The sequence below is a fragment of the Salinimicrobium sp. WS361 genome, assembly GCF_050750585.1.
Classification (GTDB): domain Bacteria; phylum Bacteroidota; class Bacteroidia; order Flavobacteriales; family Flavobacteriaceae; genus Salinimicrobium.
This window is the reverse complement of sequence record NZ_JBOJLM010000003.1, coordinates 173,014-229,545: the sequence shown is the minus strand read 5'-3', so window position 1 is coordinate 229,545 and position 56,532 is coordinate 173,014. Positions and strand designations below refer to the sequence as shown.

Below are 56,532 nucleotides of genomic sequence, written 5' to 3'. Positions count from 1 at the left end.
CATGAACTTCTAAGTTATATAACTGGCTAATTTACGATGCAACCTATTTCAGATAAAGGTTACCATAGGTCAACAATAACTAATACAAAGCATTTTCTGACCATGGGATGGATTCTGGATCAGCCAACAAAATGAACCTTTTTTGCACTGCTAAAACTTCAAAAAAGTTTGAAGGGCAATAAGAATTTATATCGTTCTACTACTGTAATTAATTGATTTTAAATGGTTAAATTTGTTTCATGACGAAAGGGATCCATTAGAAGAAGGTTCACAATTCGGTCAACAAAATTAGGAAGGTTCTTAGAACACCTGTTTTTACAGGGGTTTTGAAGTGGGTTCATGATCCTGTCGAGGTCACTAAATAAAATCCCAATAAGCTCATTATAAAGCTGTTGGGATTTTTTGTTTTCCACTATCTCCACACCTACAATTTACAATCCGGAATAACTTATATTCTTCTTCCCTCCTGAACAGGTCATTTCACCCTCTCTTTACCGTAATATGAAATCCTCTTCATCTGTCTTGATATTTTATTTATCTGATGTTTTTTTAACAGAACTAAATATTACATTTGATCGTGAAAATGATCAAAACCCTGTTTATCGTTAACCATAGGATTTTCCTGCTCCTGCTACTTTTAAGCAGTAGTAACAGCCTTTTTTCTGCCAATTGGGAAGATCTTATTCCGCAGGAAGTTTTAGAAGACTCATTTGAAGAACAGGTAGACGATCTTTTTGAGTCAATCCTGCCAAACCATAAGAACCCGGTTTTTGTAATTGCAGGGTTTGGAGTTGCTGAAGATTTTGATGCCCGTATTCACAATCACACTATAACCTCCCTCAGTTATATTAAACGCTCCCGCTATATACTTCCGGTATTGGGTCTCAAAAAGGTCATTTTTCCTTTCCATGTTTTTTTTTAAAGTTTAAGTTTCAGCTTTACGGAAGGAAATGTTCCGCCTATACAGTGTCACCTACAACCGGTAGACACCCTAAGTCAATACCTGAATTTTAAAAAATAAAGAAAATGAAACTAGATATCATCATTGTAGATTTTGCCCTTGTGGCAGCAATATTTGTCCCTTACCTCCTATTTATATTGATTGGAAGAAAGGCAGTAAAAAAACTAAAAGAGAAATTTTCCGAAGTGGCGAAAAAGCATCAGTTAAGTTTCGACGAAAAAACTATATGGAATAACAACATTGTGGGGCTTGATAGAAAAAGTGCTAAAATCCTGTTTGTTCAAAAAAGGAAATCAGGAATATTGGCAGAAATTATAGATCTCAGGGAAGTCACAAAATCTGAAGTTCTCAAACATGTGCAGACCGTAAAAGTCGACCAACGGACAGAAGATATACTACAAAAGCTTGAGCTGAGATTACAATTGCACAATGGCTGTGAGCAGATTTTAGGCCTCTACGACTGTGAAGAAAGTTACGCGCAGGACTATGAGCTAAAAAATGCGGAGAAATGGAATGCAATCATTAATTCGGTCGTCGTATTTCGTCCAACAATTAATTCTGCGGCATAACGCATTCAGGAGAAGAGAAACTTCCCGAAAGTTCTCTTCTCTTTTTTGCTAACCTTTAGGAGCTAACTTAATTTTAAAATATTAATGATACTACAGTTTTTATTATTGATTGCCGGACTTCTGTTACTGATCAAAGGCGCCGACTGGCTTGTGGAAAACTCTTCTGCCTTTGCCCGCAAAAAAAATGTTTCTGATCTCGCCATAGGCCTCACCATTGTTGCTTTTGGCACCTCGGCACCCGAACTTGTGGTGAACGTGGTTGCGGCGCATCAGGGTCATGAGGATATTGTGTTTGGAAATGTGATAGGAAGTAATAACTTCAACCTCTTTTTTATACTTGGCGTAGCAGGACTCATTTCCCCATTGCTGGTACAACAAACAACGGTTTGGAAAGAGATCCCAATTTCGCTTCTGGCCGCAGTCGTGCTTTATTTCCTGGTCAATAACTTCTTTTTAGATGCTGAAGGAATCTTAGGTAGGGGCGATGCTGTTATCCTCATCCTGTTCTTTCTGGCCTTCCTCTTCTATGTATATACTCAGTTAAAGGATGTGCCTTCAACTTCACCTGTAGCGGTAAAAGAGATCTCCAATACCAGGATCTTTGGTTTTATTGCGCTGGGTCTTGCAGGACTTATTATTGGAGGAAGACTTGTGGTAGAAAATGCCATGGATATCGCCTCAAGCCTGGGAGTGAGTGAAAAGATAATCGGGATCACCATAGTTGCTGCCGGAACTTCTTTACCCGAACTCGCTACTTCAGTAATTGCAGCATTTAAAAGGAATAATGATATAGCTGTAGGGAACATCGTGGGTTCAAACATCTTCAATATTTTCTTCATATTAGGCTTAAGTGCCCTGGTTAAACCTATTGGGTACGATATAGTTTTCAACACAGATCTTTACCTGTTGTTTGGAGGTACTATTCTGCTGTTCCTGTTCATGTTCCTGGGCGGTAAAAGGAAACTTGAAAGATGGGAAGCCGGGGTTTTGCTGCTGTTGTACCTCGCCTACACTACTTACCTGGTACTTAATGAACTGTAGATCTTTAGCACCAAAAATTAATTACTGAATATGAAGAAAAAGAAAATGCCAATGCACTGGAAGATCCTTATTGGGATGAGCCTGGGCGTTATTGCCGGCCTGGTTTTATCACAGTTCAACTGGGGGCCTTCTTTTGTGCGGGATTGGATAAAACCTTTTGGAAACATCTTCATTAACGCGCTTAAACTTATTGCCGTACCGCTTATCCTCGCCTCTTTGATCAAAGGAGTGTCCGATCTTAAAGATCTCACTAACCTCTCAAAAATGGGCTTTCGCACGGTCTTTACTTTTATTCTAACCACTGTCACCGCAGTAAGTATTGGCCTGTTACTGGTCAATCTTATCAAACCTGGGGCTTCAATTTCTTCGGAAACAAGAACAGATCTTTTGTCCAGCTATGAAACTGAAGCCACCTCAAATATCGATAAGGCATTTGCGCAACAAGAAACAGGACCTTTGCAGGGGCTGGTAGATATAGTTCCTGAAAACTTCATGAGGGCCGCCGCCGATAACCGAAACATGCTGCAAGTGATCTTTTTTGCACTGTTTATTGGCGTTCGCCTCATCCTTATCCCTGCGGAAGCGGCAAAACCTGTCAAGGATTTCTTCGATGGATTTAATGAGGTCATTTTAAAGATGATCGATATTATCATGCTCGCGGCACCGTACGGAGTATTTGCACTTCTGGCAGCATTGATCGTAGATTCTCCCAGTACCGACCTTTTTGCCGCACTGGGAATGTACGCTCTAACGGTGGTTTTTGGTCTCATAATTATGATAGGCGTGTATGGCCTGATGGTCTACCTGTTTACCAAAAGATCTCCTTTAGCTTTTTACAGGGGAATTGCCCCTGCTCAGCTTCTGGCATTTTCTACCAGTTCAAGCGCAGCCACGCTTCCGGTTACTATGGAAAGGGTGACCGATCATCTGGGAGTGCCAAAGGAAGTAGCAAGTTTTGTGCTTCCTGTGGGCGCCACAATAAATATGGATGGCACCAGTCTTTACCAGGCTGTGGCGGCAGTTTTTATCGCCCAGGCCTTTGGTCTTGACCTTTCCCTGGCTACACAGCTGGGGATAATTGCAACTGCCACCCTCGCCTCCATAGGATCGGCTGCTGTTCCGGGTGCCGGAATGGTGATGTTGGTGATAGTACTCGCACAGGCGGGAATCCCCGAAGCCGGACTTGCCCTCATCTTTGGAGTAGACCGCCCACTTGATATGTGTAGAACAGTGGTGAACGTTTCGGGAGACGCGGCTGTTTCCTGTGTCGTCGCACAATCTATAAGTAAACCCGTTGAATCTATAAACGTTGTACCAAAATTTAACCCGTAGGTTATTTCCCGGGGATTCAGCCTTTCTGCTTACTGAACAAAAAGCCCAGGGGTTTTAAAATGCCTACATGATTAAAAATAACTGTGACCATAGCCATTACGGGAATAGCCAGCACCATTCCCACAAGGCCCCAGATTACTCCTCCAAGAATAACAAACACGATAACAAAGAATGGGTGCAGCCCAACTTTATCTCCAACCACATAAGGCTGTAGCACATAACTTTCCAGGAATTGAGAAACCGTAAAGGTGACCACGATTCCCCAGAGTACGTCAATATTTCCCGAAGTAAGATATCCAAAAACCATAGCCATGGCAAAACCTATTATATTGCCAACCCACGGAATGAGAGTGAGAACAGAAGCAATAACTCCTACCAGCAGGTAGTTATGTACACCCGACAATCCCAGCCCCACAGTGTACAGCACTGCCAGGATAGCCATTAAGATCAACCTGCCTATCAGGTAATCCTGAACCCTTTTTGCAGAAGACTCCAATACCTTTCTGGCCTTTGTTTTCTTCTGCGCTTTAAAGTACGATAGGATAAATTCTATAAAATGCCTCCGGTAGTAAAGAAGAAAGAACATATAAATAAATGTAATGAGATAAGTTCCCATAAAGTTGAGGGAAGATCTTAAAAAAGAAAGCGCTTTAGCCGCTTCTACCATTTGGTCTTCAAAAAATGGTAAGGAGCCGGCTGAATAATAATCCTGAAGTGAAGCCTTATCAAGGGGAGTATGCTCAAACAGGAAGCTTTTAAAATTTTCAATCTCAGGCGTCATTGCCTGCTTAATTATCGGCCACTCATTAAAGAAACTCTGTATCTGCATTGAACAAAGGATCAAAAAAGCCAGCGAAAAAATGAAGATAAGCAGAGTGCCAAGCATAGAAGAGACTCCTCTGTGGTGAATAATTTGTTCCAGTTTCCGCGTGGCAGGAAGCACCACTAATGCCAGCACCAAAGCTAGAATAAGAGGAGCCAGAAAACCCTTCGCAGCTGCCAGTCCCAAAAAAAAGAAGTAGAGCCCTAACACGAGCATAAATACTTTCACACCAATCGTAAACCCTCTGCTCATAAAATCTTATTTTAAGTCTGCTCCCTATTTTTTTCTGAAAATATATCTCTCTTTTAGAACCCGCTCCAAACAGCGCTGTAAGTTCAGAAACCTGTTACTAAGGAAGCTAAGCTAGAAAAGGATTTGCTTTATAATCTGGATTTTACATTTTTTTAACTGCTTAAATGTCATTTGATTAAAGGCTAAATCATCATATCCGCCTCCGCCTGTTAATTGAATATTATTTTCCCCTAATTCTTTCTTAAACTTCTTGCAATCGGCCATTGTAGCGGGTAAATTTAAACGGAAATGAATTTTAAAAATATAAATTTTTTACCCTGAAATACCCTTTTTGAATGGTAAAATGGGAAATGACCGAAAGAGAAATTGAAAACAATGGAAGGAAAGATTGAAGAGCTTGAACAAGTAAGAACTGAAGTTGAGAAGCTCCAGGCCAGTGATGAGAATTTCACAAATAAACTCATGCAGCTTCTCGACAGGACCACCAGCCGATTAAGCGAAGTTGATGACCAGCAGGAGATCAACTGGACAGCTAAGAGTTTCGATATTCTTATGGATATCAGAAACCACAAAGTTCAGGAAAATGAGACCGATCAAAAAGACCTTGCACTTACTTATTTAAAAGAAGCTCTTGATTCGGTGATCATTCGGGAAAAAAATTACCTGAAGTAGCTCCCGTTAAAAGTTCCTTAGAACATGCTGCAAAATGCCATTTTTAAGAAGTATTTCAGTAATAACAATTTAAACCACAAAGATCATGAAACATATAAAAATCCTCCGGCTGGTATTAAGCCTCAGCTTTATTGTAGTCTTCAGTAGTATAGCTACTGCACAGGATCTTACTCAGAATTCAAATAATCCGCAAATGGAAATGGCGGCAAAGGAGAGGGTGCAAAAATGGGAAAGAGAACTTTCTTTAAGGGCTAAGCAGGCTTTACTAATGGAAAAGAAATTTGTGGAATTTGATATTAAACGCGAAAAACTGTGGAAGGACAATATTTCGGAAGAAGAAAGGCTTGACCGACTTAAGAACCTGAAGATACTGGAGACCAGGGAAATCAGGGATATACTTACAAAACCACAGTTTGATCGCTATTTACTCGTCCTTGAAGAAGAAGCTGAAGGAACTGCCCCACCCCAAGACAACGGAAAATAATTCCTGAAGTTTACTTCGGAAAAAATCAGTTTTCAGTAATAAGACGAAGGAAAATAGCAGCAAATGGAGTCTCAAAAATGCCATTTTTGAGCCCTTTTTCTTTCAGCAATAAATTTTCCTCTCACAACTTTCATCCTTAATTTTGAAGAAAACCCAGCTTATGCAGAAAAAGAAACTCGGAAGAACCAATTTAGAAATTTCCCCCATAGTCTTTGGCGGAAACGTCTTTGGCTGGACGCTTGATGAAAAAGAATCCTTCAAAATACTTGACCAGCTCTTTGAAAAAGGCTTCACCACTATAGACACTGCCGACTCCTATTCACACTGGGCACCCGGAAATAAAGGCGGTGAAAGCGAAACTATAATTGGCAACTGGCTGAAAGAAAGAGGTAACCGGGAAGACCTTATTATTGCAACCAAAGTAGGCTCAAATCCAGGAAAAGAAGGACGAGACGTTTCCAGAGATTACATTGTTAAAGCGGCCGAAGATTCGCTACGACGCCTGCAAACAGACCATATTGATCTCTATTTCACACATTGGGACAATGAAAATACACCCGTAGAAGAAACGCTTCGGGCTTACGAGCAGCTTATCGAGCAGGGAAAAGTGCGGCATATAGGTGCTTCAAATCTCTCTCCTCAAAGGATCTCAACTTCCTTAGAAAAAGCCGGGGACGGCGGACTTCCAAAATATGAAGTCCTGCAGCCCGAATACAGCCTTGTTGAAAAAGCCAAATTTGAAGAAGAATACAAACCCATTGCCGAAAAGAACGAGCTGGGCGTAATCACTTATTTTTCGCTCGCCAGCGGCTTCCTCACCGGAAAATACCGTAAAAAAGAGGATCTGCAAGGTGCACGCGAAGAAATGGTGAAAAAATACTTCAACGAAGAAGGATTGGGTAAGCTAAAAGTACTTGACGAAATTTCTAACAGCCACGGAGTGTCTAACGCTACTGTGGCCCTGCGATGGTTAATGCAACGCCCGGCGATAACCGCACCCATTGCAAGTGCCACCCGGGAAAGTCACTTAAAGGCTTTTGAGGAAGCAGTAAACCTTCAGCTTTCAGCAGAAGAAATGGAAAAACTAAGTAAGTAACTTTCAAGTTTTCTTACACTTCATCAGGTTAAGAATTACTAAAACCGGCATCTAATATGATGCTGAATGGGAGCAATGTTTAGAGCAAGGCTTTTTTTCTCTTCCGAAGAAAATTCTCTTATAATCGGGTTTTCTGAAACAAGATTTACTGCGGGATTTCGTACCTTTAAAAGACGAATTTGACGGCCCAATCAAATTCATTTATTAAAGTTTTTCGGGAGAAAAATTTATCTCTTGAACATTATGAAACCCATTGCTTTACTTTACTCGACAGTAGATGGGCAGACCAAAAAGATCTGTCACTTCCTGGCGGAATATCTACAACAAAAAAATCACCCTATCTACCTTTGTCCTATCGACTCGTTTAAAGAGGAACTTTCTAATTTTAAGTCCGTCGTTATTGGAGCCAGCATCAGGTATGGAAAACACAGGCCTGAAGTAGGAAAATTTATTTCAGAAAACCAGCAAGTCCTGGAAAAGCTGAATGCTGCTTTTTTCTCTGTAAATCTCGTGGCACGCAAGGAAGATAAAAACTCGCCCAAAACCAACCCATACTTTATCAAATTCCAGGAGGAAGTTCCCTGGAAACCCAATCTTGCCGCAGTATTTGCAGGAAGTCTCGATTACAAAAAATATGGTTTTTTTGACAGGATAATGATCAAAGCCATCATGAAATTCACCGGCGGCCCAACCAAAACGCCAAAACCTATAGAATATACCAACTGGAAAAGGGTTCAGGAATTTGCAGAACAACTTAGCGCCCTCCAACAGAAAACCTAGGTGCAATCCGCAGAGAAAGTCACAGGTTAAAGCAAAATGAATTCCAAAAAAGGGTACTTAAAAATGCCATTTTTGGCACCCTAGAAATTCAGAATTACACTTTTAGAAGTGGAAAATGTCAATCGGTACTTTTCTCCTAACTTCCGATTTTGTCTTTTAGCTCTTGCAGGTTAACAGTAGATTGTTCGCCGCTCGTCATGTCTTTCAGGGTAAACTGCCCGTCTTCTATTTCTTTGGTTCCCGCCAGTACTACAAAAGGAATTTCCCGTTTGTTGGCATGGTTCATCTGCTTCTTCATCTTGGCTTCTTCCGGATAAAGCTCGGCTGCAATTCCGCCAGCGCGCAATGCTTTTATGGCCTTAAGACAATACAGGCTCTCTTTGTTTCCGAAGTTGATGAACAATGCCCTCACATTTCCGGCTACGGTTTCAGGAAATAGGTCGAGTTCTTCGAGCACAAGGTAAATTCGGTCAAGCCCAAAAGAAATTCCAACACCACTCACCCCGCTCATTCCGAAGATCCCGGTGAGGTCATCATACCTTCCACCTCCGCCAATGCTACCCATGGCAACACCTTTTGGCGCTGAGACTTCAAAAATGGCACCTGTATAGTAATTTAAGCCGCGGGCAAGGGTAACGTCGAGATCGAGATTTGCCTCATAAAGCCCAAGTTCGGCAAGCGCATTATTGATGAATTCGAGTTCTTCAATTCCTTTTTTGCCAATTTCAGAAGTTGCTAAAATGTCTTTTAGAACCTCAATTTTTTCTAAAAAACTTCCGTGTAAATCGAAAACTCTCTGGATCTTTTCAATTGCTTCCGAAGAAATTCCTTTTTCCTGCATTTCCTTCTTTACACCATCCTCGCCTATTTTGTCGAGCTTATCTAAAGCAACCGTGAAATCTATAAGTTTATCAGATTCTCCAATGACTTCAGCAAAACCTGAAAGCACCTTGCGGTTGTTCATTTTTATGGTCACTCCTTTTAGACCCAAAGAAGAAAAAACGGCATCATACAGCTGCACGAATTCTACTTCCTGCCACAGGCTGTCACTGCCCACCACATCGGCGTCACACTGAAAGAACTCTCTAAAACGCCCTTTTTGAGGCCTGTCTGCTCGCCACACCGGCTGAATCTGGTAACGCTTAAAAGGAAATTCGAGCTCATTTCTATGCTGCACCACATAACGGGCGAAAGGTACTGTAAGGTCGTATCGCAGGGCTTTTTCGCTTATAGAAGAGGTGATCTTAAGGCTGTCTTTTTGGTTAAAAGCCTCCTGATTTGCCTTTTTAAGGAAATCTCCTGAATTAAGGATCTTAAAAATGAGCCTGTCGCCTTCATCGCCATATTTCCCCATCAAGGTCTCACTGTTTTCAAAGCTGGGGGTTTCTATAGGCTGAAATCCGAATTTCTCGAACTGCTCCCGAATTGTTTGCATTATAAAATTTCTTTTCGCTACTTCGGAAGGAGAAAAGTCACGGGTTCCTTTGGGTATAGAAGGTTTTTGGGCCATTTTTGATCTTGTTCTTTAAGGCACAAATATCTGAAAAATAAAAAGAATCCCGAAGAAGGATTTACTCTGTGTTTTGTAACAACAGCCGGCGAAATGCGTCTAACTCCTAAACTGAAACTTCTGTATGTTTCCACTTTTTAAAGAAAACTTTCGAATTGCCTTCTTTTCAATTAAAAGTCAGGTACTAAGAACTGTGCTCACCGTGATGATCATAGCTATTGGGATCACTGCGCTTGTAGGCATTTTAAGTGCGGTTTCGGCACTTGAGAACACCATAACCAGCGATTTTGCTTCTATGGGAACCAATACTTTCAACCTGCAACGTTACGATTCCCAGATACGGGTAAATGGCGGAGAAAGAGACAAGGTAAACCCGATTATTAGCTATCGGGAAGTGAAGGAATTCAGGGACAATTACGAATTCCCACAAACGCAGGTGTCTATTTCGTTTACCGGAACTTCGAGGGCAGAGCTTAGGCATGAAAGTGAAAAAACCGATCCGGAAGCCAGTGTTTTGGGGGTAAATGAGAATTATGTCTCTAACTCGGGGCTTAGTGTAGAAGAAGGCCGGGATTTCAGCATTTTTGACATTGAGAACAATAACAATGTAGCAATTATTGGCGCCGATGTAAAAAATGGCATCCTTGAAGGAATGAATCCGCTGGATAAAATTATATCCATCCGCGGGGTGAAATTCCGGGTGATTGGGGTGCTGGAGTCAAAAGGATCTACCTTTGGGAACAACCAGGATCTTAGGGTACTTATTCCGCTGCAGGTGGCCAGGTCAATGTATACCCACTCTAATATTAACTACAATGTGAGCGTGCGCGTGGAGGACCAGGAGATGCTCGAAGGGGCCCAGGACGAAGCGATTATTACCTTTAGAAATGTTCGCGGACTCAATCCTGTAGAGGAAAATAATTTTGGTATTGCCAAAAGTGACGATCTGCTTAACCGTATTTTTTCAATCACCCAGTATCTTAACATCGCTGCGTGGGTAATCTCTATCATTACTATTTTTGGATCTTCTATTGCCCTTATGAACATCATGCTCGTTTCGGTAAGTGAGCGAACCCGGGAAATTGGGGTGCGAAAAGCTTTGGGTGCCAAGAAGAATACCATTGCTTTTCAATTCTTTATGGAAACCCTTATCATTGGGCAAATGGGTGGGATTATCGGGATTATCTTCGGGATTCTAATTGGGCTAATAGTATCTACTTCTGTAGGCTTCGATTTCACAACGCCGTGGATGGCTATTATTTGGGCTACCGCAATCACTATTATTGTTGCTGTTTTAGCCGGTAGTTATCCTGCAGCCAAAGCAGCTAAACAAGACCCTATAGAATCGTTGAGATACGAGTAAATCGAGTTATGAGTTGTGAGTTTTGAGTTATGATAAACTCCGAACCCTTCAACTCTTAACCAAGGTTCAGGTGTTTTTCAAAGAAGTTGTACAGGTCTCCTTTTGTGATCACTGCTCCCTGCTGAATAAGCGCAAAAATATCCTTGTTGCGGTCGTCGCTGATATTCTTTGAGGAAGTATAAAGGGAAACACGATCATCCATCAGGTTTTGCTGCAACCACGCATATCCATGTCTTGTAGTAACATCTACTGCTTCATTCTTTACCTCTATGGCAATAAGGTTTATGGTAAGTTCGGTAACCTTGAATAAATAGATCTGGTTAGGCGAGAAATGCTCCAGGTATTCAGCTTTATTGAGTACTCCTTCCCACACCAGGTCACTAAACACATCCAGTTCCTGCTCTGCCACTTCAGGTTTATTGGTTTTTATCTCCTTCCACTCCTCTCCTGTTATGGACTGGCTGGCCAAAAAGTTGATAAATTCCTGCTGCAACTCTTCAAATTGCTCTTTTGTTAATCGGGCGTACTTCATTCTGAGGGTTTAATGTTTAAGGTTTAATTTTCTAAGATCTTTTTTATTAACTCTGAATTTTTAACCATTAACCAAATAAAAAGCCCACTTCGTTAGAAGCAGGCTTTATATAATATTTGTTCAGCAATTAAGCTTGTGCTTCAGCTACAACTTCAAAGCTGTAGTTAGTAACTACTTCACGGTGAAAACGCAAAGTCGCTTCGTACTGACCTAATCTTTTGATGTTACCACCTGCAATAGAGATGTATTTCTTGTCGATATCAACACCTTCTTTTGAAAGCGCTGCAGCAAGATCGGCATCGGTTACAGATCCATAGATCTTATCACCTGCACCAGCTTTTGCTGTTAAAGTGATCTCTATGCCCTGTAGCTTAGCAGCCTGACCTTTAGCCTCGTCAATTTGTTTTTTCTCTTTGTATGAACGCTGCTTCAAAGTCTCTTCAAGGACTTTTCTTGCAGAAGGGGTTGCCAATACAGCAGCACCTTGAGGGATCAAAAAGTTTCTGCCGTAGCCCGGTTTTACCGATACAACATCATCTTTAAATCCTAATTTCTCTACGTCTTTCTTTAATATCAATTCCATAATAGCCCCTTTTTATTTTAGTAAATCGCCAACATAAGGCATTAATGCTAAATGACGTGCACGCTTAACGGCTACAGCCACTTTTCTTTGATACTTCAAAGAGGTTCCGGTTAAACGACGTGGCAACAATTTACCCTGCTCGTTTACAAAACTCATTAAGAAATCTGGATCTTTGTAATCAATATACTTAATCCCAGATCTTTTAAAACGACAGTATTTTTTTGTCTTGCTGGTCTCGATATTAAGAGGAGTAAGATATCTTATCTCTCCGTCTTTCTTTCCTTTAGCTTGTTGTTCAATTGATGACATACCTTACGCTTTTTCTTTGTTTCTGTTTCTTCTCTTTTCAGCCCAGGCTACAGCGTGCTTGTCTAACTTTACAGTTAGGTAACGCATCATACGCTCATCTCTGCGAAATTCAACCTCAAGAGGGTTAATAGCTTCACCAGGAGCGGTGAATTCGAAAAGGTGGTAAAATCCACTTTTCTTGTGCTGAATAGGATAAGCTAGTTTTTTTAGCCCCCAATTCTCTTTTGATATCATCTCGGCACCGTTAGAAACAAGAAAATCTTCGTATTTCTTAACTGTTTCCTTTATCTGGTCATCAGATAAAACGGGATTCAAGATGAAAACAGTTTCATAATGATTCATAAAAATTTACTTTAAATTTAATTGGCTGCAAAAGTAACACTAATCTTTCATATAACAAAAAAGAAACTACAGGGGTAAACTGCTTTTTTAATCGATGAAATGAGCTTTTTCTTTTTTTTATAATATTTTTTAATTATTATTGCTAATACTAACCTAATAATAAGTGTTAACCAAAACTAAGTGGAAGAAGTTATACTCAAATGTGCGGTCGTTGATGATTCCAGCTTACAAAGACTATCTATTGTAAAGCTAATTAAAGATCATCCCAATCTCAAGCTTGTGGCCGAATATAACAACGCCATTGAAACTAAGAACGGCCTCCTCGATACCGAAGTTGACCTTATATTTCTTGATATAGAAATGCCCATTCTTTCAGGTTTTGACCTATTGGATGACCTTCCCAATAAACCACAGATTATTTTTGTTACCGGGAAAACAAAATACGCATTTAAAGCTTTTGATTATGATGCAGTAGATTACCTACATAAACCTATCTCTAAAGACCGGTTCCTGAATGCTGCCTCAAAAGCAATAAATCTTTACCGGCTTAAACATGATGGTATCCCGCCAGAAGATGACAACTACATTTTTGTAAAGAGCAATTTGAAGAACCGAAAAGTTTTTCTCAATAAGCTGAAATATATAGAAGCACTTGGTGACTATGTGAAATTTGTAACCGAAAAAGATAATTTCGTGGTACTTGCCACTATGAAGTCTTTTGAGAATCAGTTACCCTCAAATAAATTCCTGAGAATTCACAAATCCTACATTGTAAACCTCGACAAAATTGAGCGTTACAACAGCAGGAATATTGAGATTGACAAACAACAGATCCCGCTTAGCAGGCATAAAAAATCAAATCTTATTGAAGCCTTAGCCGCAAATCAATAAGGATCTACATTAATTACTGTTTTCACACCCCTGTAAGCACCTATAGCTTTAAAGCTTTGCAAGATCCTGCCAATTAATTTCTTTGTCTTTGATAAAGACTGTCCCTGCGGAATTTTTACAAGAATATTTTTATAGTACTCGTTCCTTATTCTCGCTACCGGCGGAAATTCCGGTCCTAAAACATGCTCCCTAAAGGTATTTTTTAAAGAAAGGGCAAGCCAGTCTGCCCCCTCATTTACTCTCGAATAATCCCTGCCTTTAAGCGAAATCTTAATAAGCCTGTAGAATGGCGGGTACTTATAATTGCGCCGCTCTTCCAGCTGCTCTTTATACATCTCGTGATAACTATTGGTAGAGACCTGCTGCACGATTTGATGATGAGGATTAAAAGTCTGGATAAGAACCAGACCTCGCTTCTGGGTTCTTCCTGCCCTGCCCGCCACCTGCAACATTAATTGGAAGCTGCGCTCATGAGCCCTGAAATCGGGGAAGTTTAGGAGCGTATCGGCATTCATGATGCCAACCAGCCTCACATTTCTAAAGTCGAGACCTTTGGTCACCATTTGTGTCCCCACCAGGATATCGATCTTTTCTTCTTCAAAAGCCGAAATTATTTTCTCATATCCCTGCTTTCCACGGGTGGTATCAAGATCCATCCTACCTATTTTATGATCGGGAAAAAGTGCCTTTAGCTCAGTTTCCACCTGCTCGGTACCCAGACCTTTGGTAGAAAGTTCAGGGCTATCACAAGCCATACATTTTTGCTGCATAGCCATGTGGTAACCGCAATAATGGCAACGCAACTGGTTGCTATGACTGTGATAGGTCAAACTCACATCACAATTAGGACATTGGGGCGAATGGCCACAAGTGTTACATTCTAAAATTGGACTAAAGCCACGACGGTTCTGAAAAAGAATTACCTGCTCCTTATTCTTCAGGGTTTCTTTGATCTCTTCCAGCAGCCTGTCCGAAAAATGGCCTGTCATGCGTTTTTTACGGTGCTTCTCCTTAATATCCACGATCTCTATTTCGGGCAGCAGTACATCGCCATAGCGACGTGCCAGGTTCACCAGTCCGTATTTAGAGTGATCGGCGTTGAAGTAAGATTCCAGCGAAGGCGTGGCCGATCCCAACAACACTTTCGCATCCTGCAGTTTTCCCAGTACCACAGCTGTATCCCGCGCATGATATCGTGGCGCAGGGTCATATTGTTTGAAAGTAGATTCATGCTCCTCATCTACGATCACCAAACCTAAATCATGAAAAGGAAGAAAGATACTCGAGCGCACCCCAATCACTATACGTGCTGTTTCTTTATTTTGCAGCACACTTTGATACACCTCTACCCTCTCATTAACCGAATACCTGCTATGAAAAATAAGCACCTGCTCACCAAAATAATTCTGAAGTCTGGCAATAAGTTGAGCGGTAAGGGCTATTTCGGGCAGCAAATACAACACCTGCTTTCCCTGAGAAATGGCTTTCTCAATAAGCTTTACATAAATTTCGGTTTTTCCGGAGGAAGTGATTCCGTGGAGTAAACATACATCCTGCGATTCAAAAGAAGATTTGATCTCCTGTAAAGCCTTTTCCTGATATTCATTAAGCTGCAGGTTTTTTCCGTGGTTTTCGAGATCAAAGCTGAAGCGGGAAATTTCTAATTTAAGTTCTTCTAAAACACCTTTATCTATAAGAGATTTAATTACTGAAGCTGAAGCACCGCTTTTCCTAGCCAGTTCAGAAACTTTTACTGAATATTTCCCTTTGGCCGACTTTGCTGAGATCCCAAAAAGGGTAAAAATCACCTCCCTTTGTTTTGGAGCCCTGTTTAGATCATCAAGCAGTTCATGCATGGCTGCCTCCTCTAAATACCGGTCATGAAGTTTTACAAAGCGCTCAACTTTAGGCTTGTACTGCTCATATATTTCCTGGTTCACTACCGCCAGCTTTTTCTCCACCAAAGAATTAATTATTGGGAGCACAGTCTTTCTATCGAGCAGCTGGATAATTTCATTGATCTTTAAAGATGACTTGGTTTGCAAGGCTTCTACCAGCAAAAATTCGTCATCACTCAGCGCGTCGTCATCAATTTCGACATCTTTTGCAAGCTGCACTATAGTTTCACTCTCCAAAAGAAAGGGACCGGGCAAAGCCGCCCGAAGCACCTCCCCTTCTGAACACATATAATAAGACGCCACCCAGCTCCACATTTTCAACTGGCCCGCTGTCACCAAAGGGGTTTTGTCGAGAATTTGCTCTATAGGTTTGGCCTCGTAGACTTCAGGAGGTCTTTGATGTACTTCAGAAACAATTCCCGTATAAATTTTTGATTTTCCGAAGGGAACGGCCACGCGCATCCCCGGCTTTAGAAATTGCGCCTCTTCTTTGCTAACGTTGTAAGTAAAATGCTTCTCCAGCGGAAGGGGTAAAATAACATTGATGAAAAAAGGCATTTTTGAGGCTTGTGTTTTAAGCAAAAATAAGAGGAATTAACTGCAAAAATAAACCATCCTGAAAAGAATGGTTTATTAGGTATTTTTTAATCAGAAATTATTATTCTGCGGCAAGAAGATCATCTTTAAGTCCGTCATCGGCTGGCCTGTTAGACAGCCAGATTCCAAAAAGGGCTTTTTTAAACTCTTTTCCTGTAACTACACCGCGCTCTTTACCGTTCTTGTATGCCACCACTCCTTTTCCGGGGAGGTAAACCAGGTCAAAAATGTCATTTTTCTGAATGTCTTCCTTAAAGAAGCCAAGTAGTTTATCAATTTCACCTTTAATAGGGGCAGTATTGCCGCCGGTAGAATTCTCAAAACCTTCGGTCACTGCATCTACCATTTTATCGCTGGTAATCAATTTCGAGACAATGTGAAGCCTTATAGCCATAGGCTTATCGGCATTCAATATCTCCTGGGCATTGTTGTTCTTTTTGTCGAGATAAAGTGCGGCAGCGTAGAGGTCTATCCAAAGTTTTTCCCTCACACCAGCCCCGTTAAGGTAGAGTGTATGGTCCTGGAAATTTTGAGTAGCGGGAAGTACTACTCCTCCAACCTTTTTTTGAGCCACCGCTGTAGAGGATACCACTACAGCCACTAATAATAAAAGCAGTTTTTTCATAGATTCTTGTTTGTTAAAGATTACTTTTTGTTCCTTTTCAGCTTCATCAAAGAAGCATTGAGTTCAAAACCCAGCAACAATATATTAGAATTTATCCATATATAGAACATTAAGATCAATAATGCTCCAATAGAGCCGTATAATTCGTTATAAGCTGAAAAGTTTTCAATATACAACCCAAATAGATAGGTATTCAGTAAAATAAAGATCGTACAAAAAAAAGCTCCTATCGAAAAGAAACGGCTTAGCCTACTTTCTTTGGTTCCAAAATAATAAAGTATGGCTATGGCCAGATATATCATTGTCGTGAAGATCACATACCTCCCCAAATTCGCCCAAATCACTGCATCGTTTACTACCTGCAGCACTTTAAGATCTTCGGTTAGGTAGGTAAGATAAACCCACACTACTACAGTAATAAGCAATAATAGCGCCAGAATTAAAGAAACGCCCACAGCAATAAAGTACTGTCTTATTATAGACCGGTTCTTTTTGGTGTGGTAAGAGAATTCAAAACCGGTAAATACTGCGTTGACGCCATTTGCCATAAGAAAAATGGACAACAAAAAAACTATGGAAAGTAATCCCCCTCTTTTCCTGGCCGCGATATCGTAAAAGATATCGTTAAAGAACTCACTGGTTTCGGGCGGAAGCAGGGAATCTACAAACGCCAGGAACTCGAGCTGGAAGTCGTCTATAAAATCTATGAAAGGAATCAGGTTTAGAATAAACAGCAGGAACGGGAAAAGCGCCATAAAGAAGCTGAAAGAAATAGCACTCGCCCGCGCCGAAAAAGTTCCCTTTACAATACCCGCATAAAAAATAATGTAGAGATCGTAAAGAGACAGACCTTCAAGCCCGGGCAGGACTATCTTTTTCGCATGGCTCGTCCACCAATAGGTAAAGCCTTCCTTTTTTTTAGCACTTGTTTTCTCGCCCTTACTCATTTACTACACAGCTTTTAAGCTGAGATCAAGGTTATAGACAGAATGCGTCAGGGCCCCGCTCGAGATAAAATCAACACCGCAATCGGCATATTTTCTGGCAGTTTCAAGGGTGATGCCGCCGCTGGATTCGGTTTCACAACGTCCTGCAATTAAAGTAACAGCCTCCCGGGTTTCGTTGTAATTAAAGTTGTCAAGTAAAATTCTATCCACTCCCCCGGCTTTGAGGATCTGCTTTATCTCATGAATATCCCTGGCCTCCACAATGATCTTCAAATTCAGGTTGTTGCTGGCAAGGTAGTCCTGAGTCTTTAGCACCGCAGTTTCTATGCCTCCCGCAAAATCTATGTGATTATCTTTTAGCATGATCATATCGTAAAGTGCAAAACGGTGATTTTCTCCCCCGCCAATCTTTACGGCCCATTTCTCCAGGGCTCTTATCCCTGGCGTGGTTTTTCTTGTGTCGAGTATTTTGGTGTGAGTGCCTTCAAGTTTATCGGCAAAAGTGCGGGTTTTAGTCGCTATGGCACTCATGCGCTGCATGGCGTTGAGCACAAGCCGTTCGGCTTTGAGAATAGATTGCGAAGCCCCGTCAATATAAAAAACAACATCTCCTTGCTTGATACTGCTGCCATCCTGCATCAACACCTCCATTTTCATTTGAGGGTCTACTTTTTCAAAAACGCGGCGCGCAAAATCGACTCCCGCAAGGATCCCACTGTCTTTAACAAGTAATTTCGCTCTTCCGCGGGCATTTGCCGGGATACAGGCCAGGGAACTGTGATCGCCATCTCCTATATCTTCCCTTAAAGCATTTTCAATAATTAATTCAATTTCCTTTTCAAATTGTTCTTTTGAAATCATTGGAGTACCTATTTTTGCTAAAGTTACAAAGTAAACACTTAAATTTTACCATGACCATAAAATTGCTGACAATAGGAAAAACCGATGATAAGGCTTTGCAAAACCTCATTGATACCTATGTCAACAGGCTGGGATTTTACAACAAGTTTGAATTTGAGATCATCCCCGATCTCAAGAAGACCAAAAACCTTTCTGTAGACCAGCAAAAAACTGCGGAAGGTAAGTTGATCCTTGAGAAAGTGACTACTTCAGATGTTGTGGTATTGCTTGATGAAAACGGAAAACAATTCTCTTCGGAAGCTTTTTCAGAATATATTCAGAAGCGTTTAAACAGCGGCATGAAGCAGCTCATTTTTGTTATTGGCGGCCCTTATGGCTTTTCCGAAGAAGTCTATTCGCGCGCCGACGGAAAGATCTCCCTCTCAAAAATGACATTTTCACACCAGATGGTAAGATTGTTCTTTGTTGAGCAGCTATACCGGGCTTTTACCATTCTTAAAAACGAACCCTATCACCATAAATAACAGCATATGAAACTGGTTTTTGCCACTCAGAATAAAAATAAAGTAAAAGAAATACAGGCCCTGATGCCAAAAGGAATTGAGCTGCTTTCGCTTGAAGAGATTGGCTGCAGCGAAGATATTCCTGAAACTTCTCCTACTATTGAAGGCAACGCCATTCAAAAAGCCGATTATGTAAAGGAAAAATACGGTTATGACTGCTTTGCCGATGATACAGGGCTTGAAGTTGCAGCTTTGAACGGGGCGCCGGGGGTTTATTCGGCCAGATATGCAGGCGAAGAAAAAAGCAGCGATGCGAATATTGATAAATTACTGAAAGAACTTCAGAACAAAGGAGATCGCAGCGCCCGCTTCAAAACGGTCATTGCACTTCATTTTGAGGGGCAGCTTCACACCTTCACCGGAATTTGTTCCGGAAATGTCATTTTTGAAAGGAAAGGACTACAGGGTTTTGGCTATGATCCTGTCTTTCAACCCGAAGGAAAAGAGGTAACATTCGCTGAAATGGAGCTTTCAGAAAAATCTAAAATTAGCCACCGTGCACGCGCAACCCAACAACTCATTGACTTTCTTGCCTCAACGAAGCTGTAAATATAAATGTAATAAGCTGCTAACTAATCCTTACCTTTGCAGCTTATTAGATATGTATGAATAATTTTGAATTATTAGGATTGAATGATGCCCTGTTACAGGCAATTAAAGACATGGGTTTTGAAAACCCGAGCGAAGTACAGGAAAAAGCGATCCCAATTTTATTGCAGGAAGACACAGATATGGTGGCTCTTGCACAAACCGGAACCGGAAAAACCGCAGCATTTGGTTTTCCGCTTATCCAAAAGATCAATGTAGACAGTAGAAAGACACAGGGCCTTATTCTTTCTCCAACCCGAGAGTTGTGTTTACAAATTACAAACGAATTAAAGAATTACTCCAAATATTTTAAGGGCCTAAATACCGTAGCTATATACGGGGGCGCCAGCATTACAGATCAGGCTGCGCAAATCAAGAAAGGTGCACAAATCATTGTTGCCACTCCCGGCCGTATGCAGGATATGGTGAACAGAAGGCTGGTAGACATTTCGAACATCCAGTATTGTATCCTTGATGAAGCCGATGAGATGCTTAACATGGGATTCTATGAAGATATCACTGAGATCCTTTCGCACACACCTTCAGAAAAGAGCACCTGGTTATTTTCGGCTACCATGCCTAAAGAGGTTGCTACCATTGCAAAGAAGTTTATGCGCACTCCGGTAGAGATCACTGTAGGGACCAAGAATATGGGGACTTCAAATGTCTCTCATGAATATTACATTGTTAATGCCCGTGACCGTTATGCAGCTCTAAAGAGACTTGCAGATGCTAACCCTGATATTTTTTCGGTAATTTTTTGCCGTACCAAGCGCGACACCCAAAAGGTTGCCGAGCAGTTAATTGAAGATGGCTACAACGCTGCAGCCCTTCACGGGGATCTTAGCCAGAATCAACGTGACCTGGTGATGAAAAGCTTTAGGGCCAGACAAATCCAGATGCTGGTAGCTACAGATGTTGCTGCCCGCGGAATTGACGTTGATGATATCACGCACGTGATCAACTATCAACTTCCCGATGAGATTGAAACTTACACCCACAGAAGTGGCCGTACCGGTAGAGCCGGAAAAAGCGGGGTTTCTATGGTTATCGTTTCCAAAAGTGAAGTTCGTAAGATAAAAGGCATAGAACGCATTATTGGTCAGTCGTTTGAGAGAAAAGAAATCCCTGACGGAAGGGAGATTTGTGAAGTACAGCTCTTTCACCTTGCCAATGAGATTAGCAAGACCGAGATCAACCACGAGATTGACAAGTACCTGCCAAGCATAGCCGAACTTTTTGAAGGCCTTACCAAGGAAGAATTACTTAAAAAATTCTTTTCGGTTGAATTCACCCGATTCTTCAACTACTATAACAATGCGCAGGATCTAAATGCAAAAGGTTCTACTGAAGTTTATGAAGATGAAGGCGACAGCACAAGATTCTTTATCAACGTAGGTGCCAAAGACGATTTTGACTGGATGAGCCTGAAAGATTTCTTAAAGGCTACTCTTGATCTTGGAAGAGACGATGTAAACCGGGTGGAAGTAAAAGACAGCTTTTCATTCTTTAATGTAGACAGCTCAAAAGCTGAAGAAGTAATCAAAATTTTCCAGGATTTTAAACATAATGGTCGTCACATCAATGTAGAGATCACTAAAAAAAGTGCCGGAAAAGAACGCAGCGGTGGTGGCGGTCGTAAAGGCGGTGGCTATAAAGGAAGAGACAAAGGAGAACGCAGCTTTGACAAACCTTCAAGAGGAGGCGACAAAGGTCGAAGACGCTCATCTGATGCTCCTTCTTCCGGAGGAAAAAGAAGATCATCTGATGCAGGATCTGGCGGACGCAAGGGAAAGAAAAGCGGTAGCCGCAGCAGCAGCATTGAAAGTTCAATAAAAAGGAGAAGATCAAAAAAGTAATCTCGAAATAGCTTTTTTGGTACAGTTTTTTCAAAGTACCAAAAAAGCTTAATCCATAGCATGAAAAAGTTTTTAGCCCCTCTCTTCCTGCTTTTCAGTTTCGTGGTTTTTGGCCAGGAAACTACTGTGGTCTCAGGTAAAGTTCTTAATGCAGCCAACGACGTTCCTATTGAGAATGCACATATTGTAAACCTCAACCAGGTAATTGGCGCCGTCTCTGCTGAAGATGGACATTTTAAAATCCAGGCCGAAGTAAATGACACCCTGTATTTCTCTTACCTCGGATTTAAATCGATACGGGTAAGGGTTACCAATGACTGGCTTAAGTACGGGGAGGTAAAGGTAAAAATGACCGAACTGGGAATCGCTTTGGAAGAAGTGGTTGTAAGCCCAATACAGTTAACAGGTTACCTGGAGATTGACGCTAAAAATATTCCAATCTATGAAAATTACCGCTACAGCATCTCTGGGTTAAACCAGGGATATGAAGGAGGAGAGTACAGCCCCAATGCCCTTTCAAGAGCTTTGGGTGCCGTCTTTAATCCGGCCGATGCGTTGTACAACATCTTTGGACGCCAGCCCAAACAAATGAAAAAGCTACGTGAAATGAAGCAGGATGATAAGATCCGGAATCTTTTGCAAAGCAAGTTTGACAGGCAAACCCTTATGGCCGTTTTGGGAATAAACCGAATGGACATAGATGAAGTGCTGCGTCGCTGCAACTACTCTACCGACTTTATAAATAACGCAAACGATTTGCAGATACTGGATGCGATGAGCGGCTGTTACGAGGAATACAAGGTTTTGAACCGATAATAAATTTCAAAAAGAGGTTCCAAAAATGCCATTTTTGGAACCTCTTTTTTTATACTTGATTTGTAACAGGTAGAAGTAGAATTTAAAACACCTCCTGTAAACCTTCAGCTTTAATTTAATTTATTCCTTTCCAGGTGAGTCTTCAGGTTATATAAACCTGCTTCAAAATGCTTCCCTAAAGCACGTTCCATTCCGTAGAAAAGCATAATCACAGAGGCGGGAAACTTATGTCCTCCCTTTACTCCCCACACCATTTTAGTGCGGTTGGAATCCATTTCTTTAACAGCTACATAAAGAAGGGATAAAGATTTATAGGGTTTAATGAACAGCAGTTGGGTCTCCAGGACCTTTCCTTCCTTTATCTTCACGATCTTTTGTATGCCTTCAATGTTATTGCGCCCTTTCCAGTAAGAAGTTGCTCCAACTTTACCGTCTTCCCCTTTAAATTTGATCACCACTTTTGGATCATCAAGATACCAGGGAATCCACAGCGGTTGTTTTTTTAACTGGCGTACAAACGCATATACTTCAGCTTTAGGACGATTGATCACCACCGTGCGGCTTACGTTGTATTCTTTCTTTGCCCACGCATGTAAAAATGCCACAAAGGTGATAATGCCAATGATGACATAAAAGAAAAGAGTCATATTCTTTAACTATAGGGACCTAAAAGTAAATAAATTTATTGTGTTGCCTCAAAGCGCGTAAGAATTTCGGCATAATTTTTCAAATTCTTCCTTGCCCAATCAATCTGTTTCATCACCTGCTCCTCCTGTGTAAGTTGCCAGTTGATATCGCTGTTCCTTAATCTGGAACTTAAACTCTGTAAAATAATCGCTGCGGAAACCGAAATATTCAGGCTCTCGGTAAAGCCAACCATAGGGATTTGTAAAAATTCATCGGCTTCTTCCAGAACTTCCTGCGAAAGGCCTTTAGTTTCGGTACCAAAGAAAAGTGCTGCAGGCTGTGAAATGTCAAAATCCTGAAGTAGTGTGCCTTCATGAGGAGATGTGGCAATGATCCTGTAACCATTTTTCCGCAGGCTTTTAACGCAGCTTTGAGTAGAGGTATAACGATTAATATCCACCCACTTTTGTGCCCCCATAGCAATTTCACGATCAATTTTTTTAACGTTCACCTCCTCTACCACATGTACATTTTGCACCCCAAAAACGTCGCAGCTGCGTATCACCGCACTCGTGTTGTGAAGTTGGTAAACATCCTGGGTAGCCACAGTAAAATGATTGGTGCGCTTTGCAATAACCTTCTTAAAAAGCTCTTTTCTCCTTGTAGTGAGAAAAGACTCCAGATATGACAGCAGTTTAAGATGCTCTTCCATGCCGGCGAAAGTAGCAAATACTTCGCGATTTCACCCTTTTTGAGAGGTAAGGAAATAGACTTTTACGTTATGATTTCTCAATAAAACTGCTTACATTTTAGAAATCAAATCTTTCAGAAATGAAAAAAATCGTAGTGCTTACAGGTGCCGGGATAAGTGCAGAAAGCGGAATCAACACATTTAGAGATGCAGACGGGCTGTGGGAAGGCCATGATGTAATGGAAGTTGCCTCTCCCATGGGCTGGGAACGCAACCAGGAGCTCGTGCTCGATTTTTATAATAAACGCAGGCGGCAACTACAAATGGTAGATCCTAATCCTGCTCACAAGGCGCTTAAAGAACTCGAAAAGAATTACGAGGTGCATATTATCACCCAGAATGTAGACGACCTGCATGAGCGGGCGGGCAGCAAAAATGTGATCCACCTTCACGGAGAGCTAAAAAAGGTACGCAGTACTTTTGATGAAGACCTGGTGCTGGATTGGGAGGGGGATTTGGTGGCTGGAGATTTTTGTGAACATCAACGCCAGCTGCGGCCACACGTTGTTTGGTTTGGTGAAGCTGTACCCATGATGCAACCGGCTATACAAATCACTATGGAAGCCGATATTCTCCTAATTATTGGCACCTCCATGCAGGTGTACCCTGCTGCCGGACTTTTACATTACGCTCCCGAAGGAATCCCGGTGTATTTTATAGATCCCAAACCCGCTGTAAAAGAAACCAGGCACCTGAAGATCTTTTCAGAAAAAGCCTCGACAGGAGTTCCAAAACTGGTGAAAGAACTGTTGCAGGATTCGGAGTGAACTTAAAGAATAAATACTTTTTACGGTTGCACCTTAAAATGTATCTTTAGCCTTTAAATTTTTAACCAACACTCATGACTTCTCTTCAGGCAATATCTCCTATAGATGGCAGATATTCTTCCAAAACTCAGCAACTTGCAAACTATTTTAGCGAACAGGCCCTGATCAAATACCGGGTACGGGTAGAAATCGAATATTTTATTGCCCTGGCCGAACACGGGCTACCACAATTACAGGGAGTTGATCAATCAGTTTTTCCGGCGTTGCGTAAAATTTATTCTGAATTTTCTACTGAAGATGCCCTGGAAATCAAAAAGATAGAGAACACGACCAATCACGATGTTAAGGCAGTAGAATATTTTATTAAAAATAAATTCGATAACCTGGGCCTTTCGGCTTATAAGGAATTTATCCACTTTGGTTTAACTTCCCAGGACATTAACAATACGGCCGTGCCTCTTAGCATTAAAGAAGCACTCGAGGAAGTTTACAATCCGGCGCTTACCGGGCTTGTCGAAAAACTGGAACAACTGGCTACCGACTGGAAGGAAGTGCCCATGCTGGCGAGAACCCATGGCCAACCGGCCTCTCCCACCCGACTTGGTAAAGAAATAAAGGTCTTTGTGGTGAGGCTTAAAGAACAGATCAGGTTTTTGCAGGATATTCCCAATGCAGCAAAATTTGGAGGAGCTACCGGTAACTTCAATGCCCATAAAGTGGCTTTTCCACATATCAACTGGAAAAACTTCGGAAAAGATTTTGTTGAAGGCTCCCTTGGCCTGTACTATTCTTTTCCCACTACCCAAATTGAGCATTACGACCATATGGCCTCTCTTTTTGATGCTTTGAAGCGCATCAATACCATAATTCTCGATTTAGACAAAGACGTTTGGTCTTACGTTTCGATGGATTATTTTAAACAGAAGATAAAAGAAGGCGAAGTAGGTTCTTCGGCAATGCCACATAAAGTAAATCCTATTGACTTTGAAAACAGTGAAGGAAATTTAGGTATCGCAAATGCCCTTTTTGAGCACCTATCGGCTAAATTGCCTGTGAGCCGTTTACAGCGCGATCTTACCGACAGTACTGTATTGCGCAATATAGGAGTGCCATTTGGCCACACCTTAATTGGTTTCGCCTCTACCCTAAAAGGACTGAATAAACTGCTGCTGAATGAGGCTAAGCTGGATGAGGAACTTGAAAAGAACTGGGCTGTGGTTGCCGAAGCCATCCAGACGATCTTGAGAAGGGAAGGTTATCCCAATCCTTACGAAGCGTTGAAAGGACTCACCAGAACCAATGAAAAGATCGATAAAGACAGTATTTCAGCATTTATTGGGCAACTGGATGTCTCTGAAGAAATTAAACAGGAGCTGCGACAAATTAGTCCGCAGAACTACACGGGAATTTAGTAGTCGGTAGTCGGTAGTCGGTAGTCGGTAGTCGGTAGTCGGTAGTCGGTAGTCGGTAAAAACTGAAAAATTCTACTGAAACTAAAATACACTATAAAAAAAGAGGTCTCAAAAATGTCATTCCCGGCGACATTGAGCTCTCCTTTTTCGAAAGACTTCAGGAGACGTATAAGAGCTTCAGGATTCATGTCATTTCCGGTAAGACGTGCTATTCCGAAGCCTTTTTCATCATCGCTTCCAAATACAATCAGTTCGTCAATGGCATCTTCTTCGCCCAGGTAGTAAAGTTCAGCTTTTCGTGTGCCCCCGCCGTACCGCATAAGCTGCTGGTATTTATCAGCCTTCAGAATAGACGTTAACCGCTCTTTTTCTACTTCATATTCTCCCTTGTTCTCTCCTTTTAATGGAAACCCAAGAATGTTCACTTTCTTAATAGTTTCCATAGTAGCCTTTTGTTCGGCGGTAAGGGCAGAATTTTCACCTGTTAGTAAACTTACAGGAATGTCGAATGCCAGGTACTGGTTATCATTTTGATGCTCTACATAAAACTCCTGAAGACTGGTTTCATTGTTACAGGAAACAACCCCAAGGCATAGTAGTACCAGTATAAAAACTGAATTTTTCATCTTATTTTGTTTCTACTTTTTCGAGTTCTTCTCCTCCCGGAATCTTGAAGTCGTTGGCAAGTTTTGACACCTGCGCAAGGTTGATCTCTCCGGTAATGTTAAGGATGACCGACATGGGTTTATTCTTGTCTTCACCTTCCATGAACATAAACAACTGGCTCACGTAATCGTCATTTTTGCCGGGTTTGTAATAAAAACGCACTGTTTTGCCGTCTTCGGAAACTCTCATAAGCTCCTCCATACTGCCTTTTTTGATGTATGATGCCACATCAAGAGCCATTTGCTGTCGAATGTTCTCTTTGGTTGTTGAAAGCACTTTCATCTCTTTAAGGTTCTCAATAAGATCAATGTAAGCCTGGGTTTCAGGATCATCGGCATTTAGGTCAATTTTAGTGAGTAACTTGAACATTTTACTTGTTACCACTACCGCGTCTACTTCTTTCATGCCCTCATATTTATCAAAGGTTTGAGCTCCCGAAAGAAAGGGTAATATAAGTGCCAGTAAGGCAAGGCTGAACTTTTTCATGATTTTGATTTTTGGGTTATTTTACAATTTTATCTTTAGTATTATTAAATTCTTCTATGTAGCTAAGATCTTCGGTGCCGGCGTTCATATACAGGGACATCATCTCAAGGGCTTCCCTGGTTTTTTGCATAGCCAGTTCGGGATCTTCGTAAGTACCAAACTCGCTCACCTGGTTTTCCTGCTGTATTACAACTCCCAGGAAGATCACAATAGAAGCGGCGATTGCTACCCACGAATACACTTTTTTCCTGCCCGGCTCCAGCTTGTTTTTATGAGGTGTATAAGCAACTTTCCTGTCAAGCTTTTCGGTCTTTGCCTGGTCAAAGTAACAGAACATGGGAATGTACTGTTGCAGGTGTGGCGCGACCTCTCCCGAACTAAAATAGTTCTTTAGGCGGGCTTCTTCTTCTCCTGTGGTTTCGGCTTCGAAGTAGCGATCTAGCAGTTTCTCAATTATTTGCGATTCCATAGCGGTGTCTTTTAATCATTTCTTCTTTTATTTTTTTTCGGGCCCTGCTTAAAGCTACCCTTATAGCTGTCTGGTTCATTTGGGTCATTTTAGCTATCTCTTCATATTCATACTGCTCCACCTCCCTTAACTGGATGAGGATCTTTTGCTGTTCAGGTAGATCGGCAATGATCTTCTCCACCCAGTTCAGGTCATCCTGTATCTCTACCTTGTGCTGCAGTGAAGTTTCACCGCATTCGTAATTGCTGTGAACAATGCGCAGGTTATTGTTCTGTTTCAACTTAAGTTGATCGAGACAATGGTTCCTGGTAACGGTCATGGCAAAGGCCTCTACATTGTTATAAGAACTCAATTTCTCTTTACGGCTCCAAAGCTTCAACATTACTTCCTGTGTCGCATCTTCTGCAGCCTCTTTTGAAACAAGTAGCCTTAAGGCAAGCCTGTACATCTTGTCCTGCACCGGTTTCATGAGACTTATGAAAGTATGCTGTTTCATTTTGGTTTGGTTGGCAGGGCTTTTTTAGGGCCCTTTCCTTTACGACGACGTTGAAGGTACTTTGTTACCAATAAATATTAAAAAGTATAATTATTCGTATTACATTTAAAGTGATAAATATGGATAAAGCTATGAAATCTACCTCAAAACTACTCCTGTCTTTTTTCATGTTGCTGTTTATCTATGGTTGCCATGATGACCGTGATGACGTACTTGTAGCTTCGGGAGAGCTGGAAATTAAAAATTTTATTTGGCGGGCTATGAACGATATGTATCTCTATAAGGCCGATGTTCCCAATCTTGCCGATGATCGTTTTGCCAACCAGGAAGAACTCAACGAATTCCTTAGAAGTTATTCATCTCCCGAAGAACTGTTTTACGAAGGCCTGGTAGCCGATTTTGATGATTTCAGTTTTTTGGTGCAGGATTACAGGGCTTTGGAAAGGTTATTTGACGGCATCAACACTTCAAACGGAATGCAGTATGGCGTAGTGGCCTATCCTCCCGGTTCACAAAACGTAGTGGGTTACGTGCGTTATGTTTTGCCCAATACTTCAGCTGAAGAGCAGGGAGTAAAGAGAGGAGATTTGTTCAACAGCATAGATGGCGTAGAACTCAACCGGGAAAATTATTCAAGACTGCTGCAACAGCAAAGTTACACTATAGGTATGGCAGAGTTTACTGAAGGTGAGATCATAGCTACGGGAGAGACCATAAGCCTTCAAAAAGAAGAGTATACCACCAATCCTGTTTATATAGCCACAACCTTTGAAACCACAAATGGTACTGTAGGTTATCTCATGTACAACGGTTTTACAGGCAGTTTTGATGATGTTCTAAACAATACTTTTGCTTACTTCAAAGCCGAAGGAGTTCAGGACTTGATTGTAGACCTGCGGTATAACGGCGGGGGTTCGGTGGAGACTGCCAGTGATTTGGCCAGTATGATCACGGGACAGTTCAACGGGGAGATCTTCAGCAAAGAACAGTGGAATAAGGAATACCAGAACCTATTAGAATCTACCGCCCCCGAAAGTCTGGTCAATCTTTTTGACGACAAAATAAGAACAGGAGCAGCCATAAACAGCCTGGGGCTGGGAAAGGTCTATTTCATTACCACTTTACGGACTGCCTCGGCCAGCGAGCTGGTGATCAACGGACTTAAGCCATACATCGATGTGATTCAGGTAGGGGAAAATACTACAGGAAAATTTCAGGCTTCCACTACGCTTTACGATTCACCAAACTTCCGCAGAAACGGAGCAAATACAGGGCATTCTTACGCGGTACAACCCCTCATTTATAAGAGCCTGAACGTCAATAATGTCACCGATTATTCCGAAGGGCTTTCTCCGGATGTAGAAATAAAAGAAGATTTTACAGATCTCGGAGTATTGGGAGATCCTGACGAGCCCTTGCTGGCAGCGGTGTTAAGCCTCATAGAAGGACACACTCCCGAAATGAGTGTCAAAAATGGCATTTTTGAAGTGTTAGGAGAAAGCAGGAGTTACGACCTACTTCACCAAGTGATGTACACCGAAGACTTTGTTTTGCCTCTCAAACCAGGAGCAGCATTTTAACAAATTTTTTACATATTTCTTTGGTACTATTCATGATTATCTTAGTTTTAGCCACCACTAAATATATTTTAAATGAAGAGATTATTTATGCCGCTATTCCTTTTGGGAATATTTTTCACCTCCTGCTCCAAAGATGACGATGTACAGGAAAAGGATCCTGAAATAACTCCCGATGCACGGGATTACACTGTTGACTTATTTATACATCGCGCAATGGCCGATTGGTACCTTTATGAAGCCGAAGTGCCCGAATTACAGGAAGATTATTTCAAAAACCTTCAGGAGAAAAAAGACTTTTTTGCAGATTTTGACGAACCTGAAGATACCTATGAAAGTTTAAAAGCATCACATGACAGGTTCAGTTTTATGTGGGATGATTATACCGAACTGGAAAAATTGCTATACAGTGGTATAGAGAAAACGACAGGGATGGTTTTTGCCTACGGAACTATTGGAGGTGGAAGCGATGCCTTTATAATCACAAGATATGTAGTACCCAATTCTCCTGCAGACCAGGCAGGAATTAAACGTGGGGATATTTTCCTTGAAGTTAACGGGCAGCAACTGACTGTAGGTAATTTAGGACAGCTGCTGTCACAGGATAGTTTTAGCGTTTCTTATGCCGAAATCACTGATAACACAATTGGTTTAAGCGGAGAAACTGCCCAGCTTACAAGTGTAGAACTGGCTGAAAATCCCGTTCACGTAGCCAAGGTTATAAAACATAACGACCTAAATGTTGGGTACCTTATGTACAATGGCTTTACTTCCGATTTTGACCAGCAGTTGAACGAAGCTTTTGGTTTCTTTAAAGCTGAGGGCATAGATGAACTTGTAATTGACCTGAGGTACAATGGAGGAGGATCTGTTGAAACAGCCTCAGATCTTGCATCTATGGTCACCGGAGGTTTAAAAGGCAAATTACTTGCCGAGATGATCATGAATGAGAAATGGAAAGCGATCTACGAAAAAGAGGCGCCCGAATATGTGAACTTCAGGTTTAATGATAAGATACGTACGGGAGACGCCATTAACAGCCTGAACCTTGGAAAGGTTTACGTGATTGCCACCCGTGGCTCGGCTTCGGCGAGTGAACTTTTGATCAATGGCCTCGATCCTTACATTGATGTAATTCATATTGGGGATAAAACTGCAGGAAAATACCAGAGTTCAAGAACGCTGTACGATTCAGATCACATCATGTTCGCCAAAGAAAATGTTAACCCGACTCATAAATATGCTATTCAGCCGTTGATTTCAAAAATTGCCAACTCGGTTGGAAAAAGTGATTACGGCGACGGATTAACTCCCGACATCACAGCATCAGAAGGCCTAAATTATCTTCCTCTTGGAGATCCGGAAGAACCTTTACTAAAGGTTGCTCTAAATGCTATTTCAGGAGAGACTGGTGGAGAGCAGGCAACTGCTGCAAATAAAAGAATGCTCAATGACAGGTTTAAGATTGAAGGAGAGAGCGATATGTTTCAGCCTACATACCAAAGAATGTACACCAATGAGGTGCCTGCAAAACGGAACTAGATCTAAATACATACCAATGAAAAATCCCGCAAAAGCGGGATTTTTTCATTTAAAGCATATCTGTTTTAGTCATTGAAATAAAACCCGTTTGGTGCCACACCAACACTAATTTGTTTTAAGAATTCACCAGAAGTTGTGTACACCTGAATAAATCCGTTTGATCCAAAATCACCGGCATCACCAATATATATTTTGTCGTCTTCTACCTCAAAACCGTACATTTTTCCCCATTGGGAATTACTGGTATACTCGATCATAGGAGCAACAGGGTTGGTTGTAGCTCCAACTGCCATAGCATAAACTGCATTGTCTAAAGTAAAATAAGCTGTACCGTCTTCAACCTCTAAATTAGAAGCTCCCTGTAGATCATCAGTTAAAACAACTTCCGATACTTTTTGCCCTGTTGTAAGATCAATAGTTTCAAAGCTTCCTGTGCCAAGCACATAGAGATAATCATTCTCGATCTCCATATCTGTAAGTCCGTCATTGACCTGGATGGTCTTTACTACATCTTTGGTAGCTGAATTTATTACAGTTATAGTATTACCCACTCCATAAGAAGAATTCTGAACGTAAACGAACTCATCTTCAGCTATAATTTTCGAAGCAGGACCGTCAATTTCTATGGTACCGGTAACCTCTAAAGTTTTAAGATCTACCAATGCAATATAATCATCATTAGGTGTATCTATTACTTCAGCCAAATTTGTTACATAAGCTGTTTCACCAACTACTGCTGCATAATAAGGAACTTTGAGACCACTATCTACCTTTCCACCAACTTCAAAGGTGTTACGGTCTACCGCGGTGATAAGATTTGAACCATTAGAAATTATGTAAGCATTGTCTTCGTGAAAAAACATTGACTGGAGAAACATTCCCAGGTCGTCATTATTGTTTGCCTGGTAAATTTCGTTCTCTACAGTTTCCATATCATCACTAATATATGTTACTGTACCCGCAGCCTGTGCGCCTTCATTAAGCACAAAAAGACCTTCGGAATAAACTCCGACTTCTGGTTCGGGTTGTGGATCTACATTGTCATCATCACTGCTACACGAGTTGAAAAATATTCCTCCAAGGAGTCCAAATAAAAATAGTTTGCTAAGCTTCATAAATTAAAAATTAAGATTTAAATAAATATTGAAATTGACGCCAGGCATCCAGCGGTCTTCTACGTTTTGATAAGCCTCATCAAAAATATTTCTCACCCGAGCTCCTAACCTGTAGGATTTTTCCTGGCCAAAAGCATAAGAAGTAGAAATATTGGAAATTGTGTAGGCGTCAAGATTATATTTTGGATCATTGTCCGATCGTGTAAATACCTCTCCATTAAAGAGCAACTGGTAATCAAAATTCCACCGACCATAAGCATAGCCGGCACTGCCCGTTACTTTGTGATAAGGGACATAGATCAATTGCTTGCTGGTCTTTTGATTTTCAGATACCGTGTAAGAGTATATTCCTTTAAGCCTTAAAAATCCGTTACCAATATGCTTCTCCCAACCTAAAAGCCCTTCCAATCCGTAAGAGCGTACTTCATCTTCGTTCTGCGGCCGCCAAATTCCGCCACTTGCCGGGAGCCACCTTATCATATCTTTTATATCTATATAGTAAGCGGTAAGATCCAGATCAAAATTTTGCCATCTAAAACTGTTACCTATTTCTCCCTGGAGCGAAGTCTCCGGTTTTAAATCGGGATTTCCCCCGGGATTCCAGTAAAGGTCGTTGTAAGTAGGGATCTTAAAATTTTTGGAGGCATTCAGCTTCAGTGCGTAGAAGGATGAAAACTCATATATTGCTCCTGCGGAAAAGAGCACGGGGCTCTCATAATTATTTGTCAGTTCCTTCCGAAGCGCTGCCTCATACGAGAATCTTTGGGTTGCGTGATGCTTCAGAAGTAATGCTGCGGAAAAAATATTCCTGCTGTTGTCATCAATTCCGGAACCCTCGCCACTGGTGTGGGTATTTGAAAGCACCGAAGCTAATTTAATATCTTTAAACCCAGTGTACTCCAGGTCATTTCGGGCTATAAAAGTCTCTGCCTGCCCAAACGAATACTTGTCGGAAGACAGATTCTCATAATACCTGAAGCTTTCATCTAAAAATGCCAGTTTGGTAGTAGACTTAAAATGCGAGATCCCTGTCTCCCACTCCAGTAAATTCCTGCTGTTAACGTCCCTGTATTTTGTTGGGGTTTCCGAAGGTCTTATGAGTGAAAAATGCCTGCCTGCATGAGAAAAACTACTAAAAGCCCGTAAATAATTCTTGGGAGCGATCTTATATGCCAGCCCCACATCTAGCGTATTATTGAAAAATTGCCCATTCAGGTTTTCACCATTGTCGGGATATTCATAATCATTGTCTGAACTGTTTCGTGCTCCCGCTATAGATAAACTCCACAGCTCGCCCGAAGCTTCCGTTTTATATCTCGCATCTACAGTGTTATAGCTGCCATACTGAAGAAAAAGTTCATTTTTAAAGCCCTGGTTAAAATGAAGCCGATTATTGAGGTGAACAGTACCGCCAATGGCGCCCGTACCATAAACCACACTTCCGCCACCGCCGCGTACAGTGACCTCGTCTATGCCTGCTGTACTAATAATATTGAAATTGACCTGCCCGTTAAATTGGGAATTGATATTGATCCCGTTCCATAACACCGCGGTTTGCGATGCGGTTGTTCCTCTAAAAGAAGGCGAAGAAACCATACCCAGGCCATTCTCCTTAAAATAAATTGGAGAGTTGAACCGCAAGGCCTCCCCTAATGTAGGGCGACTGAGTTTACTAACAGAATCACCTATTTTAATAAGAGTTTGTCCTGTAGAAAAATCTCTCAGTTTTTCATCGCTCAGAAAAACCTCTTTGAGATAATTGATAGAGTCCAGCTGGGCAAAAGAGGGTGTCCAATTTAGCAGGGCCAGGAATAGAAGGTAGAAAGTGCTTTTTTTCATCATCCGCAGGCTTTTTTCCCGAAAGCCGAAGGTTTTTAATTAATGAAAAATGGCAGGTCTCCTGGCTCGCGTCCTTTTTGTTAACCTTCCCATCCTAAAATCAGGACAGTGGTATGAAGTGTACAAAAGGCATTCCGACGCATCGGAACTAAGCTTACAGTTGCGGGAACAGCTCAGGCTTGTTTGAAGTTAGAGTTTAGAAGTTAGAAATACGAAGTAATTCTTGTTTCAACTCTCTTCGGAAGTTAGTGTCAAATTTCGTACTTCGTAATTCGTACTTCTAACTTCCCCTGATTCCCTTTTAATCGATGTCTTTACTTTCTGAAAATTTTCTTCAGAAAACAATCGAACCAAAATTCAATGCGAAAGTAAACATTTTAGGGCTTTTCACTTCAAAAATTTTAAATAATCTTACTTTTGAAGTGCCAATGAAGAATATCCTCTACACATACAGCCTCTTACTTCTTATCGTCTCCTTTGGATGCAAATCTGACAAAAAGGAAAAAGCTCCGCTCTTAACAAAGCAGGGAAAAGAAGTCGAAATACAATATGCCTCGGGTCTCAAAATCACCGATTTTGGAGATCATAAGATCATTACTGTAGAAAACCCGTGGCCCAATGCCGACAGGACCTATAGATACCTGCTGGCAGAAGAAGGAGCGAACGTACCACAAGACGTAGAATTTGATCAACGGGTTCAAATTCCGGTAAAAAACATAGTGGTTACTTCCACAACTCATATTCCGGCGCTTGAAATTCTAAATTCCGAAGAACTGCTCGTGGGCTTTCCGGGTCTGGATTATATCTCTTCTGAAAAAACCCGCAGCCTCATCACCGCAGGTAAAGTTAAAGAGCTTGGCAAAAATGAAGCACTAAACACCGAAAGCCTGCTCAACCTCCAGCCCGATGTAGTCATTGGCTTTTCTGTAGATGGTAGCAACAAAAGTTTCAACACGCTCGAAAAAAGCGGAATTCCGGTAGTCTTTAATGCCGACTGGACAGAGAGCACGCCCCTTGGCAAGGTAGAATGGATCAAGTTCTTTGGCGCCTTCCTGGGAAAAATGGATGAGGCAAATGCTTTTTTTGAGAAGGTAGAAGCAGACTATCTAAGTGCTAAAGAGCTTGCAAAAAAAGCTGAAGATAAACCCGATGTAGTAGCCGGTGCCATGTTTAAAGACCAGTGGTACCTGCCGGCAGGAAACTCGTGGCAGGCCATTTTTATAGAAGATGCTCATGCAAACTACCTCTTTGGTCAAACAGAGGGCACAGGGAGCCTTTCCCTTTCTTTTGAAAATGTACTTACCCAGGCTGCTCAAGCCGATTTCTGGATGGGCCCTGCACAATTCACAGCTTACGAAGAAATGCTGCAGGCCTCGCCTCATTATTCCAGGTTTGAAGCTTTTCAAGAGAAGAATATTTACACTTTCGCAAGTGAAAAAGGAAGTACCGGGGGAGTAATATTTTATGAACTTGCGCCTATGCGGCCCGATCTGGTTTTGAAAGACATGATCTCCATTTTTCATCCTCAACTGCTCCCCAACTACAACACTACTTTCTATAAACCGCTCAAATAGTTGCAAAACACCCGCTCCTATATTATCATTCTATTTCTCTTGCTGGGAGCAACAGTTGCAGTATGGCTTTTAAATATTAGCCTGGGGTCAGTAAACATCCCTTTTGAAAAGGTGCTGGCGGTGCTTTTCTCTTCAGAAGAAGGCAACACCAACTGGCATTACATCATTATGGAATACCGGCTACCAAAGGCTTTCACCTCTATCTTGGTGGGATCGGGGCTGGCGGTGAGCGGGATGCTCATGCAAACCCTGTTCAGGAATCCTTTAGCCGGTCCGTATGTGCTGGGATTGAGTAGTGGCGCCAGCCTTGGGGTAGCTCTTGTACTCATGGGAGCTACTATCTTTGGAGGCGTGGCAGGAGGTATTATATTCTCCCAATGGGGCGTGGTGATCGCATCCAGCCTTGGGAGTTTGCTCGTACTTATGGCGGTAATGCTGGCATCGGTCAAGCTGAAAGATACCATGGCAATTCTCATTATTGGGCTCATGTTTGCCAGCCTCACTTCTGCACTTGTGAGCGTGTTGGCATATTTTAGTCCGGCGGCACAACTGCAGCAGTACGTTTTCTGGTCCTACGGAAGTGTGGGCGATCTCAGTTGGAACGAACTGGGTATTCTTAGCCTTTTCTGGTTATTTGGCGTTACCATTGCCCTCTTCAGCATTAAAAATCTCAACTCCCTTTTATTAGGAGAGCAATACGCCCGAAGCCTGGGAATGAACATTGGTCGTAACCGTACCGTGCTCATTATTTCCACCAGTATTCTGGCAGGTAGCATCACTGCCTTTGCCGGGCCGGTAGCATTTGTGGGCATGGCCGTGCCTCACCTCATTAGGCAGATAATTCCCGTGAACGATCACCGCATCCTGTTGCCAGCAGTGATTTTTGGCGGAGCCATTCTTATGTTGCTGTGTGATACCGTAGCACAAATGCCGGGCAGCGATTTCACTTTACCAATAAATGCAGTAACTTCATTAGTAGGTGCACCTGTGGTGATTTGGCTCCTGGTAAGAAAAAGAAAATTCCTCTTCTAAAGATTCAGAACATAGAAGCAGAAAAGAAACATATCATCCTTAAAACTGAAAACCTTAGCATAGGTTACAGGAAGAAAAAGCTGGAAAAAGTAGTTGCTTCAGGAATAAATATTGCGGTTACTGAAGGTGAACTGGTGGCTGTGATAGGAATAAATGGCGTAGGGAAATCGACATTTTTGAGAACGGTAAGCGGAATTCAACCCGAGCTCTCAGGACACATCGAGATCAACGGAGAAAACAGGAAGAACATTTCTTCGGAAAGACTGGCAACCATGATTAGCCTGGTGCTCACCGAGCAGCCCCTGTCAAAAAACCTTGGCGTAGCCGAACTGGTGGCACTTGGAAGACAACCTTATACCAACTGGATAGGAAGACTTAGCCCCGACGACCGAAAAATAGTAAAAGACGCACTGGCCCTGGTGAAGATCGAAGAAATACAGGAAAAGAAATGTCACGAACTAAGCGACGGACAGTTGCAAAAAGTACTTATTTCGCGAGCCCTGGCACAGAATACACCTGTAATGATCCTCGACGAACCCACTTCTCACCTCGACATGTACCACAAGGCACAGGTGCTTAAACTTTTAAAAGACCTAAGTTTACGCACAAGAAAAGCGGTGATCTTTGCAACACATGAAATTAATCTTGCGCTGCAATTGTGCGATAAGATCATTTTGATGAAACCCAATGAGGTAGTACAGGATACGCCTCAACAGCTTATCCAAAAAGGGCATTTTGAGAGCATCTTTCCTTCAGACCTTATTGTTTTTGATGCCGCTACCGAATCCTTCAGAATAAAAACCTGAAAATAGTATCTTTGAGCAAACCTGCAGCTCATGACAGATCCTATTCTACTGGCAACCTCTCTTATTATCCTTATTTTTGGAGGTCTTTTAGGTTATTTACTGGCCAATTTTAGGGGCAAAAGTGTTCAAAATGTGCTAAAAGAGCGAAATGAACAGCTTAACAATCAGTATCAGGAATATAAGGTTCAAATTCAGGAGCAGCTACTTCAGATCAAGGAGCAGGCACGGGAAGAAAAAGAAGCCGTAAACAATCAATTAATTGAAGCCTGCCGGGAACGTGAAGAAATTAGGGGCAAAAAAGACCTTTTTAGCACCCAATTGACCGAGAGAACTTCAGAATATAAAAACCTTCAGCAAAAACTTGAAGAGCAAAAAGGAGAACTGGAAAAACTTCAGGAAAAATTCAGCAAAGAATTTGAGAACCTTGCTAACAAGATCCTCGAACAAAAATCGGAAAAATTCACCAGCATCAACAAAGAGAACATCGCCCAGATCCTCTCTCCGCTTCAGGAAAAGATCAGGAACTTTGAGGAAAAGGTGGAGAAAAACTCCAATGATTTTATTGAGCGGCACGCACAGCTGGGCAAGCAGCTTGAATACCTGCACGAGCAGAACGTGAAGATCAGCGAAGAAGCCAATAACCTCACCAGGGCTCTAAAAGGAGAAAATAAGACCCAGGGCAACTGGGGCGAACTTATCCTGGAGCGCGTACTCGAAAAGTCGGGCCTCGTGAAAGACAGAGAATATTTTGTGCAACAGTCTCACGAAACAGAAGATGGTAAAAAGCTACTGCCAGATGTGGTTCTACATTTACCCGGAGACAAACGCATGGTCATTGACTCAAAAGTTTCGCTGGTAGCTTATGAAAAATACGTAAACGAAGAAGACCAGGAAAAACGGGCGCGTCATCTTAAAGACCACTTGCGATCTCTTAACACCCATATTCAGGATCTTAGTGCCAAAAAATACGAGGACCTTTATAAGATGGAATCGCCAGATTTTGTGCTGATGTTCATACCCGTGGAACCGGCCCTTTACCTGGCGCAAAACCTAGACAGTTCTTTCTTTTACACGGCTTTTCAAAAGAATATTTTACTGGTAAGCCCCACCACACTGCTTTCTGTACTGCGAACCATTGACACTTTGTGGAGCAATGAGAAACAACAGCAAAATGCTCTTGAAATCGCTAATCATGCAGCATCTTTGTACCACAAATTCAAGTTGCTGCTCGACGAACTGGAAACTGTGGGGAAAAGGCTAAAATCTACCAACACGGCCTATGATGATGCCATGAAAAAACTTACAGGCCAGCAAAACCTCATTAAAGACATAGATCAATTGGAAACCCTGGGGATTTCTCCCAAACAAAAATTGTCTCAAAAATGGCTTTCCCGGGCAAACGAAGAAGAAAATCAGAACCAGTTAAATTAAATTATGAAAATTTCTCCGGGTCTTTTCCAGGGGATTTTATAAACCTACTTTACCAAAACCTTTAGAATGACCAAAGATTATAAGACTGTTGCCGAATCTCAAGTAACCATTTCAGAACTTATGTTGCCCTCACATTCCAATTTCAACGGAAAAATACATGGAGGTTACGTATTGTCCCTGCTCGATCAAATTGCTTTTGCCTGTGCTTCGAAACATTCGGGGGCCTATTGCGTTACCGCCAGTGTTGACACCGTCGATTTTCTTAAACCTATAGAAATCGGGGAACTGGTAACGATGAAAGCTTCGGTTAATTTTGTGGGCAGCAGCTCCATGCAGATAGGGATTCGCGTGGAAGCCGAAAATATCCAGACAGGTGCAGTAAAACATTGTAATTCCTCGTATTTTACCATGGTTGCAAAAGATGAGAAAGGACAATCGGTCAAAGTCCCGGGACTCGTCTTAAAATCCAGGGATGACATTAGAAGGTTTGCGAAAAGTATCAAGCGATATGACAATAAAAGAGTGCGTCTCAAAGAATTTACCGAAACCGATTTTGTTTCTGAAGAGCATCTTCACATCGTGGAAACCTATAACGTGAAAATTGAGGCGTAGTGAAGTTTAACGGATTCATTGCGGCGCTGCTTTTTGCTATCCTCATTTCCTGGTTCTTCCCGGAAGGCCCTGAAGTACTACCCCTCAAGCTCATTACAGATGTAGGAATAGGATTCATTTTCTTTTTCTACGGATTAAAATTGTCACCTACAGAATTTAAAGCCGGGCTGTACAATTACAAGGTCCATATCCTGGTGCAGCTTACCACATTTGTGTTTTTCCCTTTACTCGCACTTGCGTTTGCGCCCTTTTTTGAGGGTGGCACAAATTCGTCGCTGTGGCTCGCGCTGTTCTTTCTGGGAGCGCTGCCATCTACGGTAAGCTCTTCTATTGTCATGGTTTCTTTAGCCCGTGGAAATATACCCACAGCAATCTTTAATGCAAGTCTTTCAGGACTTTTAGGTATCATTGCCACTCCGCTATGGCTCAGTCTTTTTATGGCATCGTCTTCTCAATTTGAATTTGCGGCAGTAGTGCAAAAACTGGTTATTCAAATCATTCTGCCGTTGGTAATTGGTTTATTCCTTCAGAAGTTTTTAGGGGATCTCGACCGGAAAAATTCTAAAAAGATTGGCCTATTTGACAAATCGATCATCGTTCTTATTGTGTACTCAAGTTTTAGTACAGCCTTTTCTTCAGAATTATTCAGCACGGTAGGTCTTTATGATCTTCTTAAGCTGTTGGCAATGGTGAGCGTGTTGTTCTTCGTGGTCTATTTTATCCTGGGAGCAATTTCCGGCTGGTTGAATTTTTCGACGGAAGATGAGATTACCGCAAAATTTTGTGGCACCAAAAAGTCCCTGGTACACGGATCGGTAATGGTTAAGGTGATCTTCGGAAGTTCTGCCGCAAATGCACTGTACCTATTGCCCATCATGCTTTACCACATCCTGCAACTACTGGTAATTGCCGTTTTTGCTGAAAGGTATCGAAAACGACAAGAGAGAGAAGATCTACCGGTTACATAGCATATGACGATGCCAAATTCATTTTCTATTTATGGGTATGAAGATAAATGACTAAAGCCATTATTTTTTTATTAATTTCATTATAGCCACGGGTTTAAACGCGTGGCTATAATAGCACATAAAAATAAGAACCGTTTTAACGGTTTCATTTCATTCTTTTAAATGGGCATTCGTATAATAAAATATGGGTTCATGTCATTTGGTCAACCAAAGACCGGCGTCCTTTAATTGAGCTTTCAGTTGAGGATAAACTTCATCAGCACATCAATCAGCAATTGCGTGAAGCAGGTTGCCCAGTACGAATTATAAACGGCATGCCAGATCACATTCATTGCCTGTTTTTACTCAATCCACAAAAATCTATTTCGGAAGTGATCAAGCAAATCAAAGGAAGTAGTTCTCATTATGTTAATCAGACAAATCTAATATCTCAAAAATTTGCATGGCAAACGGGATATGCTGCTTATTCTGTTTCCGAATCTGTTTTAGAAAAGACATTTTCCTATATCCAAAACCAAAAAATCACACCATCAGAAAAAGTCATTTCAACAGGAATATGATGAGTTTCTGAAGCTTTACGAATTGAACAATTCATAATCTCTCCAGTTGTCACCATTTTTAAATGGTTAAAACGGTTTATGGATTTAAAGCGAGTCCACAACACCCGCAACATTAATAGTAAACAGGATCCACCCCATTACGAGCAGCAGTCCGCCTAACGGAGTAACAGGTCCCAAAAATGCCATTTTTCGCCCCTTTGCTGCAGACAACACAAGACCGTAGATACTGAAGGAAAATAATATGACACCTACAACAAGAAACCAGCCCATGAGGTTTTGAGATAATCCTTGAAAGGGAAAGATCACTCCAACCAATATGAGCAGCAAAGCGTGATACATCTGATATTTGACGCCGGTCTCAAAACTTTTGAGTTGGTCGTTATCAAGGTACTTCTTTAGACCGTGGGCTCCAAAAGCCCCAAAGATTACTGCCAGCGTACCATAAGCTCCGCCGCATATTAAAATAAATTCTTTCATAAATTCACATTTTTGAGACCTCTGTAAATAAGAATGCCACCTTAAAAAGATGGCATTCAAAAATAGCATTTTTGAGACTTATTTGGTCAAATACATTTTTCTTCTGGAGTACAATTCATAGAAAGTATCGTCTCGCAGGCTGTCTATAAAGAGGATGCTTTCGCCGGTACTCTTCATCTCTGGCCCCAATTGTTTATTAACGTGAGGGAACTTATTAAAAGAGAATACAGGTTGTTTGATAGCGTAACCCTCCAGTTTTGGTTCAAATTTAAAGTCGGTAACCTTATTTTCTCCCAGCATCACTTTGGTAGCGTAATTCACGTAAGGCTGCCCGTAAGCTTTAGCTATAAAAGGCACGGTACGGGAGGCCCTTGGGTTTGCTTCTATGATGTAGACCTTGTCTTCTTTAATCGCAAACTGAATGTTGATAAGACCCACAGTATTTAATGCCAGCGCAATTTTTTTGGTGTGGTCTTTTATTTGCTGAAGTACAAGATCTCCCAGGTTGAAAGGCGGAAGCAGGGCATTTGAATCTCCCGAGTGGATACCGCAGGGTTCAATATGTTCCATGATCCCGATGATCTGAACTGTTTCGCCATCACAAATTGCATCGGCTTCAGCTTCAATGGCTCCGTCGAGATAATGATCGAGAAGCAGCTTGTTATTTGGGATCTTTCTTAGCAGGTCTACTACTGTGGCCTCAAGTTCCTTTTTATTGATCACGATCTTCATTCCCTGGCCTCCTAACACATAAGAAGGACGTACAAGAATTGGAAAATCGAGTTCATCGGCAAGGGCAAGAGCTTCTTCAGCAGTTTCGGCTACCCCAAATTCAGGATAAGGAATATCATTTTCCTGAAGCAGCTTAGAAAAAGAACCTCTGTCTTCAGCTAAATCAAGAGACTGGAAGCTGGTACCAATTATTTTGATTCCGTAGCGATCCAGTTTTTCAGCAAGTTTTAGAGCTGTTTGGCCTCCCAGCTGTACAATGACACCTTCGGGCTTTTCATGCTGGATGATGTCGTAGATATGTTCCCAGAAAACAGGTTCAAAATAAAGTTTATCGGCCACATCAAAGTCGGTCGAAACGGTTTCAGGGTTACAGTTGATCATGATGGTTTCATAGCCGCATTCTTTTGCTGCAAGCACCCCGTGTACACAACAATAATCGAATTCTATTCCCTGCCCAATCCTGTTTGGACCTGATCCCAGTACTACAATTTTCTTTTTATCTGATACCTTACTGTCGTTCTCTACATATTTCAGGCCTTCTTTAGTCTCGATTTCGGCTTCAAAAGTGGAGTAATAATAAGGAGTTTCCGCTTTAAATTCGGCTGCACAGGTATCAACGAGTTTATAAACCCGGTTAATGCCCATTTCCTCCCTTTTCTTGTAAACCTCGCTTTCGAGACAGTCTACCATATAAGCGATCTGCCTGTCGGCAAAACCTTTTTGTTTTGCTTCGAGAAGAAGGTCTTTAGGAAGAGAATCTATAGTGTATTTTGAAATTTCAACTTCGAGGGTGTACAGCTCCTCATATTGCTTGAGGAACCACATATCAATTTTTGTGATCTCGTGAATCCTGGTTAGCGGGATGCCAAGCTGAATAGCATCATAGATCACAAAAACACGATCCCAACTGGCAAAATTCAGTTTCTCGAGAATAACATCGTAGTTGGAGTAACCTTTACCATCGGCTCCCAATCCATTCCTTTTAATTTCGAGGGACTGTGTGGCCTTATGAAGTGCTTCCTGGAAAGATCTTCCTATTCCCATCACTTCCCCCACAGATTTCATTTGGAGACCAAGGGTGCGGTCACTACCTTCAAATTTATCAAAGTTCCAACGCGGAATTTTTACGATCACATAATCTAGCGTTGGCTCAAAAAGTGCTGAAGTGGACTTTGTAATTTGATTCTGAAGTTCATCAAGCGTATAACCTATTGCAAGTTTAGCTGCAATTTTAGCGATTGGATATCCTGTAGCTTTTGAAGCAAGAGCCGAAGACCTTGAAGTTCTTGGGTTGATCTCAATGGCCATGATCTCTTCTTTTTCGTCGGGGCTTACTGCAAATTGCACGTTACAACCTCCGGCGAAATCTCCAATATTCCGCATCATTTTGATGGCCAGGTCTCTCATTCTTTGAAAACAGGAATCACTAAGGGTCATAGCCGGGGCAACCGTAATAGAGTCTCCCGTATGGATTCCCATAGGATCCATGTTCTCGATAGAACAAATAATCACCACGTTGTCGTTCTTATCACGCAACAGTTCCAGCTCGTATTCTTTCCAGCCTAAAAGGGCTTTATCTATAAGCACTTCATGAATAGGAGAAGCTTCGAGACCTGCAGTTAACAGTTCATCAAAATCTTCTTCTTTATGCACAAAAGAGGCACCGCTACCACCAAGGGTAAACGAAGCGCGTATAACCAGTGGAAAACCAAATTCCTGCGCCACTTCCTTTCCTTTTAAGAAAGAAGTTACGGTTTGTGCAGGAGCCACACCTACGCCCAGGCGCACCATTAATTGCTTGAATTTTTCCCTGTCTTCAGTAATATTGATTGCATCAATATCTACACCTATTAACTTTACATTGAAATCGTTCCAGATTCCTTTTTCTTCGGCCTCTATACATAAATTCAATGCTGTTTGTCCTCCCATAGTAGGCAGCACTGCATCAATATCGGGATGATCTTTAAGGATATCAATGATAGATTTTGTGGTAAGAGGTCTTAGATAAACATGATCTGCCATTGAAGGATCTGTCATGATGGTGGCAGGGTTGGAATTGATAAGGACTGTTTTAATCCCTTCTTCCCGTAATGATTTGAGTGCCTGTGCGCCGGCATAATCAAATTCACAGGCCTGGCCAATTACAATAGGTCCAGAACCTATAATTAGTATTTTCTTGAGGTTTTCGTTCTTTGGCATAAGAAAGTCTTTGTATGGAGTTTGTAAAAATAGGAACCTACAGGGTATAAAAAAAGGCGTTACTTAAAAAGTAACACCTTTATTATTTTGAGGAATTATCATCTAGTGTTTATGCCTTTGCTCAGAGGAAACAGATAATTTCTTTCTACCTTTTGCTCTTCTACGAGCAAGCACCTTTCTTCCGTTAACACTTGCCATACGCTCTCTAAAACCGTGCTTATTTTTTCTTTTCCTCTTAGATGGTTGAAACGTTCTTTTCATGATAATTATCTTTAATCTTCTTTGAAATCGCTTTGAAAAATAGCTTTAAGACCTCCTCTTAAAACTGCGGGCAAATATACAAAGAGTTTTTACTTAGGCAAACCCTAAATTAAAATAATTACCAATTGTTTTTCTTACCTTTGCGGTTTTCAAAATTTACTGCAAATGTTCAATAAAATCTATAAACTAATTCTTACAGCCATTCTTGTTATTGTCGCAATCTGGCAATTTTTTGAAGGCAATATAGGGAATGGACTTTTCTTTTTACTTCTGGCAGGTATCTTTGTTTTTCTTTACTACAAGAATGAAATGATACTTATGGCCTTTTTGAGGCTTCGGAAGCAGGACTTTGCAGGAGCCAAAAAATGGCTGGATAAAATTAAAGATCCCGAGAAAGCACTCACAAACAAACAACAGGGATATTACTGGTACCTACACGGTTTAATGGTCTCGCAGACCAATATTACCCAGGCCGAAAAATTCTTTAAACGCGCTATAAAACTGGGACTCTCCATGAAGCAGGACCTGGCTATGGCAAAGCTGAACCTTGCGGGAATCGCTATGACTAAAAGGAGAAAAAGAGAGGCACAAATGTTACTTCAGGAAGCCAAAAAACTGGACAAACACAATATGCTTGACGAGCAAATAAAGATGATGAAGCAGCAGATGAAAAAGATCTAAAACTGCCTTTTTTGGCACCTCGTTTTAGAGAGGTCTTTCCTTTTCTTTCTTTGCTGTATTTCAACTATTTTACCCGCAGTTAAACGAGTTTATTTGAGCCGGGGCGCTGCATTCTGTAACTTAGTGCAGAATTTGGATTTCCGGCACATGCAGCGAGCTTTACTACTTCTTTTTACTTTATTTTTTTTCTTCCTGTCACATGCGCAGGAGGACGAGATAAGTTTTTCTGAAGCTCTTGCCATCCATCTCCCCAAATACAATAAACACGCAGATAAAGCTTACCGGGACAAAAATATAGCCCGTGCAGACGAGCTGTTCGATTCTCTTGTAAACTACGGACTCAAGGGCTCGGTACTTGACAACTTTAGGGTGACAAACCTGAAAAAGAAGAAGGTTTATCTCAACGAGTTTACAAAACCCGTCTATCTCACTACTTACGCCTCCTGGATCATTCCCACCGAAGGAGAAGTGCCGGCACTAAATAAATTAGCTGAAAAATACGGGGAGCAGGTAGACTTTGTTATCCTGTTCTGGGATAACTATGAGACCACTAAGAAACTGGCAAAAAAATACCACAGCAACATCCGCATCCTTTATGTGGATGAACTACAAAACAATAGCCCTTACGTGGTGAAAATGATGAAGCATTCGCTGGGCCTTCCAACTTCTTTCCTACTCAACAGTAATAAAAAAATCCTGGATATTAGAAGGAAACCTTCCCATCCCTATGGAATAGAATTCGAAAAATCTTTCGCCCTCAATTATGATTCGTTGTCGAGCGCGATTTCCCTTTTGTTAGTAAATAACAGCAGCCGCTATCTTACTGCGGAAAAGAACGTGTCCCCTTAGTACAAACAGCTCAAATGAATTGTTTTTTCTGAATTTGCTCTTCAGAATCACTCCAGCTTCATACCGTCTTTAAGGAGCTGGCGAATAATAACCTTCTTCAGGAAGTTCAATAAGGTATTCTTTACGCGAACTATTATTAAGATGCGCTTCCCTTAGCCAGGGATTATGTATTTTCAATACCTTATAATTGATCCCAAAGTTCTGGGCAAAGCGAGCAAAATCGCTCACTGCCGTATCTACTTTTACCTTATAAGAAGGTATATGCGGGTAAAGATCTTTTTGCCTGAAGTTAAAACCATACTGCGCCGGATTTTCCATGATCTCTTTTAAAGCAAGGATCCTGAAAATATATCTCCCGGTCTCCTCCCCCAGCAGCAGGTCGTAGTAATTCTGCACGTCCTGCCGTACCCTCTGCCGGTCTACTCCGTAATTTCCTGCATTATAGGCCGCCGCCGCAAGCGTCCAGTTTCCAAATCGCTCTTTTGACTTTTTAAAGTATTCGGCAGCAACATGGGTAGATTTCTCAATATTGTAACGCTCATCAACATTGTCATTGATCTCAAGGCCATACTCTTTCCCTGTGCTTTCCATGATTTGCCAAAAACCTCTTGCTCCTGCCGGAGAAACTGCATTGGTAAGGCTGCTCTCAATTACGGCTAAATACTTAAAATCATCTGGCACCCCGTGTTCAGCAAGAATTGGCTCTATTACGGGGAAATATTTATTCGCCCTCTTAAGCAACAAAAGCGTATTGGATTGCCAGTAGGTATTTACCAATAGTTCGCGGTCCATTCTTTCATGAACATCAGGAATTTCAACAGGCACCTCTTCTCCTGCAAACTCGAGGTCCTCGGGCATGGGCAAAGCATATACATTGTAGCCGTTAGCGATCTTCTTTTCCTGGTTTTCATCACTGGGTGCCTCCTGGACAGCATTAATACCCAAACCACAAACCACCAGCAAGCTTCCTCCTATTAATATGTTCTTCAGTTTCATCTCAAGTAAGTATTTCTTTTTCTTTATTTTTTTCCAGTTTCCCTGTATCGATGATTTCTTCAAGATGATCATTGAACCACCTGAACCTGTTAATAATCATCACATGCGTTCCTCCCTGCACGGTTATACAACCCTGTATGTACCTGTATGGAAAGATTTCATCTTTATCTCCATGTATATGAACTACATTGAGATAAGGCTCTTCCCTCTCCCAGCACACCATTTGCTTTATCGCCCAATCGAGATATCGCGTATCGGTGACAGAAAGGTATTTTTTGTAAAGCTTTGCTCTTTTTTTGGTAAAATCTCCTACCGCAATTTTTTCCAGGGCATCTACGTAACGCACAAGGGAAGTGGGCAAAATTCTAAAAGCCCCGGTACATCGCGCAAACCTCATTCGCCTGGGCAGCTCCTTTTCGCTTTTTACGCTCGAGATGATAATCACCCTTCGCACCTCTATGAGCTGTGCCATTTCCTGAACAATAATCCCGCCAAAAGACACTCCTATGAGCACCGGGTTTTTGTGTTTTACTTTTTTACACAGGCGTTTGCTGTATTCCCTTAAACTTTCTTTTGGCTTTGGGAGCACCCAGTCAAGCCAGTGAATCTCAAACCTGTCTTCAGGCAAGGCGATCATTTCAAAAATAGTAGGGTTGGCTGCCAGGCCGGGCATACAATAAACATGAATAAGTGAGTCTTTCACCATACTTTAGCAGGTTCTACAGCCGTAATGTGCTCAAAAATCGTTAACTTTACGTTCAAATTTAAGGGAAATTACGCGCTTCAGATCAACATTTAATTATAAAATTTCCCTCAAAGGCTTCGGCCCTCTCAGCCAGTATAAGCTCTATAACTTTTAAAAGTGGCTGATATTTTGATACTCTAACTAAAAACATACATATGGACCCTCAGCTATCTGTTAATGACAATGAATTTCTTCGTCAATTTGAACTTCAGGTCGAAGGAGATTTAGCCAAAATTGAATATGCGAACCAGGATCGCAAGATTTTTTTGACCAAACTCGAAATGAGCGAAGAGCTCAAAGAAAAAGGATATTTAGAACCTTTTATAGAAAAAGTTCTTGACCTCATAAAGGAACGGGAAATAAGGGTAATGCCCACCAGCCCCACCATTGCGCGATTTATGCGTAAAAACCGCCGAAAGTACAAAGGTATGCTGCCCGTGGGCATTAATATTTAAACTACTGCCTTTTCTTCGACATAAGAGAAACGAACAATTCCATCTTCTCCTATTTCCTGCAGCTCTACCTGGTGAAGCGTGTTTACCAGTGCAGGATCCCAGGGAGTTTTCACCTTTACATAATTCTCGGTAAAGCCATGGATATACCCCTCTTTATTCTCTCCCTCAAAAAGTACGGTTTTTGTCTTGCCTAATTGAGTCTCATAAAAAGCGCGCCTTTTTTTAGCAGAAAGTCCGCGCAGCATTTTACTCCTTTTTTTACGCACCTTTAAAGGCACCACTGCATCCATTTCTGCCGCCGGAGTATTTTCTCTTTCTGAATAAGTAAACACGTGGAGATAAGAAATATCCAGCTCATTCAGAAAATTATAGGTATCAATAAAATACTCATCGGTTTCTCCGGGGAATCCAACGATCACATCTACGCCAATACAGGCATTGGGCATTACTTCTTTGATCTTTGTTACCCGGTCTACATAAAGCTCTTTCATGTACCTGCGGCGCATTGCCTTAAGCACTTCATTGCTCCCGCTTTGAAGCGGAATATGAAAATGAGGCACAAATGCCTTGCTCTGCGCAACAAAATCTATAGTCTCGTTCTTCAGCAGATTTGGTTCTATTGAAGAAATTCTAAGTCTTTCTATTCCTTCTACAGTATCCAGACCTGTTACCAGATCAAGAAAAGTATGTTCGTGTTTCTTGTTTCCAAACTCTCCTTTTCCGTAGTCTCCAATGTTAACACCGGTGAGTACAATCTCTTTAATTCCTTTCTCACTTATCTTCTTTGCATTTTCCAGCACGTTCTCTAAAGAGTCACTTCGGGAAATACCCCGTGCCAGTGGAATTGTACAATAAGTACATTTGTAGTCGCAACCATCCTGCACCTTCAAAAATGCTCTTGTGCGATCTCCAAAAGAGTAAGAACCCACATAGAAATCTGCTTCCTCTATTTCACAGGAATGCACCTCTCCCATGTCATTTTTGGTGAGGTCATTAAGGTAATTGGTAATCTTGAATTTTTCGGTAGCACCAAGAACCAGGTCTACTCCATCTACAGCCGCAAGTTCTTCGGGCTTTAACTGGGCATAACACCCTACAGCAATCACAAAAGCGTTTTCATTCGCTTTTTGCGCCTGCTTCACAATGGTTTTGAATCTTTTATCGGCATTATCAGTTACCGAACAGGTATTAATCACATATATATCGGCCGCTTCACTAAAATCTACTCGTGCAAAACCTTCATCTTTAAAAGATCGGGCAATGGTAGAGGTTTCAGAAAAATTAAGCTTGCAACCCAGGGTGTAAAAAGCAACTTTTTTGGGATCTTCCATTTCTTCTCATTCATCATTCCGAAAGACAACCTTCAGAATTTCAGTTAAATATAAAAGCCTCTAAAAATGACATTTTAGAGGCTGCAAAGATACCAACTTTAATTCAATGAACAATTCCCTGAATCAACGATCAATTAACAGGAATATATATTTACAAGTACTGTTACTAAGCACTAAATACTAAAAATTAATCCCGCCTGTATTGTTTCGTGTCTTCAAAGACCTGTTCTAAAATAGCTTTATCCTCTTCTGAGAATTCCACCTCTTTTCTTTCCATTACCTTTTCGGCTACTTCAAAGGCTTTTGAGGTTTGGTAAGTTGTTGCGCCCCCGCTTCCGCCCCAACTAAAACTGGGCACAAAATTCCGCGGAAAACCAGCACCAAAGATATTGGCACTCACACCCACCACAGTGCCTGTGTTGAACATGGTATTGATACTGCATTTACTGTGATCTCCCATCATGAGTCCGCAAAACTGAAGTCCTGTATGCGCAAATCTACCCGTGGCATAATCCCACAGGCGCACTTCGGCATAATTGTTCTTTAGATTTGAAGTATTGGTGTCGGCACCAAGGTTGCACCACTCACCCAGCACAGAATTGCCCAGGTAGCCGTCATGACCTTTATTTGAGTATCCAAAAATGACAGAATTATTCACTTCTCCCCCAACTTTAGAATGTGGCCCCACTGTAGTTGAACCGTAGATCTTAGCACCCATCTTCAGCACAGCGTGATCTCCTAACGCAAATGGCCCCCGCACAATGCTTCCTTCCATAATCTGGGCATCTGCTCCAATATAGATAGGACCTTCAGAAGCATTTAAAATAGCACATTCTACCTTTGCCCCCTCCTCTAAAAAGACATTTTCGGGTGCTATTACCTGATTTGTGGAAGATAACTTCTGACTGCTACGATCCTGAACAAGTAGTTCAAAATCGGTAGTAATAGCTTCACCATTCAGCCTAAAGATGTCCCATGTATGCTCCACAACCACCGGCTTTCCTTCAAGCTCAATATGCTTGCAGTCGTTAAAATCTACTTCCTGCTCTTCATATGAATGAAATGCCACAACATCTTCCTCGTAAAAAATCCCTTCGCCGGGCTGCAGATTCCTCACCTGCTCCACAAGTTCGGGCGTGGGAATAAAGGAAGCGTTTATCATAACGTTCTCTTCCATCTCTACCATTGGCCACTTTTCTGAAAGATAATCTTCGGTAATTGTAGAAGTAGTGGTATTTAAATATCTCTCCCATTTTTCCCGAATGGTCAGGATCCCAACTCTTATTTCGGCCACGGGGCGGGTAAAAGTAAATGGCAGCAAATGGGAACGGGCAGAACCGTCAAAGAGAATATAGTTCATTTGTTTTCTTTTTGAGCCAAAAGTACAGTTTTTTAAAAAAACACATGAAATTTTAAAAAAGTATAACAAAAAAAGCCTCCCTGTAAGGAGGCTTGTAAATTATTGTAAATTATAATGACGCTAAAATTACTTTTTGAACTTCGCGTATTTATTTTTGAACTTGTCAATACGACCGGCAGTATCCAACAATTTGGCTTTCCCGGTGTAGAAAGGGTGAGAAGTTCTGGAGATCTCCAACTTCACCAAAGGATAATTCTCACCATCAACTTCAATAGTTTCTTTTGTGTTCGCGGTAGATTTGGTGATAAAAACCTCGTCATTTGACATGTCTTTGAAAGCTACCAATCTATAATTTTCCGGATGGATTCCCTGCTTCATCTCTTTATTCTTTAAAATCTTGTAATTTTTTCGAGCTGCAAATTTAAATAATTTTTCTAAATCAACAAGTATTTCTTCTCTAATTTTCAGCCTTAAAGAAACCAAGTGTACGAGTGTAACGTTTTGTTATCTTTGCTTACTAACCGTAATTAACCAACAAATCTAATAATAATGGAAACACAACAAGCAAAAGCGGGTAAATTTGTTCTTAATTATGGTCTTCTTCTGGGAATCGCCCTGGTAGTAGTAGGCGTTATTATGTACGTCACCAACAACCACCTCGCTCCCCACTGGTCTTTCACCGTTATTACCCTGGCACTTCTTATAGCATTTATGGTGTATGGAATTAAAGCATTTAAATCTGAAAATGGCGGCTTCCTTAGCATGGGCGAAGCTATTAAGGTTGCAGTGGGTATAGGACTTATTGCCGCTATTATTGGCGGTATTTGGTCTATTGTTCTTTCTACAGTAATTGAGCCCGACTACATGTCACAAATGATGGAGATGCAAAGAGAGCAAATGACAGAACAATTTCCTGGTATGAGCGAAACCCAAATTGATAATGCCTTAGAAATGGGTGCTACTTTTCAATCTCCATGGATTATCTTTGCCAGTGGCCTGGTGATGTATATGTTTGGAGGATTAATTATAGGATTGATCGCCGGACTCATCATGAAGGAAAAGAGGCCTTACGAAGTATAAACACACTTGAATGCAATTATCTATTGTCATCCCTCTTCTTAATGAGGAAGAATCTTTAAATGAATTATATAATTGGATCGCATCGGTGATGCGGTCCAATTCTTTTTCTTACGAGATCATCTTTATCGATGATGGTAGCACCGATAATTCCTGGAAAGTAATTAGAAAGATTGCTGCGGAAGATGCAGGAGTTAAAGGAATCAGGTTTAATCGCAACTACGGAAAGTCTCAGGCTCTCCATGTGGGATTTGATAAAGCTGAAGGCGACGTAATCATTACCATGGATGCCGACCTCCAGGACAATCCTGAAGAAATCCCTGAATTATATCACCTTATTACCAAAGAGAATTTTGATCTTATCTCGGGCTGGAAAAAGAAGCGTTACGATGCCGTGCTTACTAAAAACCTCCCTTCAAAATTGTTCAATGCAGCAGCCCGAAAAACCTCTGGCCTTAAGCTGCACGATTTTAACTGCGGACTAAAAGCCTACCGCAAAGCTGTAGTAAAGAATATTGATGTTTACGGCGAGATGCACCGTTACATTCCGGTACTGGCTAAAAACGCCGGCTACTCGCGTATAGACGAAAAAGTAGTACAGCACCAGGCAAGGAAATACGGAAAAACAAAATTTGGAGCCGAGCGTTTTATTAACGGTTTTCTTGATCTCATCACCATTTGGTTCCTGTCAAGTTTTGCCCGCAGGCCCATGCATCTTTTTGGCGCCCTGGGCGTGCTCATGTTCTTCTTTGGTTTTCTCTTTGCAGTCGCTATTGGTGCCTCCAAATTATACAAGCTTTACCAGGGCTTGCCCAGTATCCTGGTGACCGATAATCCGTGGTTTTACATCTCCCTTACCACAATGATCCTGGGTACATTACTCTTCATTGCAGGCTTTTTGGGCGAATTGATCTTAAGAAGCAGTAGAGACAAAGAACGCTACCGCATTAGCGAAACTACAGGAGAGATTTAACGGGCTTTACCACATAAATCCTTATTTTTGTTACTGAAAAAAAACTTTTAGCATGAGCTATTACGATATAAAAACACGAGCAGAATCATGGTTAAATCCTGAATTTGATAACGAAACCCAACTTCGAATTAAAGAACTCCTGGAAAAAGATCCAGATGAACTGAAGGAAAGCTTTTATAAAGACCTTGAGTTTGGGACAGGAGGAATGCGTGGTATTATGGGTGTTGGCACCAACAGGATCAATAAATACACCCTCGGTAAAAACACCCAGGGACTTTCAAATTACCTTAAAACACAATTTCCCGAAGAAGATATTAAAGTGGTAATTGCATACGATTGCCGCCAAAACAGTCGGGAACTGGCACAGGTGGTAGCCAATGTCTTTTCGGCAAACGGTATTAAAGTTTTTCTTTTTTCTGAATTACGACCTACGCCCGAACTTTCATTTTCAGTAAAACACCTCGATTGCCACTGCGGAATTGTTCTAACCGCATCTCACAATCCCCCCGAATATAACGGATACAAAGTATACTGGCAGGACGGTGGCCAACTGGTGCCACCACAAGATAAAGAGATCGTGGAAGAGATTGCCAGCCTGCAGTATTCCGAAATAAAATTTGAAGCCAATAAAGATCTTATTGAACTTATAGACACCAAAATTGATAAAGCTTTTGTGGAAGCATCTGTCAAAAATGGCAGTTTTGACACCTCACAGGAAGCCAAAGACAACCTAAACATCGTCTTTACTTCTCTTCATGGTACCGCTATAAAGCTCAATCCAAAAGTTCTGGAAGCCGCCGGTTACAAAAATGTTCACATTGTACAGGAACAGGCTGAGCCAGACGGGACTTTCCCCACTGTTGCATCTCCGAACCCCGAAGAACCTGCAGCCCTAAAAATGGCTTTAGAAAAAGCCAAAGAAATTAATGCCGATATTGTTATAGGTACAGATCCCGATGGAGATCGCCTTGGAGTGGCCGTAAGAAACCTTGAAGGTGAAATGGAACTCTTAAACGGAAACCAGACCATGCTGGTCATGACCTGGTTCCTGCTGGAGCAGTGGAAGAAGCAAGACAAAATTAAAGGCCGTGAATTTGTGGGTTCAACCATTGTGTCTACCCCCATGATGAGAGTTGTGACCGAAAGTTATGGCGTGCAGTACAAAGAAGGGCTTACCGGCTTTAAATGGATCGCAAAAATGATCAAAGATAACCCCAGTCTCAACTATATAGGAGGCGGGGAAGAGAGCTTTGGGTTTATGGTTGGTGACTTTGTACGTGACAAAGATGCCGCTACCTCTACCCTTCTGGCCTGCGAAATAGCCGCTCAAATGAAAGCTGAGGGAATTTCGTTCTACGAAAAACTACTCGAACTTTACACAGAGTTTGGTTTTTATAAAGAAGAATTGATCTCCCTTGTCAAAAAAGGTATAGACGGTGCCGAGCAAATCAAGAACATGATGGTGAGCCTGCGAGACAATCCGCTGTCTGAGATCAATGGAGAGAAAGTTGTGTTGGTTGAAGATTATGAAAGTTCAAAAGCTTTTCATTATGACCTTACAGACACCAGGATGGAGACCCTTGATGTTCCAAAGTCCAACGTGTTGATATATTACACTGAAAACGGAACCAAAGTTGCTGCCCGCCCCAGCGGAACCGAACCAAAGATCAAGTTCTACATCAGCGTGAATGCTCAGTTGGATAGCGTAAGCGATTATGAAAAAGTTGAACAAAACCTTTCAGAAAAAATTGCTGCTGTAAAATCAGATTTAAAACTGGCTTAAGCCACCCTACATGAATTATTTTAAGAGAATTATGAGGTTCGCGATCCCCTATAAGAGGTTCGCGATCCTCAACATTATTTGCAATATTTTCTATGCGCTCTTTAGCACCATGTCTTTCCTGGCGCTCATTCCTGTTATCCAGATCCTGTTTGACAAGACTAAGAGAGTGGCAGTAGAACCGCGCTGGGCCGGGCTGGGAAGTATAAAAGATTATGTGGTTGATTTATTCAACTATGAAGTAACCCGTCGCGTTAATGAAGATGAAGTCACTGCCCTATTATTTGTCTGCGGAATTGTTGTAATCCTTTTCTTCTTAAAGAACCTTTTTGGATACCTGGCCGCGTTCTTCATCACTTTTCTTCGGAATGGGGTGCTGCGCGATGTTCGAAACGCTATTTATGACAAGATCCTGGTGCTACCGGTTTCCTATTTTTCTGAAAAACGAAAAGGTGACACCATTTCCCGAATTACTGCCGATGTGAATGAGGTGCAAACCTCCTTTCTATCCATCTTAGAATTGGTTGTTCGTGAACCCCTCACAATTATCTTTACCATCACGGCCATGCTTATCATGAGCCCTACCCTCACGGTTTTTGTGTTTATTTTTCTGCCTATATCAGGATTTGTAATTTCTGCAATTGGTAAAAAACTTAAAAGCAAATCCAACCAGGCGCAAGAAGAGAATGGCTATTTTCTTTCTCTGGTAGAAGAAACCCTGTCGAGCCTAAAAATTGTAAAAGGGTTTAATGCTGAAGAAAAATTCAGGGATAAATTTCACGATTCTACCAATAGGCTTAAAAGGATACTTGACAGCTTGTTAAACCGCCAAAACCTTGCCTCACCTACAAGCGAATTTTTGGGGATCTTTGTAATTGTGATCATCCTCTGGTTTGGAGGAAATATGGTACTGGTTGAGGGAACCCTTGATGGCGCCACCTTTATTGCATTTATGGGATTGGCCTACAACATTCTTACCCCCGCAAAACAAATAAGTAAAGCGACTTACAGTGTTAAAAAGGGAGATGCTGCGGCAGAAAGGATCTTTCATATTCTTGATACTAAAAGCACGATTATAGATTCAGAAAATGCCATCGAAAAAAGCCATTTTGAAGAGGTAATAGAAATTGATAATGTTTCCTTTAGATATGAAGAAGAAAATGTACTGAAGAATTTCAGCATTTCTGTACCTAAGGGATCTACTGTTGCTCTTGTAGGACAATCGGGAAGTGGAAAATCTACCATTGCCAACCTGGTCACCCGCTTTTATGACGTAAACGAAGGATCTATTAAGATCGACGGTATTGATATTCGGGAAATGACAAAAAAATCGCTGCGGAATTTAATGGGACTGGTTACTCAGGATTCTATCCTCTTTAATGATACCATTCGTAATAACGTAGGGCTTGGAAAAGACAATGCGACCGATGAAGAGATCATTGATGCCTTAAAGATTGCCAACGCCTGGGAATTCGTCAAAGATCTACCTCAGGGTCTTCAAACCAATATTGGAGACAGTGGGAATAAATTGAGTGGTGGTCAAAAGCAACGGCTTTCTATTGCACGTGCAGTATTGAAAAATCCGCCAATCA

General features: G+C 41.5%; 58 protein-coding genes, 1 pseudogene and 1 riboswitch (1 of these 60 only partly in view). Of the genes and pseudogenes, 32 read left to right on the top strand and 27 right to left on the bottom strand.

Annotated features, from left to right (window positions below; genetic code table 11):
- Positions 1 to 218: 218 nt before the first annotated feature.
- Complete coding sequence (locus ACQ93I_RS04475) at positions 219 to 422, bottom strand: hypothetical protein (RefSeq protein ID WP_431697347.1); 204 nt, start codon at positions 420 to 422, stop codon at positions 219 to 221.
- Positions 423 to 583: 161 nt separating this feature from the next.
- Here ACQ93I_RS04475 and ACQ93I_RS04470 point away from each other — a divergent pair, with 161 nt between their 5' ends.
- The 4 genes from ACQ93I_RS04470 to ACQ93I_RS04455 all read left to right on the top strand — a co-directional run bounded on the left by ACQ93I_RS04470 (position 584) and on the right by ACQ93I_RS04455 (position 3,903).
- Positions 584 to 922 carry a hypothetical protein gene (locus ACQ93I_RS04470; RefSeq protein ID WP_431697345.1) on the top strand — a complete coding sequence of 113 codons (339 nt, stop codon included), beginning with the start codon at positions 584 to 586 and terminating at the stop codon, positions 920 to 922.
- Between the two features lie 104 nt (positions 923 to 1,026).
- Positions 1,027 to 1,530, top strand: a complete 504-nt coding sequence (locus ACQ93I_RS04465; RefSeq protein ID WP_431697344.1) for a hypothetical protein — start codon at positions 1,027 to 1,029, stop codon at positions 1,528 to 1,530.
- Between the two features lie 84 nt (positions 1,531 to 1,614).
- Positions 1,615 to 2,571 (top strand): calcium/sodium antiporter, encoded by a 957-nt coding sequence (locus tag ACQ93I_RS04460; RefSeq protein ID WP_431697342.1) that lies wholly within the window; start codon positions 1,615 to 1,617, stop codon positions 2,569 to 2,571.
- A gap of 30 nt (positions 2,572 to 2,601) precedes the next feature.
- The gene (locus ACQ93I_RS04455; RefSeq protein WP_431697340.1) at positions 2,602 to 3,903 is read left to right on the top strand and encodes a dicarboxylate/amino acid:cation symporter; all 1,302 of its coding nucleotides are present in this window, start codon (positions 2,602 to 2,604) and stop codon (positions 3,901 to 3,903) included.
- 16 nt (positions 3,904 to 3,919) lie between these two features.
- On the opposite strand, the gene ACQ93I_RS04450 is transcribed toward ACQ93I_RS04455, so the two are convergent.
- Positions 3,920 to 4,978: an AI-2E family transporter gene (locus ACQ93I_RS04450; RefSeq protein ID WP_431697338.1), complete on the bottom strand. Its 1,059-nt coding sequence runs from the start codon at positions 4,976 to 4,978 to the stop codon at positions 3,920 to 3,922.
- A 375-nt stretch (positions 4,979 to 5,353) separates the two neighbouring features.
- On the opposite strand from ACQ93I_RS04450, the gene ACQ93I_RS04445 reads away from it, so the two are divergent.
- From ACQ93I_RS04445 to hemG, 4 genes are all read left to right on the top strand, one after another.
- Positions 5,354 to 5,650: a hypothetical protein gene (locus tag ACQ93I_RS04445; RefSeq protein WP_431697336.1), complete on the top strand. Its 297-nt coding sequence runs from the start codon at positions 5,354 to 5,356 to the stop codon at positions 5,648 to 5,650.
- An 85-nt stretch (positions 5,651 to 5,735) separates the two neighbouring features.
- The gene (locus tag ACQ93I_RS04440) at positions 5,736 to 6,134 is read left to right on the top strand and encodes a hypothetical protein (RefSeq protein WP_431697335.1); all 399 of its coding nucleotides are present in this window, start codon (positions 5,736 to 5,738) and stop codon (positions 6,132 to 6,134) included.
- A 160-nt stretch (positions 6,135 to 6,294) separates the two neighbouring features.
- Complete coding sequence (locus ACQ93I_RS04435) at positions 6,295 to 7,230, top strand: aldo/keto reductase (RefSeq protein WP_431697333.1); 936 nt, start codon at positions 6,295 to 6,297, stop codon at positions 7,228 to 7,230.
- Between the two features lie 243 nt (positions 7,231 to 7,473).
- On the top strand, positions 7,474 to 8,010 hold the full coding sequence (hemG, locus tag ACQ93I_RS04430) for a menaquinone-dependent protoporphyrinogen IX dehydrogenase (RefSeq protein WP_431697411.1): 537 nt from the start codon (positions 7,474 to 7,476) through the stop codon (positions 8,008 to 8,010).
- Between the two features lie 136 nt (positions 8,011 to 8,146).
- Here the strand turns inward: hemG and hisS are convergent, their stop codons facing one another.
- Positions 8,147 to 9,520: a histidine--tRNA ligase gene (gene hisS / locus ACQ93I_RS04425; RefSeq protein ID WP_431697332.1), complete on the bottom strand. Its 1,374-nt coding sequence runs from the start codon at positions 9,518 to 9,520 to the stop codon at positions 8,147 to 8,149.
- A gap of 124 nt (positions 9,521 to 9,644) precedes the next feature.
- On the opposite strand from hisS, the gene ACQ93I_RS04420 reads away from it, so the two are divergent.
- On the top strand, positions 9,645 to 10,883 hold the full coding sequence (locus ACQ93I_RS04420; RefSeq protein ID WP_431697330.1) for an ABC transporter permease: 1,239 nt from the start codon (positions 9,645 to 9,647) through the stop codon (positions 10,881 to 10,883).
- A 55-nt stretch (positions 10,884 to 10,938) separates the two neighbouring features.
- Here ACQ93I_RS04420 and ACQ93I_RS04415 read toward each other — a convergent pair whose 3' ends face one another.
- The 4 genes from ACQ93I_RS04415 to rpsF all read right to left on the bottom strand — a co-directional run bounded on the left by ACQ93I_RS04415 (position 10,939) and on the right by rpsF (position 12,649).
- Positions 10,939 to 11,415, bottom strand: coding sequence for a DUF6495 family protein (locus ACQ93I_RS04415; RefSeq protein WP_431697329.1), 477 nt, complete (start codon positions 11,413 to 11,415; stop codon positions 10,939 to 10,941).
- 127 nt (positions 11,416 to 11,542) lie between these two features.
- A complete protein-coding gene (rplI, locus tag ACQ93I_RS04410; RefSeq protein ID WP_431697328.1) occupies positions 11,543 to 11,998 on the bottom strand; it encodes a 50S ribosomal protein L9 in 456 nt (151 codons plus the stop codon).
- Positions 11,999 to 12,010: 12 nt separating this feature from the next.
- Entirely contained in the window at positions 12,011 to 12,307 is a 297-nt protein-coding gene (gene rpsR, locus ACQ93I_RS04405) for a 30S ribosomal protein S18 (RefSeq protein ID WP_037324607.1), read from the bottom strand.
- 3 nt (positions 12,308 to 12,310) lie between these two features.
- The gene (gene rpsF, locus ACQ93I_RS04400; protein ID WP_029036470.1) at positions 12,311 to 12,649 is read right to left on the bottom strand and encodes a 30S ribosomal protein S6; all 339 of its coding nucleotides are present in this window, start codon (positions 12,647 to 12,649) and stop codon (positions 12,311 to 12,313) included.
- 180 nt (positions 12,650 to 12,829) lie between these two features.
- On the opposite strand from rpsF, the gene ACQ93I_RS04395 reads away from it, so the two are divergent.
- Positions 12,830 to 13,540: a LytR/AlgR family response regulator transcription factor gene (locus tag ACQ93I_RS04395; RefSeq protein WP_431697325.1), complete on the top strand. Its 711-nt coding sequence runs from the start codon at positions 12,830 to 12,832 to the stop codon at positions 13,538 to 13,540.
- Here the strand turns inward: ACQ93I_RS04395 and priA are convergent.
- The 4 genes from priA to nadC all read right to left on the bottom strand — a co-directional run bounded on the left by priA (position 13,534) and on the right by nadC (position 18,468).
- Positions 13,534 to 15,996 carry a replication restart helicase PriA gene (priA, locus tag ACQ93I_RS04390; protein WP_431697323.1) on the bottom strand — a complete coding sequence of 821 codons (2,463 nt, stop codon included), beginning with the start codon at positions 15,994 to 15,996 and terminating at the stop codon, positions 13,534 to 13,536. The genes ACQ93I_RS04395 and priA overlap by 7 nt on opposite strands.
- Before the next feature lie 100 nt (positions 15,997 to 16,096).
- The gene (locus ACQ93I_RS04385) at positions 16,097 to 16,660 is read right to left on the bottom strand and encodes a chalcone isomerase family protein (RefSeq protein WP_431697322.1); all 564 of its coding nucleotides are present in this window, start codon (positions 16,658 to 16,660) and stop codon (positions 16,097 to 16,099) included.
- A 20-nt stretch (positions 16,661 to 16,680) separates the two neighbouring features.
- Entirely contained in the window at positions 16,681 to 17,607 is a 927-nt protein-coding gene (locus ACQ93I_RS04380) for a YihY/virulence factor BrkB family protein (RefSeq protein WP_266067720.1), read from the bottom strand.
- Between the two features lie 3 nt (positions 17,608 to 17,610).
- Positions 17,611 to 18,468 carry a carboxylating nicotinate-nucleotide diphosphorylase gene (gene nadC, locus ACQ93I_RS04375; RefSeq protein WP_431697320.1) on the bottom strand — a complete coding sequence of 286 codons (858 nt, stop codon included), beginning with the start codon at positions 18,466 to 18,468 and terminating at the stop codon, positions 17,611 to 17,613.
- Between the two features lie 50 nt (positions 18,469 to 18,518).
- On the opposite strand from nadC, the gene rlmH reads away from it, so the two are divergent.
- From rlmH to ACQ93I_RS04355, 4 genes are read left to right on the top strand one after another with little or no spacing between them, the layout of a single operon-like run.
- A complete protein-coding gene (gene rlmH, locus ACQ93I_RS04370) occupies positions 18,519 to 18,992 on the top strand; it encodes a 23S rRNA (pseudouridine(1915)-N(3))-methyltransferase RlmH (protein ID WP_345597629.1) in 474 nt (157 codons plus the stop codon).
- A gap of 6 nt (positions 18,993 to 18,998) precedes the next feature.
- Complete coding sequence (locus ACQ93I_RS04365) at positions 18,999 to 19,580, top strand: non-canonical purine NTP diphosphatase (RefSeq protein WP_431697319.1); 582 nt, start codon at positions 18,999 to 19,001, stop codon at positions 19,578 to 19,580.
- 56 nt (positions 19,581 to 19,636) lie between these two features.
- Positions 19,637 to 21,478, top strand: coding sequence for a DEAD/DEAH box helicase (locus tag ACQ93I_RS04360; protein ID WP_431697318.1), 1,842 nt, complete (start codon positions 19,637 to 19,639; stop codon positions 21,476 to 21,478).
- 60 nt (positions 21,479 to 21,538) lie between these two features.
- Positions 21,539 to 22,294: a carboxypeptidase-like regulatory domain-containing protein gene (locus ACQ93I_RS04355; protein ID WP_431697317.1), complete on the top strand. Its 756-nt coding sequence runs from the start codon at positions 21,539 to 21,541 to the stop codon at positions 22,292 to 22,294.
- A gap of 110 nt (positions 22,295 to 22,404) precedes the next feature.
- Here the strand turns inward: ACQ93I_RS04355 and ACQ93I_RS04350 are convergent, their stop codons facing one another.
- On the bottom strand, positions 22,405 to 22,941 hold the full coding sequence (locus ACQ93I_RS04350; RefSeq protein ID WP_431697316.1) for an SRPBCC family protein: 537 nt from the start codon (positions 22,939 to 22,941) through the stop codon (positions 22,405 to 22,407).
- Between the two features lie 35 nt (positions 22,942 to 22,976).
- Positions 22,977 to 23,633 carry a TrmH family RNA methyltransferase gene (locus ACQ93I_RS04345; protein ID WP_431697315.1) on the bottom strand — a complete coding sequence of 219 codons (657 nt, stop codon included), beginning with the start codon at positions 23,631 to 23,633 and terminating at the stop codon, positions 22,977 to 22,979.
- Between the two features lie 119 nt (positions 23,634 to 23,752).
- Between ACQ93I_RS04345 and ACQ93I_RS04340 the strand changes: the two genes are divergently transcribed.
- On the top strand, positions 23,753 to 24,439 hold the full coding sequence (locus ACQ93I_RS04340; RefSeq protein WP_431697313.1) for an SIR2 family NAD-dependent protein deacylase: 687 nt from the start codon (positions 23,753 to 23,755) through the stop codon (positions 24,437 to 24,439).
- A gap of 74 nt (positions 24,440 to 24,513) precedes the next feature.
- Entirely contained in the window at positions 24,514 to 25,851 is a 1,338-nt protein-coding gene (gene purB, locus ACQ93I_RS04335; protein ID WP_431697312.1) for an adenylosuccinate lyase, read from the top strand.
- Here purB and ACQ93I_RS04330 read toward each other — a convergent pair.
- The 4 genes from ACQ93I_RS04330 to ACQ93I_RS04315 are packed head-to-tail and all read right to left on the bottom strand — an operon-like array spanning position 25,848 to position 27,968.
- Positions 25,848 to 26,477, bottom strand: coding sequence for a DUF4252 domain-containing protein (locus ACQ93I_RS04330; protein WP_431697311.1), 630 nt, complete (start codon positions 26,475 to 26,477; stop codon positions 25,848 to 25,850). The two genes, purB and ACQ93I_RS04330, sit on opposite strands and share 4 nt — an antisense overlap.
- Position 26,478: 1 nt before the next feature.
- Positions 26,479 to 27,003, bottom strand: a complete 525-nt coding sequence (locus ACQ93I_RS04325; protein WP_266067732.1) for a DUF4252 domain-containing protein — start codon at positions 27,001 to 27,003, stop codon at positions 26,479 to 26,481.
- Positions 27,004 to 27,019: 16 nt separating this feature from the next.
- Positions 27,020 to 27,472, bottom strand: coding sequence for a hypothetical protein (locus ACQ93I_RS04320; protein WP_431697309.1), 453 nt, complete (start codon positions 27,470 to 27,472; stop codon positions 27,020 to 27,022).
- Positions 27,453 to 27,968: an RNA polymerase sigma factor gene (locus ACQ93I_RS04315; RefSeq protein ID WP_431697307.1), complete on the bottom strand. Its 516-nt coding sequence runs from the start codon at positions 27,966 to 27,968 to the stop codon at positions 27,453 to 27,455. The genes ACQ93I_RS04320 and ACQ93I_RS04315 overlap by 20 nt, the downstream gene beginning before the upstream one ends.
- Before the next feature lie 119 nt (positions 27,969 to 28,087).
- Between ACQ93I_RS04315 and ACQ93I_RS04310 the strand changes: the two genes are divergently transcribed.
- Entirely contained in the window at positions 28,088 to 29,548 is a 1,461-nt protein-coding gene (locus tag ACQ93I_RS04310) for a S41 family peptidase (protein WP_431697306.1), read from the top strand.
- Positions 29,549 to 29,620: 72 nt separating this feature from the next.
- Positions 29,621 to 31,087, top strand: a complete 1,467-nt coding sequence (locus ACQ93I_RS04305) for a S41 family peptidase (RefSeq protein ID WP_431697305.1) — start codon at positions 29,621 to 29,623, stop codon at positions 31,085 to 31,087.
- Positions 31,088 to 31,152: 65 nt separating this feature from the next.
- On the opposite strand, the gene ACQ93I_RS04300 is transcribed toward ACQ93I_RS04305, so the two are convergent.
- Both ACQ93I_RS04300 and ACQ93I_RS04295 read right to left on the bottom strand, forming a co-directional pair.
- Positions 31,153 to 32,202, bottom strand: coding sequence for a YncE family protein (locus ACQ93I_RS04300; protein ID WP_431697304.1), 1,050 nt, complete (start codon positions 32,200 to 32,202; stop codon positions 31,153 to 31,155).
- A 3-nt stretch (positions 32,203 to 32,205) separates the two neighbouring features.
- Positions 32,206 to 34,044, bottom strand: coding sequence for a TonB-dependent receptor plug domain-containing protein (locus tag ACQ93I_RS04295; protein ID WP_431697302.1), 1,839 nt, complete (start codon positions 34,042 to 34,044; stop codon positions 32,206 to 32,208).
- 31 nt (positions 34,045 to 34,075) lie between these two features.
- Positions 34,076 to 34,411: riboswitch (cobalamin riboswitch) on the bottom strand.
- 58 nt (positions 34,412 to 34,469) lie between these two features.
- Between ACQ93I_RS04295 and ACQ93I_RS04290 the strand changes: the two genes are divergently transcribed.
- The 7 genes and pseudogenes from ACQ93I_RS04290 to tnpA all read left to right on the top strand — a co-directional run bounded on the left by ACQ93I_RS04290 (position 34,470) and on the right by tnpA (position 41,061).
- Entirely contained in the window at positions 34,470 to 35,615 is a 1,146-nt protein-coding gene (locus ACQ93I_RS04290) for an ABC transporter substrate-binding protein (protein WP_431697300.1), read from the top strand.
- The gene (locus tag ACQ93I_RS04285) at positions 35,616 to 36,647 is read left to right on the top strand and encodes a FecCD family ABC transporter permease (RefSeq protein ID WP_431697299.1); all 1,032 of its coding nucleotides are present in this window, start codon (positions 35,616 to 35,618) and stop codon (positions 36,645 to 36,647) included.
- Positions 36,611 to 37,453: an ABC transporter ATP-binding protein gene (locus ACQ93I_RS04280; RefSeq protein ID WP_431697298.1), complete on the top strand. Its 843-nt coding sequence runs from the start codon at positions 36,611 to 36,613 to the stop codon at positions 37,451 to 37,453. Before ACQ93I_RS04285 ends, ACQ93I_RS04280 begins: the two co-directional genes overlap by 37 nt.
- 30 nt (positions 37,454 to 37,483) lie before the next feature.
- A complete protein-coding gene (gene rmuC, locus ACQ93I_RS04275; RefSeq protein ID WP_431697297.1) occupies positions 37,484 to 38,884 on the top strand; it encodes a DNA recombination protein RmuC in 1,401 nt (466 codons plus the stop codon).
- Between the two features lie 66 nt (positions 38,885 to 38,950).
- Entirely contained in the window at positions 38,951 to 39,496 is a 546-nt protein-coding gene (locus ACQ93I_RS04270; protein WP_431697296.1) for an acyl-CoA thioesterase, read from the top strand.
- On the top strand, positions 39,496 to 40,464 hold the full coding sequence (locus ACQ93I_RS04265; RefSeq protein ID WP_431697295.1) for a bile acid:sodium symporter family protein: 969 nt from the start codon (positions 39,496 to 39,498) through the stop codon (positions 40,462 to 40,464). Before ACQ93I_RS04270 ends, ACQ93I_RS04265 begins: the two co-directional genes overlap by 1 nt.
- A 152-nt stretch (positions 40,465 to 40,616) precedes the next feature.
- Positions 40,617 to 41,061: pseudogene (gene tnpA, locus ACQ93I_RS04260) on the top strand (IS200/IS605 family transposase).
- A gap of 47 nt (positions 41,062 to 41,108) precedes the next feature.
- Here the strand turns inward: tnpA and ACQ93I_RS04255 are convergent.
- The 3 genes from ACQ93I_RS04255 to rpmH all read right to left on the bottom strand — a co-directional run bounded on the left by ACQ93I_RS04255 (position 41,109) and on the right by rpmH (position 44,693).
- The gene (locus ACQ93I_RS04255) at positions 41,109 to 41,501 is read right to left on the bottom strand and encodes a DUF423 domain-containing protein (protein WP_431697294.1); all 393 of its coding nucleotides are present in this window, start codon (positions 41,499 to 41,501) and stop codon (positions 41,109 to 41,111) included.
- Between the two features lie 78 nt (positions 41,502 to 41,579).
- On the bottom strand, positions 41,580 to 44,432 hold the full coding sequence (carB, locus tag ACQ93I_RS04250) for a carbamoyl-phosphate synthase large subunit (protein WP_431697293.1): 2,853 nt from the start codon (positions 44,430 to 44,432) through the stop codon (positions 41,580 to 41,582).
- 102 nt (positions 44,433 to 44,534) lie between these two features.
- Positions 44,535 to 44,693, bottom strand: coding sequence for a 50S ribosomal protein L34 (gene rpmH / locus ACQ93I_RS04245; protein ID WP_083961569.1), 159 nt, complete (start codon positions 44,691 to 44,693; stop codon positions 44,535 to 44,537).
- A 165-nt stretch (positions 44,694 to 44,858) separates the two neighbouring features.
- Here rpmH and ACQ93I_RS04240 point away from each other — a divergent pair, with 165 nt between their 5' ends.
- Positions 44,859 to 45,374 carry a tetratricopeptide repeat protein gene (locus tag ACQ93I_RS04240; RefSeq protein ID WP_431697292.1) on the top strand — a complete coding sequence of 172 codons (516 nt, stop codon included), beginning with the start codon at positions 44,859 to 44,861 and terminating at the stop codon, positions 45,372 to 45,374.
- Positions 45,375 to 45,521: 147 nt separating this feature from the next.
- Complete coding sequence (locus ACQ93I_RS04235; RefSeq protein ID WP_431697291.1) at positions 45,522 to 46,223, top strand: TlpA family protein disulfide reductase; 702 nt, start codon at positions 45,522 to 45,524, stop codon at positions 46,221 to 46,223.
- 69 nt (positions 46,224 to 46,292) lie between these two features.
- Here the strand turns inward: ACQ93I_RS04235 and ACQ93I_RS04230 are convergent, their stop codons facing one another.
- Positions 46,293 to 47,219, bottom strand: a complete 927-nt coding sequence (locus ACQ93I_RS04230) for a lytic transglycosylase domain-containing protein (RefSeq protein WP_431697289.1) — start codon at positions 47,217 to 47,219, stop codon at positions 46,293 to 46,295.
- 1 nt (position 47,220) lies between these two features.
- Positions 47,221 to 47,925 carry an alpha/beta hydrolase gene (locus ACQ93I_RS04225; RefSeq protein WP_431697288.1) on the bottom strand — a complete coding sequence of 235 codons (705 nt, stop codon included), beginning with the start codon at positions 47,923 to 47,925 and terminating at the stop codon, positions 47,221 to 47,223.
- Between the two features lie 194 nt (positions 47,926 to 48,119).
- Between ACQ93I_RS04225 and ACQ93I_RS04220 the strand changes: the two genes are divergently transcribed.
- Positions 48,120 to 48,419, top strand: a complete 300-nt coding sequence (locus ACQ93I_RS04220; protein WP_266067751.1) for an N-acetyltransferase — start codon at positions 48,120 to 48,122, stop codon at positions 48,417 to 48,419.
- Here ACQ93I_RS04220 and mtaB read toward each other — a convergent pair.
- From mtaB to ACQ93I_RS04205, 3 genes are all read right to left on the bottom strand, one after another.
- Complete coding sequence (gene mtaB, locus ACQ93I_RS04215; RefSeq protein WP_431697287.1) at positions 48,416 to 49,750, bottom strand: tRNA (N(6)-L-threonylcarbamoyladenosine(37)-C(2))-methylthiotransferase MtaB; 1,335 nt, start codon at positions 49,748 to 49,750, stop codon at positions 48,416 to 48,418. The two genes, ACQ93I_RS04220 and mtaB, sit on opposite strands and share 4 nt — an antisense overlap.
- A 187-nt stretch (positions 49,751 to 49,937) precedes the next feature.
- On the bottom strand, positions 49,938 to 51,110 hold the full coding sequence (locus tag ACQ93I_RS04210; RefSeq protein WP_431697286.1) for a GlmU family protein: 1,173 nt from the start codon (positions 51,108 to 51,110) through the stop codon (positions 49,938 to 49,940).
- 126 nt (positions 51,111 to 51,236) lie between these two features.
- On the bottom strand, positions 51,237 to 51,488 hold the full coding sequence (locus tag ACQ93I_RS04205; RefSeq protein WP_265162857.1) for a type B 50S ribosomal protein L31: 252 nt from the start codon (positions 51,486 to 51,488) through the stop codon (positions 51,237 to 51,239).
- Between the two features lie 171 nt (positions 51,489 to 51,659).
- Between ACQ93I_RS04205 and ACQ93I_RS04200 the strand changes: the two genes are divergently transcribed.
- The 4 genes in view from ACQ93I_RS04200 to ACQ93I_RS04185 are tightly spaced (at most 52 nt apart) and all read left to right on the top strand, a layout consistent with a single transcriptional unit that may run on beyond the window.
- On the top strand, positions 51,660 to 52,190 hold the full coding sequence (locus ACQ93I_RS04200) for a DUF4199 domain-containing protein (RefSeq protein WP_431697285.1): 531 nt from the start codon (positions 51,660 to 51,662) through the stop codon (positions 52,188 to 52,190).
- A gap of 10 nt (positions 52,191 to 52,200) precedes the next feature.
- Positions 52,201 to 53,160, top strand: a complete 960-nt coding sequence (locus ACQ93I_RS04195; RefSeq protein ID WP_431697284.1) for a glycosyltransferase family 2 protein — start codon at positions 52,201 to 52,203, stop codon at positions 53,158 to 53,160.
- A 52-nt stretch (positions 53,161 to 53,212) separates the two neighbouring features.
- On the top strand, positions 53,213 to 54,943 hold the full coding sequence (locus ACQ93I_RS04190) for a phospho-sugar mutase (RefSeq protein ID WP_431697283.1): 1,731 nt from the start codon (positions 53,213 to 53,215) through the stop codon (positions 54,941 to 54,943).
- Between the two features lie 10 nt (positions 54,944 to 54,953).
- Positions 54,954 to 56,532, top strand: partial view of an ABC transporter ATP-binding protein gene (locus ACQ93I_RS04185; protein WP_431697282.1) — the 5' portion only. 245 nt of this gene lie beyond the right edge of the window; only the first 1,579 of its 1,824 coding nucleotides appear in the window; its start codon is at positions 54,954 to 54,956; its stop codon lies off the right edge, out of view.

Coding starts and splice junctions, on each gene's coding strand:
- ACQ93I_RS04235 (WP_431697291.1), top strand. CDS start 45,522: ATGCAGCGAGCTTTACTACTTCTTTTTACTTTATTTTTTTTCTTCCTG.
- ACQ93I_RS04195 (WP_431697284.1), top strand. CDS start 52,201: ATGCAATTATCTATTGTCATCCCTCTTCTTAATGAGGAAGAATCTTTA.
- ACQ93I_RS04255 (WP_431697294.1), bottom strand. CDS start 41,501: ATGAAAGAATTTATTTTAATATGCGGCGGAGCTTATGGTACGCTGGCA.
- ACQ93I_RS04440 (WP_431697335.1), top strand. CDS start 5,736: ATGAAACATATAAAAATCCTCCGGCTGGTATTAAGCCTCAGCTTTATT.
- ACQ93I_RS04365 (WP_431697319.1), top strand. CDS start 18,999: ATGAAACTGGTTTTTGCCACTCAGAATAAAAATAAAGTAAAAGAAATA.
- ACQ93I_RS04325 (WP_266067732.1), bottom strand. CDS start 27,003: ATGAAAAAGTTCAGCCTTGCCTTACTGGCACTTATATTACCCTTTCTT.
- ACQ93I_RS04445 (WP_431697336.1), top strand. CDS start 5,354: ATGGAAGGAAAGATTGAAGAGCTTGAACAAGTAAGAACTGAAGTTGAG.
- rpsF (WP_029036470.1), bottom strand. CDS start 12,649: ATGAATCATTATGAAACTGTTTTCATCTTGAATCCCGTTTTATCTGAT.
- ACQ93I_RS04290 (WP_431697300.1), top strand. CDS start 34,470: ATGAAGAATATCCTCTACACATACAGCCTCTTACTTCTTATCGTCTCC.
- ACQ93I_RS04320 (WP_431697309.1), bottom strand. CDS start 27,472: ATGGAATCGCAAATAATTGAGAAACTGCTAGATCGCTACTTCGAAGCC.
- ACQ93I_RS04380 (WP_266067720.1), bottom strand. CDS start 17,607: ATGAGTAAGGGCGAGAAAACAAGTGCTAAAAAAAAGGAAGGCTTTACC.
- ACQ93I_RS04190 (WP_431697283.1), top strand. CDS start 53,213: ATGAGCTATTACGATATAAAAACACGAGCAGAATCATGGTTAAATCCT.
- rpmH (WP_083961569.1), bottom strand. CDS start 44,693: ATGAAAAGAACGTTTCAACCATCTAAGAGGAAAAGAAAAAATAAGCAC.
- mtaB (WP_431697287.1), bottom strand. CDS start 49,750: ATGGAAGATCCCAAAAAAGTTGCTTTTTACACCCTGGGTTGCAAGCTT.
- ACQ93I_RS04465 (WP_431697344.1), top strand. CDS start 1,027: ATGAAACTAGATATCATCATTGTAGATTTTGCCCTTGTGGCAGCAATA.
- ACQ93I_RS04420 (WP_431697330.1), top strand. CDS start 9,645: ATGTTTCCACTTTTTAAAGAAAACTTTCGAATTGCCTTCTTTTCAATT.
- rmuC (WP_431697297.1), top strand. CDS start 37,484: ATGACAGATCCTATTCTACTGGCAACCTCTCTTATTATCCTTATTTTT.
- ACQ93I_RS04470 (WP_431697345.1), top strand. CDS start 584: ATGATCAAAACCCTGTTTATCGTTAACCATAGGATTTTCCTGCTCCTG.
- ACQ93I_RS04220 (WP_266067751.1), top strand. CDS start 48,120: ATGGACCCTCAGCTATCTGTTAATGACAATGAATTTCTTCGTCAATTT.
- ACQ93I_RS04210 (WP_431697286.1), bottom strand. CDS start 51,110: ATGAACTATATTCTCTTTGACGGTTCTGCCCGTTCCCATTTGCTGCCA.
- ACQ93I_RS04200 (WP_431697285.1), top strand. CDS start 51,660: ATGGAAACACAACAAGCAAAAGCGGGTAAATTTGTTCTTAATTATGGT.
- ACQ93I_RS04350 (WP_431697316.1), bottom strand. CDS start 22,941: ATGACTCTTTTCTTTTATGTCATCATTGGCATTATCACCTTTGTGGCA.
- ACQ93I_RS04345 (WP_431697315.1), bottom strand. CDS start 23,633: ATGGAAGAGCATCTTAAACTGCTGTCATATCTGGAGTCTTTTCTCACT.
- ACQ93I_RS04455 (WP_431697340.1), top strand. CDS start 2,602: ATGAAGAAAAAGAAAATGCCAATGCACTGGAAGATCCTTATTGGGATG.
- ACQ93I_RS04340 (WP_431697313.1), top strand. CDS start 23,753: ATGAAAAAAATCGTAGTGCTTACAGGTGCCGGGATAAGTGCAGAAAGC.
- carB (WP_431697293.1), bottom strand. CDS start 44,432: ATGCCAAAGAACGAAAACCTCAAGAAAATACTAATTATAGGTTCTGGA.
- ACQ93I_RS04450 (WP_431697338.1), bottom strand. CDS start 4,978: ATGAGCAGAGGGTTTACGATTGGTGTGAAAGTATTTATGCTCGTGTTA.
- nadC (WP_431697320.1), bottom strand. CDS start 18,468: ATGATTTCAAAAGAACAATTTGAAAAGGAAATTGAATTAATTATTGAA.
- purB (WP_431697312.1), top strand. CDS start 24,514: ATGACTTCTCTTCAGGCAATATCTCCTATAGATGGCAGATATTCTTCC.
- rlmH (WP_345597629.1), top strand. CDS start 18,519: ATGACCATAAAATTGCTGACAATAGGAAAAACCGATGATAAGGCTTTG.
- ACQ93I_RS04225 (WP_431697288.1), bottom strand. CDS start 47,925: ATGGTGAAAGACTCACTTATTCATGTTTATTGTATGCCCGGCCTGGCA.
- ACQ93I_RS04230 (WP_431697289.1), bottom strand. CDS start 47,219: ATGAAACTGAAGAACATATTAATAGGAGGAAGCTTGCTGGTGGTTTGT.
- hisS (WP_431697332.1), bottom strand. CDS start 9,520: ATGGCCCAAAAACCTTCTATACCCAAAGGAACCCGTGACTTTTCTCCT.
- ACQ93I_RS04315 (WP_431697307.1), bottom strand. CDS start 27,968: ATGAAACAGCATACTTTCATAAGTCTCATGAAACCGGTGCAGGACAAG.
- ACQ93I_RS04305 (WP_431697305.1), top strand. CDS start 29,621: ATGAAGAGATTATTTATGCCGCTATTCCTTTTGGGAATATTTTTCACC.
- rplI (WP_431697328.1), bottom strand. CDS start 11,998: ATGGAATTGATATTAAAGAAAGACGTAGAGAAATTAGGATTTAAAGAT.
- ACQ93I_RS04295 (WP_431697302.1), bottom strand. CDS start 34,044: ATGATGAAAAAAAGCACTTTCTACCTTCTATTCCTGGCCCTGCTAAAT.
- ACQ93I_RS04310 (WP_431697306.1), top strand. CDS start 28,088: ATGGATAAAGCTATGAAATCTACCTCAAAACTACTCCTGTCTTTTTTC.
- priA (WP_431697323.1), bottom strand. CDS start 15,996: ATGCCTTTTTTCATCAATGTTATTTTACCCCTTCCGCTGGAGAAGCAT.
- ACQ93I_RS04300 (WP_431697304.1), bottom strand. CDS start 32,202: ATGAAGCTTAGCAAACTATTTTTATTTGGACTCCTTGGAGGAATATTT.
- ACQ93I_RS04415 (WP_431697329.1), bottom strand. CDS start 11,415: ATGAAGTACGCCCGATTAACAAAAGAGCAATTTGAAGAGTTGCAGCAG.
- ACQ93I_RS04460 (WP_431697342.1), top strand. CDS start 1,615: ATGATACTACAGTTTTTATTATTGATTGCCGGACTTCTGTTACTGATC.
- ACQ93I_RS04240 (WP_431697292.1), top strand. CDS start 44,859: ATGTTCAATAAAATCTATAAACTAATTCTTACAGCCATTCTTGTTATT.
- rpsR (WP_037324607.1), bottom strand. CDS start 12,307: ATGTCATCAATTGAACAACAAGCTAAAGGAAAGAAAGACGGAGAGATA.
- ACQ93I_RS04205 (WP_265162857.1), bottom strand. CDS start 51,488: ATGAAGCAGGGAATCCATCCGGAAAATTATAGATTGGTAGCTTTCAAA.
- ACQ93I_RS04435 (WP_431697333.1), top strand. CDS start 6,295: ATGCAGAAAAAGAAACTCGGAAGAACCAATTTAGAAATTTCCCCCATA.
- ACQ93I_RS04385 (WP_431697322.1), bottom strand. CDS start 16,660: ATGAAAAAACTGCTTTTATTATTAGTGGCTGTAGTGGTATCCTCTACA.
- ACQ93I_RS04355 (WP_431697317.1), top strand. CDS start 21,539: ATGAAAAAGTTTTTAGCCCCTCTCTTCCTGCTTTTCAGTTTCGTGGTT.
- hemG (WP_431697411.1), top strand. CDS start 7,474: ATGAAACCCATTGCTTTACTTTACTCGACAGTAGATGGGCAGACCAAA.
- ACQ93I_RS04360 (WP_431697318.1), top strand. CDS start 19,637: ATGAATAATTTTGAATTATTAGGATTGAATGATGCCCTGTTACAGGCA.
- ACQ93I_RS04270 (WP_431697296.1), top strand. CDS start 38,951: ATGACCAAAGATTATAAGACTGTTGCCGAATCTCAAGTAACCATTTCA.
- ACQ93I_RS04330 (WP_431697311.1), bottom strand. CDS start 26,477: ATGAAAAATTCAGTTTTTATACTGGTACTACTATGCCTTGGGGTTGTT.